Origin of the sequence: Streptococcus mitis subsp. hohhotensis, from assembly GCF_000722775.1 — a bacterium.
Taxonomy (GTDB): Bacteria; Bacillota; Bacilli; order Lactobacillales; family Streptococcaceae; genus Streptococcus; species Streptococcus carlssonii.
On sequence record NZ_JPFZ01000009.1, the window covers coordinates 344,532 to 402,202 of the forward strand.

Annotated in this window: 58 protein-coding genes, 2 tRNA genes, 2 pseudogenes and 1 other annotated feature (1 of these 63 only partly in view); of the genes and pseudogenes, 54 read left to right on the plus strand and 8 right to left on the minus strand. The window is 40.2% G+C overall.

The annotated features are described in order from the left end of the window. From rpmG to SK608_RS04500, 26 genes are all read left to right on the plus strand, one after another. Window positions 1-121 carry the 3' portion of a 50S ribosomal protein L33 gene (gene rpmG, locus SK608_RS04375; RefSeq protein WP_001809104.1) on the plus strand. The gene continues 29 nt to the left of window position 1, outside the view, so only the last 121 of its 150 coding nucleotides appear in the window; the start codon falls outside the window, past its left edge; the stop codon is at window positions 119-121. A gap of 39 nt (window positions 122-160) precedes the next feature. Further along, window positions 161-394, plus strand: a complete 234-nt coding sequence (gene secG / locus SK608_RS04380; RefSeq protein WP_000282517.1) for a preprotein translocase subunit SecG — start codon at window positions 161-163, stop codon at window positions 392-394. A gap of 100 nt (window positions 395-494) precedes the next feature. Next, window positions 495-2,846 (plus strand): ribonuclease R, encoded by a 2,352-nt coding sequence (gene rnr / locus SK608_RS04385; protein ID WP_033676868.1) that lies wholly within the window; start codon window positions 495-497, stop codon window positions 2,844-2,846. Continuing rightward, entirely contained in the window at window positions 2,809-3,276 is a 468-nt protein-coding gene (gene smpB / locus SK608_RS04390; RefSeq protein ID WP_001051750.1) for an SsrA-binding protein SmpB, read from the plus strand. The genes rnr and smpB overlap by 38 nt, the downstream gene beginning before the upstream one ends. 15 nt (window positions 3,277-3,291) lie before the next feature. Beyond that, the gene (gene tehB, locus SK608_RS04395; protein ID WP_033676869.1) at window positions 3,292-4,152 is read left to right on the plus strand and encodes an SAM-dependent methyltransferase TehB; all 861 of its coding nucleotides are present in this window, start codon (window positions 3,292-3,294) and stop codon (window positions 4,150-4,152) included. A 178-nt stretch (window positions 4,153-4,330) separates the two neighbouring features. After that, window positions 4,331-5,284: a competence protein CoiA gene (locus tag SK608_RS04400; RefSeq protein ID WP_023942780.1), complete on the plus strand. Its 954-nt coding sequence runs from the start codon at window positions 4,331-4,333 to the stop codon at window positions 5,282-5,284. Between the two features lie 18 nt (window positions 5,285-5,302). Further along, a complete protein-coding gene (pepF, locus tag SK608_RS04405; protein WP_033676870.1) occupies window positions 5,303-7,105 on the plus strand; it encodes an oligoendopeptidase F in 1,803 nt (600 codons plus the stop codon). A 1-nt stretch (window position 7,106) separates the two neighbouring features. Further along, window positions 7,107-7,820, plus strand: a complete 714-nt coding sequence (locus SK608_RS04410; protein WP_082242445.1) for an O-methyltransferase — start codon at window positions 7,107-7,109, stop codon at window positions 7,818-7,820. Window positions 7,821-7,886: 66 nt separating this feature from the next. Further along, complete coding sequence (gene prsA, locus SK608_RS04415; RefSeq protein ID WP_033676872.1) at window positions 7,887-8,825, plus strand: peptidylprolyl isomerase PrsA; 939 nt, start codon at window positions 7,887-7,889, stop codon at window positions 8,823-8,825. A 161-nt stretch (window positions 8,826-8,986) separates the two neighbouring features. Beyond that, complete coding sequence (gene ftsW / locus SK608_RS04420; protein WP_033676874.1) at window positions 8,987-10,210, plus strand: cell division peptidoglycan polymerase FtsW; 1,224 nt, start codon at window positions 8,987-8,989, stop codon at window positions 10,208-10,210. A 24-nt stretch (window positions 10,211-10,234) separates the two neighbouring features. Then, the gene (gene ppc / locus SK608_RS04425) at window positions 10,235-12,931 is read left to right on the plus strand and encodes a phosphoenolpyruvate carboxylase (protein WP_033676876.1); all 2,697 of its coding nucleotides are present in this window, start codon (window positions 10,235-10,237) and stop codon (window positions 12,929-12,931) included. Window positions 12,932-13,026: 95 nt separating this feature from the next. After that, window positions 13,027-13,244: a binding site (T-box leader), on the plus strand. Between the two features lie 110 nt (window positions 13,245-13,354). Continuing rightward, complete coding sequence (gene trpX / locus SK608_RS04430; protein ID WP_004259575.1) at window positions 13,355-14,350, plus strand: tryptophan ABC transporter substrate-binding protein; 996 nt, start codon at window positions 13,355-13,357, stop codon at window positions 14,348-14,350. A gap of 75 nt (window positions 14,351-14,425) precedes the next feature. After that, window positions 14,426-15,292 (plus strand): ABC transporter permease, encoded by an 867-nt coding sequence (locus SK608_RS04435; protein WP_033677769.1) that lies wholly within the window; start codon window positions 14,426-14,428, stop codon window positions 15,290-15,292. Further along, a complete protein-coding gene (locus SK608_RS04440) occupies window positions 15,289-16,047 on the plus strand; it encodes an ABC transporter ATP-binding protein (RefSeq protein ID WP_033676879.1) in 759 nt (252 codons plus the stop codon). The genes SK608_RS04435 and SK608_RS04440 overlap by 4 nt, the downstream gene beginning before the upstream one ends. Before the next feature lie 90 nt (window positions 16,048-16,137). Continuing rightward, window positions 16,138-17,898: a DNA primase gene (gene dnaG / locus SK608_RS04445; protein WP_033676882.1), complete on the plus strand. Its 1,761-nt coding sequence runs from the start codon at window positions 16,138-16,140 to the stop codon at window positions 17,896-17,898. A gap of 2 nt (window positions 17,899-17,900) precedes the next feature. Further along, the gene (gene rpoD / locus SK608_RS04450) at window positions 17,901-19,010 is read left to right on the plus strand and encodes an RNA polymerase sigma factor RpoD (RefSeq protein ID WP_004259586.1); all 1,110 of its coding nucleotides are present in this window, start codon (window positions 17,901-17,903) and stop codon (window positions 19,008-19,010) included. Between the two features lie 14 nt (window positions 19,011-19,024). Further along, window positions 19,025-19,354, plus strand: a complete 330-nt coding sequence (locus tag SK608_RS04455; RefSeq protein ID WP_000331929.1) for a metal-sulfur cluster assembly factor — start codon at window positions 19,025-19,027, stop codon at window positions 19,352-19,354. Window positions 19,355-19,469: 115 nt separating this feature from the next. Further along, window positions 19,470-20,513 (plus strand): alpha-galactosylglucosyldiacylglycerol synthase, encoded by a 1,044-nt coding sequence (cpoA, locus tag SK608_RS04460; protein WP_033676884.1) that lies wholly within the window; start codon window positions 19,470-19,472, stop codon window positions 20,511-20,513. Between the two features lie 15 nt (window positions 20,514-20,528). Continuing rightward, window positions 20,529-21,854, plus strand: a complete 1,326-nt coding sequence (locus tag SK608_RS04465; RefSeq protein WP_001219438.1) for a glycosyltransferase family 4 protein — start codon at window positions 20,529-20,531, stop codon at window positions 21,852-21,854. 29 nt (window positions 21,855-21,883) lie between these two features. Then, window positions 21,884-22,060 (plus strand): PspC domain-containing protein, encoded by a 177-nt coding sequence (locus tag SK608_RS04470; RefSeq protein ID WP_025170891.1) that lies wholly within the window; start codon window positions 21,884-21,886, stop codon window positions 22,058-22,060. Between the two features lie 58 nt (window positions 22,061-22,118). Then, a complete protein-coding gene (locus tag SK608_RS04475; RefSeq protein ID WP_000863859.1) occupies window positions 22,119-22,253 on the plus strand; it encodes a DUF4044 domain-containing protein in 135 nt (44 codons plus the stop codon). A 63-nt stretch (window positions 22,254-22,316) separates the two neighbouring features. After that, entirely contained in the window at window positions 22,317-23,627 is a 1,311-nt protein-coding gene (gene obgE / locus SK608_RS04480) for a GTPase ObgE (RefSeq protein WP_033676888.1), read from the plus strand. Window positions 23,628-23,636: 9 nt separating this feature from the next. Then, complete coding sequence (locus SK608_RS04485; protein WP_000502580.1) at window positions 23,637-23,792, plus strand: hypothetical protein; 156 nt, start codon at window positions 23,637-23,639, stop codon at window positions 23,790-23,792. A gap of 303 nt (window positions 23,793-24,095) precedes the next feature. Further along, the gene (locus SK608_RS04490; RefSeq protein ID WP_000120835.1) at window positions 24,096-24,737 is read left to right on the plus strand and encodes an amino acid ABC transporter permease; all 642 of its coding nucleotides are present in this window, start codon (window positions 24,096-24,098) and stop codon (window positions 24,735-24,737) included. A gap of 9 nt (window positions 24,738-24,746) precedes the next feature. Continuing rightward, window positions 24,747-25,376 carry an amino acid ABC transporter ATP-binding protein gene (locus SK608_RS04495; RefSeq protein ID WP_000891755.1) on the plus strand — a complete coding sequence of 210 codons (630 nt, stop codon included), beginning with the start codon at window positions 24,747-24,749 and terminating at the stop codon, window positions 25,374-25,376. 9 nt (window positions 25,377-25,385) lie between these two features. Then, the gene (locus tag SK608_RS04500) at window positions 25,386-26,225 is read left to right on the plus strand and encodes an amino acid ABC transporter substrate-binding protein (RefSeq protein ID WP_000182491.1); all 840 of its coding nucleotides are present in this window, start codon (window positions 25,386-25,388) and stop codon (window positions 26,223-26,225) included. 167 nt (window positions 26,226-26,392) lie between these two features. On the opposite strand, the gene lysS is transcribed toward SK608_RS04500, so the two are convergent. From lysS to SK608_RS04525, 5 genes are all read right to left on the minus strand, one after another. Beyond that, window positions 26,393-27,883 (minus strand): lysine--tRNA ligase, encoded by a 1,491-nt coding sequence (lysS, locus tag SK608_RS04505; protein ID WP_033676892.1) that lies wholly within the window; start codon window positions 27,881-27,883, stop codon window positions 26,393-26,395. Window positions 27,884-28,020: 137 nt separating this feature from the next. Beyond that, entirely contained in the window at window positions 28,021-28,638 is a 618-nt protein-coding gene (locus tag SK608_RS04510) for a histidine phosphatase family protein (protein ID WP_033676894.1), read from the minus strand. Beyond that, window positions 28,638-29,120: an aminoacyl-tRNA deacylase gene (locus tag SK608_RS04515; protein WP_033676896.1), complete on the minus strand. Its 483-nt coding sequence runs from the start codon at window positions 29,118-29,120 to the stop codon at window positions 28,638-28,640. The genes SK608_RS04510 and SK608_RS04515 overlap by 1 nt, the downstream gene beginning before the upstream one ends. Continuing rightward, window positions 29,120-29,962 carry a DUF368 domain-containing protein gene (locus SK608_RS04520; RefSeq protein ID WP_033676898.1) on the minus strand — a complete coding sequence of 281 codons (843 nt, stop codon included), beginning with the start codon at window positions 29,960-29,962 and terminating at the stop codon, window positions 29,120-29,122. Before SK608_RS04520 ends, SK608_RS04515 begins: the two co-directional genes overlap by 1 nt. Window positions 29,963-30,056: 94 nt before the next feature. Further along, a complete protein-coding gene (locus SK608_RS04525) occupies window positions 30,057-30,857 on the minus strand; it encodes a glycoside hydrolase family 25 protein (protein ID WP_033676900.1) in 801 nt (266 codons plus the stop codon). 153 nt (window positions 30,858-31,010) lie between these two features. Here SK608_RS04525 and glmU point away from each other — a divergent pair, with 153 nt between their 5' ends. The 9 genes and pseudogenes from glmU to SK608_RS11675 all read left to right on the plus strand — a co-directional run. Then, window positions 31,011-32,390 (plus strand): bifunctional UDP-N-acetylglucosamine diphosphorylase/glucosamine-1-phosphate N-acetyltransferase GlmU, encoded by a 1,380-nt coding sequence (gene glmU, locus SK608_RS04530; protein ID WP_033676902.1) that lies wholly within the window; start codon window positions 31,011-31,013, stop codon window positions 32,388-32,390. A gap of 9 nt (window positions 32,391-32,399) precedes the next feature. After that, a complete protein-coding gene (locus SK608_RS04535) occupies window positions 32,400-32,945 on the plus strand; it encodes an NUDIX hydrolase (RefSeq protein ID WP_033676904.1) in 546 nt (181 codons plus the stop codon). A gap of 11 nt (window positions 32,946-32,956) precedes the next feature. Then, window positions 32,957-33,268: a cell wall synthase accessory phosphoprotein MacP gene (gene macP / locus SK608_RS04540; RefSeq protein ID WP_000517862.1), complete on the plus strand. Its 312-nt coding sequence runs from the start codon at window positions 32,957-32,959 to the stop codon at window positions 33,266-33,268. A 16-nt stretch (window positions 33,269-33,284) separates the two neighbouring features. Continuing rightward, a complete protein-coding gene (locus SK608_RS04545) occupies window positions 33,285-33,977 on the plus strand; it encodes a 5'-methylthioadenosine/adenosylhomocysteine nucleosidase (protein ID WP_033676907.1) in 693 nt (230 codons plus the stop codon). Window positions 33,978-34,053: 76 nt separating this feature from the next. Continuing rightward, the gene (rocS, locus tag SK608_RS04550; protein WP_000021242.1) at window positions 34,054-34,545 is read left to right on the plus strand and encodes a chromosome segregation protein RocS; all 492 of its coding nucleotides are present in this window, start codon (window positions 34,054-34,056) and stop codon (window positions 34,543-34,545) included. Between the two features lie 79 nt (window positions 34,546-34,624). Continuing rightward, window positions 34,625-34,750 (plus strand): hypothetical protein, encoded by a 126-nt coding sequence (locus tag SK608_RS11900; protein WP_050489914.1) that lies wholly within the window; start codon window positions 34,625-34,627, stop codon window positions 34,748-34,750. Window positions 34,751-34,796: 46 nt separating this feature from the next. Next, window positions 34,797-35,387 carry a 3'-5' exonuclease gene (locus SK608_RS04555; RefSeq protein ID WP_033676909.1) on the plus strand — a complete coding sequence of 197 codons (591 nt, stop codon included), beginning with the start codon at window positions 34,797-34,799 and terminating at the stop codon, window positions 35,385-35,387. Window positions 35,388-35,395: 8 nt separating this feature from the next. Further along, window positions 35,396-37,159: a glycerophosphoryl diester phosphodiesterase membrane domain-containing protein gene (locus tag SK608_RS04560; RefSeq protein ID WP_033676911.1), complete on the plus strand. Its 1,764-nt coding sequence runs from the start codon at window positions 35,396-35,398 to the stop codon at window positions 37,157-37,159. Between the two features lie 342 nt (window positions 37,160-37,501). Beyond that, a pseudogene (locus tag SK608_RS11675) lies at window positions 37,502-37,769 on the plus strand (IS5/IS1182 family transposase); the annotation flags it as partial. A gap of 20 nt (window positions 37,770-37,789) precedes the next feature. Here SK608_RS11675 and SK608_RS04570 read toward each other — a convergent pair. Beyond that, complete coding sequence (locus SK608_RS04570) at window positions 37,790-38,221, minus strand: DUF6556 family protein (RefSeq protein ID WP_033676913.1); 432 nt, start codon at window positions 38,219-38,221, stop codon at window positions 37,790-37,792. A 138-nt stretch (window positions 38,222-38,359) separates the two neighbouring features. Between SK608_RS04570 and SK608_RS04575 the strand changes: the two genes are divergently transcribed. From SK608_RS04575 to SK608_RS04595, 5 genes are all read left to right on the plus strand, one after another. After that, a complete protein-coding gene (locus tag SK608_RS04575; protein WP_033676915.1) occupies window positions 38,360-39,502 on the plus strand; it encodes a cysteine desulfurase family protein in 1,143 nt (380 codons plus the stop codon). A gap of 8 nt (window positions 39,503-39,510) precedes the next feature. Further along, window positions 39,511-40,725 carry a tRNA uracil 4-sulfurtransferase ThiI gene (gene thiI, locus SK608_RS04580; RefSeq protein ID WP_033676917.1) on the plus strand — a complete coding sequence of 405 codons (1,215 nt, stop codon included), beginning with the start codon at window positions 39,511-39,513 and terminating at the stop codon, window positions 40,723-40,725. A 134-nt stretch (window positions 40,726-40,859) separates the two neighbouring features. Beyond that, window positions 40,860-41,684 (plus strand): alpha/beta hydrolase, encoded by an 825-nt coding sequence (locus SK608_RS04585; RefSeq protein ID WP_033676919.1) that lies wholly within the window; start codon window positions 40,860-40,862, stop codon window positions 41,682-41,684. A gap of 18 nt (window positions 41,685-41,702) precedes the next feature. Beyond that, window positions 41,703-42,443: an esterase family protein gene (locus tag SK608_RS04590; protein WP_000546753.1), complete on the plus strand. Its 741-nt coding sequence runs from the start codon at window positions 41,703-41,705 to the stop codon at window positions 42,441-42,443. A gap of 12 nt (window positions 42,444-42,455) precedes the next feature. Then, window positions 42,456-43,622, plus strand: coding sequence for an ATP-grasp domain-containing protein (locus SK608_RS04595; protein WP_033676922.1), 1,167 nt, complete (start codon window positions 42,456-42,458; stop codon window positions 43,620-43,622). A 216-nt stretch (window positions 43,623-43,838) separates the two neighbouring features. Here the strand turns inward: SK608_RS04595 and SK608_RS10655 are convergent, their stop codons facing one another. Both SK608_RS10655 and SK608_RS04605 read right to left on the minus strand, forming a co-directional pair. Continuing rightward, the gene (locus SK608_RS10655) at window positions 43,839-43,955 is read right to left on the minus strand and encodes a hypothetical protein (protein WP_082242447.1); all 117 of its coding nucleotides are present in this window, start codon (window positions 43,953-43,955) and stop codon (window positions 43,839-43,841) included. Window positions 43,956-44,152: 197 nt separating this feature from the next. Then, window positions 44,153-44,407: pseudogene (locus tag SK608_RS04605) on the minus strand (IS630 transposase-related protein); the annotation flags it as partial. A 307-nt stretch (window positions 44,408-44,714) separates the two neighbouring features. Between SK608_RS04605 and SK608_RS04610 the strand changes: the two are divergent. The 14 genes from SK608_RS04610 to sufB all read left to right on the plus strand — a co-directional run bounded on the left by SK608_RS04610 (window position 44,715) and on the right by sufB (window position 57,434). Continuing rightward, window positions 44,715-45,737 carry a branched-chain amino acid aminotransferase gene (locus SK608_RS04610; RefSeq protein WP_033676924.1) on the plus strand — a complete coding sequence of 341 codons (1,023 nt, stop codon included), beginning with the start codon at window positions 44,715-44,717 and terminating at the stop codon, window positions 45,735-45,737. A 22-nt stretch (window positions 45,738-45,759) separates the two neighbouring features. After that, entirely contained in the window at window positions 45,760-47,727 is a 1,968-nt protein-coding gene (locus tag SK608_RS04615) for a peptide ABC transporter substrate-binding protein (RefSeq protein ID WP_000837408.1), read from the plus strand. Between the two features lie 97 nt (window positions 47,728-47,824). After that, window positions 47,825-48,055: a DUF2969 domain-containing protein gene (locus SK608_RS04620; RefSeq protein WP_000037113.1), complete on the plus strand. Its 231-nt coding sequence runs from the start codon at window positions 47,825-47,827 to the stop codon at window positions 48,053-48,055. 49 nt (window positions 48,056-48,104) lie between these two features. Next, a tRNA-Tyr gene (locus tag SK608_RS04625) sits at window positions 48,105-48,185 on the plus strand. 9 nt (window positions 48,186-48,194) lie between these two features. Beyond that, window positions 48,195-48,266, plus strand: a tRNA-Gln gene (locus SK608_RS04630). A gap of 161 nt (window positions 48,267-48,427) precedes the next feature. Further along, entirely contained in the window at window positions 48,428-49,630 is a 1,203-nt protein-coding gene (rpsA, locus tag SK608_RS04635; RefSeq protein WP_033676925.1) for a 30S ribosomal protein S1, read from the plus strand. A gap of 85 nt (window positions 49,631-49,715) precedes the next feature. Further along, on the plus strand, window positions 49,716-50,213 hold the full coding sequence (locus SK608_RS04640) for a GAF domain-containing protein (RefSeq protein ID WP_033676928.1): 498 nt from the start codon (window positions 49,716-49,718) through the stop codon (window positions 50,211-50,213). Further along, on the plus strand, window positions 50,213-51,868 hold the full coding sequence (gene dnaX / locus SK608_RS04645) for a DNA polymerase III subunit gamma/tau (RefSeq protein ID WP_033676930.1): 1,656 nt from the start codon (window positions 50,213-50,215) through the stop codon (window positions 51,866-51,868). Before SK608_RS04640 ends, dnaX begins: the two co-directional genes overlap by 1 nt. Before the next feature lie 27 nt (window positions 51,869-51,895). Continuing rightward, a complete protein-coding gene (locus SK608_RS04650; protein ID WP_001081602.1) occupies window positions 51,896-52,090 on the plus strand; it encodes a DUF3272 domain-containing protein in 195 nt (64 codons plus the stop codon). A gap of 149 nt (window positions 52,091-52,239) precedes the next feature. Next, window positions 52,240-53,010, plus strand: coding sequence for a Fe-S cluster assembly ATPase SufC (sufC, locus tag SK608_RS04655; RefSeq protein ID WP_000114489.1), 771 nt, complete (start codon window positions 52,240-52,242; stop codon window positions 53,008-53,010). A gap of 27 nt (window positions 53,011-53,037) precedes the next feature. Beyond that, window positions 53,038-54,300, plus strand: a complete 1,263-nt coding sequence (gene sufD, locus SK608_RS04660; RefSeq protein WP_033676932.1) for a Fe-S cluster assembly protein SufD — start codon at window positions 53,038-53,040, stop codon at window positions 54,298-54,300. Window positions 54,301-54,310: 10 nt separating this feature from the next. Then, window positions 54,311-55,537 (plus strand): cysteine desulfurase, encoded by a 1,227-nt coding sequence (locus SK608_RS04665; RefSeq protein ID WP_033676933.1) that lies wholly within the window; start codon window positions 54,311-54,313, stop codon window positions 55,535-55,537. Then, a complete protein-coding gene (gene sufU / locus SK608_RS04670; protein WP_004261446.1) occupies window positions 55,524-55,964 on the plus strand; it encodes a Fe-S cluster assembly sulfur transfer protein SufU in 441 nt (146 codons plus the stop codon). Before SK608_RS04665 ends, sufU begins: the two co-directional genes overlap by 14 nt. Window positions 55,965-56,021: 57 nt before the next feature. Then, on the plus strand, window positions 56,022-57,434 hold the full coding sequence (sufB, locus tag SK608_RS04675) for a Fe-S cluster assembly protein SufB (protein WP_033676939.1): 1,413 nt from the start codon (window positions 56,022-56,024) through the stop codon (window positions 57,432-57,434). The last annotated feature ends 237 nt before the right edge of the window (window positions 57,435-57,671 follow it).

Below are 57,671 nucleotides of genomic sequence, written 5' to 3' on the forward strand. Positions count from 1 at the left end.
CTCTTGTGGCAGTATCAATTACCTAACTAGTAAAAACTCAAAAACCCATCCAGACAAGATTGAGGTTTTAAAGTATTGTCCCAAGGAAAGAAAAGTAACCCTACATCTTGAATCTAAGTAGATTTTATGGTAAAATAATAAGGATTTTAAGGAGTTTGATATGTATAACCTATTATTAACCATTTTATTAGTATTATCTGTTGTGATTGTGATTGCAATTTTCATGCAACCAACCAAAAACCAATCCAGCAATGTATTTGATGCCAGCTCAGGTGATTTGTTTGAACGCAGTAAAGCACGCGGTTTTGAAGCTGTAATGCAGCGTTTGACAGGGATTTTAGTCTTTTTCTGGCTAGCCATTGCCTTAGCATTGACGGTATTATCAAGTAGATAAGAAAATAATGGGCAGGACTAGGTCTTTGCCTCTTTTTATTTTTAAAGGATGTTTAAGAAGGTTTTGCAGTAAAAGAAAAGAAAAAATCTAGAAAGAAAATATGAAAGATAGAATAAAAGAATATTTACAAGACAAGGGAAAGGTGACTGTCAATGACTTGGCTCAGGCTTTGGGAAAAGACGAGTCCAAGGATTTTCGTGAGTTGATTAAAACCTTGTCCCTAATGGAAAGAAAACACCAGATTCGCTTTGAAGAAGACGGTAGTCTGACATTAGAAATTAAGAAAAAACATGAGATTACTCTCAAGGGGATTTTTCATGCCCATAAAAATGGCTTTGGTTTTGTCAGCCTAGAAGGCGAGGAGGACGACCTTTTTGTAGGGAAAAATGATGTCAACTATGCTATTGATGGTGATACAGTTGAGGTCGTGATTAAGAAAGTAGCTGACCGAAACAAGGGAACTGCTGCCGAAGCCAAAATTATCGATATCCTAGAACACAGTTTGACAACCGTTGTCGGACAAATCGTTCTAGATCAGGAAAAGCCTAAGTATGCTGGCTACATCCGTTCAAAAAATCAGAAAATCAACCAACCGATTTACGTTAAGAAACCAGCTCTAAAACTAGAGGGAACAGAAGTTCTTAAGGTCTTTATCGACAAATATCCAAGCAAGAAACATGATTTCTTTGTCGCGAGTGTCCTTGATGTGGTGGGGCATTCAACGGATGTCGGAATTGATGTTCTTGAGGTTTTGGAGTCTATGGACATTGTATCCGAGTTTCCAGAAGCCGTTGTCAAGGAAGCAGAAAGTGTGCCTGATGCTCCATCACAAAAGGATATGGAAGGCCGTCTGGACTTGAGAGATGAGATTACCTTTACCATTGACGGTGCGGATGCCAAGGACTTGGACGATGCGGTGCATATCAAGGCATTGAAAAATGGAAATCTGGAGCTTGGGGTTCACATAGCAGACGTTTCCTATTATGTGACAGAAGGTTCTGCCCTTGACAAGGAAGCCCTTAACCGTGCGACTTCTGTCTATGTGACAGACCGTGTGGTTCCAATGCTTCCAGAACGACTGTCTAATGGAATTTGCTCCCTCAATCCTCAAGTTGACCGCCTGACCCAGTCAGCCATTATGGAGATTGATAAACATGGTCGTGTGGTCAATTACACCATTACACAAACAGTTATCAAGACAAGCTATCGGATGACCTATAGTGATGTCAATGATATCCTAGCTGGAGACAAGGAAAAGAGACAAGAATATCAGAAAATTGTTCCAAGTATCGAACTCATGGCCAAGCTCCATGACACTTTAGAAAACATGCGTGTGAAACGTGGAGCCCTCAATTTCGATACCAATGAAGCTAAGATTTTAGTGGATAAGCAAGGCAAACCCGTTGATATCGTTCTTCGGCAGCGTGGCATTGCCGAGCGTATGATTGAGTCCTTCATGTTGATGGCCAATGAAACAGTTGCCGAGCATTTCAGCAAGCTGGATTTGCCTTTCATCTATCGAATTCACGAGGAGCCTAAGGCTGAAAAGGTTCAGAAGTTTATTGATTATGCTTCGAGCTTTGGCTTGCGCATTTATGGAACTGCCAGTGAGATGAGCCAGGAGGCTCTCCAAGACATCATGCGTGCTGTTGAGGGAGAACCTTATGCAGATGTATTGTCCATGATGCTTCTTCGCTCTATGCAGCAGGCTCGCTATTCGGAGCACAATCACGGTCACTATGGTTTAGCGGCAGACTATTACACTCACTTTACCAGTCCGATTCGTCGTTATCCAGACCTTCTTGTTCACCGTATGATTCGTGATTACGGCCGTTCTAAGGAAATAGCAGAGCATTTTGAGCAAGTGATTCCAGAGATTGCGACCCAGTCTTCCAACCGGGAGCGTCGTGCCATCGAGGCTGAGCGTGAAGTCGAAGCCATGAAAAAGGCTGAGTATATGGAAGAATACGTGGGAGAAGAGTACGATGCGATTGTGTCCAGCATTGTCAAGTTTGGTCTATTTGTCGAATTGCCGAACACAGTTGAAGGCTTGATTCACATCACTAATCTACCTGAATTTTATCATTTCAATGAACGGGATTTGACTCTTCGTGGAGAGAAATCAGGAACAACTTTCCGTGTAGGTCAGCAAATCCGTATCCGAGTTGAAAGAGCCGACAAGATGACGGGTGAAATTGACTTCTCTTACATCCCAAGTGAGTTTGATGTGATTGAAAAAGGCTTGAAACAAGCTGGTCGCAAAGACAGAGGGCGTGGTTCAAATCGTCGTTCAGATAAGAAGGAAGACAAGAGAAAATCAGGATGCTCAAATGATAAGCGCAAGCATTCACAAAAAGACAAGAAAAAAGGAAAGAAACCTTTTTATAAGGAAGTAGCTAAGAAAGGAGCCAAGCATGGCAAAGGGCGAGGGAAAGGTCGTCGCACAAAATAAAAAAGCACGTCATGACTATACAATCGTAGATACGCTAGAGGCAGGAATGGTCCTGACTGGAACTGAAATCAAGAGTGTACGAGCAGCTCGAATTAATCTCAAGGATGGCTTTGCCCAAGTAAAAAATGGAGAAGTTTGGTTGAGCAATGTTCATATCGCTCCTTACGAAGAGGGCAATATCTGGAACCAAGAACCAGAACGTCGTCGAAAACTCCTGCTCCATAAGAAACAAATCCAAAAGTTGGAACAAGAGACTAAAGGAACAGGAATGACCCTGGTTCCCCTTAAAGTCTATATCAAAGATGGTTATGCTAAGCTCCTTTTAGGTTTAGCTAAAGGGAAGCATGACTATGATAAACGGGAGTCTATCAAACGACGTGAGCAAAATCGCGACATCGCGCGTGTTATGAAAGCTGTTAATCAGCGATAAAAAGAGGAAATGAAAATGGAAAAACTAGTTGCTTATAAACGCATGCCTTTGTGGACTAAAGAAACCATGCCAGAGGCTGTTCAGCAAAAGCACAATACAAAAGTTGGGACTTGGGGCAAGATTACTGTCTTGAAGGGAGCTCTCAAGTTTATTGAATTGACAGAGGATGGTGAGGTTCTAGCTGAACATCTCTTTGAAGCAGGGGCTGACAATCCAATGGCACAACCACAAGCCTGGCACCGAGTGGAGGCTGTAACAGACGATGTAGAATGGTATTTGGAATTTTATTGTAAACCTGAGGATTATTTCCTTAAGAAATACAATACCAATCCTGTTCATTCAGAGGTCCTAGAGGCTATGCAGACAGTAAAACCAGGGAAAGCCTTGGATTTGGGCTGTGGTCAGGGCCGGAATGCACTCTTTCTAGCACAGAATGGTTTTGATGTGACAGCTGTGGATCAAAATGAATTATCTCTTGAAATCTTGCAAAGCATTGTGGAGCAGGAGGACCTAGACATGCCTGTTGGTCTTTACGATATCAATTCAGCCAGTATTAGCCAAGACTATGATTTTATCGTATCAACTGTTGTTCTCATGTTTTTGCAAGCGGACCGCATTCCTGAAATTATCAAAAATATGCAGGAGAAAACCACTGTTGGTGGCTATAATCTTATCGTCTGCGCCATGGACACGGAGGATTATCCTTGCTCAGTGAACTTCCCATTCACATTTAAAGAGGGAGAATTGGCTGAATACTACAAGGATTGGGAAATGGTTAAGTACAATGAAAATCCTGGTCATCTTCACCGTCGCGATGAGAATGGCAATCGTATTCAACTACGCTTTGCGACCATGCTAGCTAAAAAAATCAAATAATACTCTTCGAAAATCTCTTCAAACCACGTCAGCGTCGCCTTACCGTACTCAAGTACAGCTTGCGGCTAGCTTCCTAGTTTGCTTTTTGATTTTCATTGAGTATAAACATGGATAGAGATTAGGAGAATATCCTGATCTTTTTTCTTTTTTACGAATAATATAGAAAAGGAGGGAAATCATGTTTATTGCGAGAGATGATAGGGGACAGCTGGTAAATGTGTTAGAGGATAAACTTGAGAAGCAAGCATACACCTGCCCAGCTTGTGGAGGTCAGCTCCGTTTGCGTCAAGGACCAAGTGTCCGAACCCATTTTGCTCACAAATCCCTAAAAGACTGTGATTATTCCTCTGAAAATGAAAGCCCAGAACACCTGTCCAATAAGGAAGTCCTCTATCACTGGTTGAAAACAGAGGCTGAGGTGCAATTAGAATACCCGCTTCCAGAGCTTAAACAGATTGCAGATGTATTTGTAAATGGCAATCTAGCTCTAGAAGTTCAGTGTAGTCCCTTGCCTCAAAAAATTCTTAAAGAGCGTAGTGAGGGCTATCGTAGTCAGGGTTACCAAGTACTGTGGTTGCTAGGAGAAAAACTTTGGCTCAAGGAGCGTTTGACTCGTCTGCAAGAAGGTTTTCTATACTTCAGTCAAAACATGGGATTTTATGTTTGGGAAGTAGACAAGGAAAAACAGGTTTTAAGGCTTAAATATCTCATTCACCAGGATCTCCGCGGCAAACTCCATTATCAGATTAAGGAATTTACCTATGGTCACGGTAGTCTACTGGAGATATTACGTTTTCCCTATAAGAAACAAAAAATATCTCATTTTACAGTTTCTCAGGACAAGGACATCTGTCGCTATATCCGGCAACAACTGTACTATCAAAATCCCTTTTGGATGAAAGAACAAGCAGAAGCCTATCAAAAGGGAGAAAATCTCCTAACTTATGGGCAAAAAGAATGGTATCCACAAATTCGACCAATAGTAGGTGAGTTTTGTCAAATTGAGAAGGACTTGACCAGATATTATCAGTATTTTCAAACCTATTACCAACAAAATCCTCAAAATGATTGGCAAAAGCTCTATCCACCAGCCTTTTATCAGCAATATTTCTTAAAAAATATGGTAGAATAGAAAGAATGGAGGAATCTAATGGTATTACAAAGACATGAAATAAATGAAAAAGATACATGGGATCTATCAACGATCTACCCCACTGATCAGGCTTGGGAAGAAGCCTTAAAAGATTTCACAGAACAGCTGGAGAAAGTAAGCCAGTATGAAGGCCATCTTTTGGATAGTCCGGATAGCCTACTAGAAATTACTGAATTTTCTCTTGAAATGGAACGCCAGATGGAGAAGCTTTACGTCTATGCTCATATGAAGAATGATCAGGATACACGTGAAGCCAAGTACCAAGAGTACTATGCCAAGGCAATGACACTCTACAGCCAGCTAGACCAAGCCTTTTCATTCTATGAGCCTGAATTTATGGAGATTAGTGAAAAGCAGTATGCTGCCTTTCTAGAGGCTCAACCAAAATTACAGGTTTATCAACACTATTTTGACAAGCTTTTACAAGGCAAGGAACATGTTCTATCACAACGTGAAGAAGAATTATTGGCTGGAGCTGGAGAAATCTTTGGTTCGGCAAGTGAAACCTTCGCTATCTTGGACAATGCGGATATTGTATTCCCTTATGTCCTTGACGATGATGGTAAAGAAGTTCAGCTATCTCATGGGACTTATACACGTTTGATGGAGTCTAAAAACCGTGAGGTGCGTCGTGGTGCCTATCAAGCTCTTTATGCGACTTATGAACAATTCCAACACACCTATGCTAAAACCTTACAAACCAATGTTAAGGTGCAAAACTACCGTGCCAAAGTTCGCAACTACAAGAGTGCTCGTCATGCAGCCCTTGCAGCAAATTTTGTTCCAGAAAGTGTTTATGACAATTTGGTAGCAGCAGTTCGCAAGCATTTGCCCCTCTTGCATCGTTACCTTGAGCTGCGTTCAAAGATTTTGGGGATTTCAGACCTCAAGATGTATGATGTCTACACACCGCTTTCGTCTGTCGAATATAGTTTTACTTATGAAGAAGCCTTGAAAAAAGCAGAAGAAGCCCTGGCAGTCTTGGGTGAGGATTACTTGAGCCGTGTCAAACGTGCCTTCAGCGAGCGTTGGATTGATGTTTACGAAAATCAAGGCAAGCGTTCAGGGGCTTACTCTGGTGGTTCTTACGATACTAATGCCTTTATGCTTCTTAACTGGCAGGACAATCTGGACAATCTCTTTACCCTTGTCCATGAGACTGGTCACAGTATGCATTCTAGCTATACTCGCGAAACGCAACCTTATGTTTACGGAGATTACTCTATCTTCTTGGCTGAGATTGCATCAACTACCAATGAGAATATCTTGACGGAGAAATTGTTGGAGGAAGTGGAAGACGACGCAACACGCTTTGCTATTCTCAATAATTTCTTAGATGGTTTCCGTGGAACAGTTTTCCGCCAAACTCAATTTGCTGAGTTTGAACACGCGATTCACCAAGCGGATCAAAATGGTGAAGTCTTGACAAGCGATTTCCTAAATAAACTCTATGCAGACTTGAACCAAGAGTATTATGGTTTGAGTAAGGAAGACAATCCTGAAATCCAATACGAGTGGGCTCGCATTCCACACTTCTACTATAACTACTATGTATATCAATATTCAACAGGTTTTGCAGCAGCCTCAGCCTTGGCTGAAAAGATTGTTCATGGTAGTCAAGAAGACCGTGACCGCTATATCGACTACCTCAAGGCAGGTAAATCTGACTATCCACTTAATGTCATGAGAAAAGCTGGTGTTGATATGGAGAAGGAAGACTATCTCAACGATGCTTTTGCAGTCTTCGAACGTCGTTTGAATGAGTTTGAAGCCCTTGTTGAAAAATTGGGATTGGCATAAGATGGTTGAATCATATAGCAAGAATGCCAACCATAACATGCGTCGTCCTGTCGTCAAGGAAGAAATTGTGGACTTAATGCGTCAGCGTCAAAAGCAAGTCACAGGATCTTTGAAAGAATTAGAAGACTTTGCCCGCAAGGAAAATATTCCCATTATTCCCCATGAAACGGTATCTTATTTCCGTTTTCTCATGGAAACCATACAACCTAAAAACATTCTGGAAATTGGGACGGCTATCGGTTTTTCAGCCCTCTTGATGGCGGAACATGCGCCAAAGGCCAAGATTACAACCATTGACCGCAATCCAGAGATGATTGGATTTGCCAAGGAAAATTTCGCCCAGTTTGACAGTCGCAAGCAAATCACTCTCCTAGAGGGAGATGCGGTAGATGTCTTATCTACCTTGACAGAGTCCTATGATTTCGTCTTTATGGATTCAGCCAAGTCTAAATACATCGTCTTTCTGCCAGAAATCCTCAAACATTTGGAAGTCGGTGGTGTGGTTGTCTTGGATGATATTTTCCAAGGCGGTGATGTTGCCAAGGACATTATGGAAGTTCGTCGTGGCCAGCGAACCATTTATCGAGGACTTCAAAGACTATTTGATGCAACCTTAGACAATCCAGGACTCACCGCAACATTAGTACCTCTGGGGGACGGCATTCTCATGCTTCGTAAAAATCTAGCAGATGTTCAATTACCTGACAGCGAATGATTTTCAGAAAAATTTAAGAAAATATAGTAAAATAGATAGGGTAACACTTATCTCAAAGGAGTAGACATGAAGAAAAAATTATTGGCAGGAGCCATTACACTATTATCAGTAGCAACTTTAGCAGCTTGTTCAAAAGGTTCAGAAGGGGCAGACCTTATCAGCATGAAAGGAGATGTTATCACAGAACATCAATTTTATGAGCAAGTGAAAAGCAATCCTTCAGCCCAACAAGTGTTGTTGAACTTGACCATCCAAAAAGTATTTGAGAAGCAATATGGCTCAGAAGTAGATGACAAAGAAGTCAACGATACTATTGCCGAAGAAGAAAAACAATATGGTGAGAACTACCAACGTGTCTTGTCACAAGCAGGTATGACTCTTGAAACACGTAAAGCTCAAATTCGTACAAGTAAATTAGTTGAGTTGGCAGTTAAGAAGGCAGCAGAAGCTGAATTGACAGATGATGCTTATAAGAAAGCCTTTGATGAGTACACTCCAGATGTAACGGCTCAAATCATCCGTCTTGATAATGAAGATAAGGCCAAAGAAGTTCTCGAAAAAGCCAAAGCTAGTGATGCAGACTTTGCTCAATTAGCTAAAGATAACTCAACTGATGAGAAAACTAAAGCGAATGGTGGAGAAATCACCTTTGATTCTGCTTCAACAGAAGTACCAGAACAAGTTAAGAAAGCGGCATTTGCTCTAGATGTAAACGGTGTTTCTGATGTGATCACAGCCGCTGGCACACAAGCTTACAGTAGCCAATATTACATTGTAAAACTCATTAAGAAAACAGAAAAATCATCTAATATTGATGACTACAAAGAAAAATTAAAAACTGTTATCTTGACTCAAAAACAAAATGATTCAACATTTGTTCAAAGCATTATCGGAAAAGAATTACAAGCAGCCAATATCAAGGTTAAGGACCAAGCCTTCCAAAATATCTTCACCCAATATATTGGTGGCGGAGATTCAAGCTCAAGTAGTTCATCAAAAGAATAAAACAGAAAAGAGCCAAGTGCTCTTTTTCTTATGACAAAAATGGTCTATCTGATGGATAAGAGTTTTTTTCTTTCGGAAAAAATGGTATAATAGCAATCAAAACTAGAAAACAAACGGAATTTGGGAAGCAATTGTGTTGTTCTCATTAGATTGGTGATACTATGAAGATTAGTAAAAGGCACCTGTTAAATTATTCTATTCTAGTTCCTTACTTACTTTTATCTATTTTGGGCTTGATTGTGGTTTATTCGACAACCAGTGCTATTTTAATTCAAGAAGGCCAAAGTGCACTGCAATTGGTCCGAAGTCAGGGACTATTTTGGATATTTAGTTTGATACTGATTGCCTTGATATATAAGTTGAAACTGAATTTTTTAAGAAACGAACGTCTTCTATTTATCGTTATGTTCGTTGAGCTGATTCTATTAGCCTTGGCTCGGATAATTGGTATTCCTGTCAATGGAGCCTATGGCTGGATTTCTGTAGGACCTTTGACCATTCAGCCAGCCGAATACTTGAAAATTATTATTATTTGGTATCTAGCAAATAAATTTTCCAAACAACAAGAGGATATAGCTATTTATGATTTTCAAGTTTTGACACAGAATCAGTGGCTTCCTCGTGCGTTTAATGACTGGCGATTTGTTCTCTTTGTACTGATTGGGAGCCTTGCTATTTTTCCAGATTTGGGGAATGCTTCTATTTTAGCTTTGGTTGCCTTGATTATGTATACGATTAGTGGTATCGCTTATAGATGGTTTATTGCCTTTTTGGGAATTTTGGTGGGAGTTTCTGCCTTATCCTTATCACTTATTTCTTTTATAGGGGTTGATAAATTTTCAAAAATTCCAATATTTGGCTACGTTGCTAAGCGTTTCAGTGCCTACTTTAATCCCTTTGCCGATTTGGCAGGAGCAGGCCACCAACTCGCAAATTCCTATTTTGCCATGGTAAATGGTGGTTGGTTTGGTCTAGGTTTAGGAAATTCAATTGAAAAACGTGGCTATTTACCAGAGGCCCATACAGATTTTGTATTTTCAATTGTTATCGAAGAATTTGGATTTGTAGGGGCCAGCTTGATTTTAGCACTTGTCTTTTTCCTTATTTTACGAATCATCCTAGTAGGAATTCGTGCTAAGAATCCCTTTAATTCTATGATGGCGATTGGAGTTGGGGGGATGATGTTGGTACAGGTCTTTGTCAATATCGGTGGAATTTCTGGCATTATTCCCTCGACAGGAGTAACTTTCCCTTTCTTATCGCAAGGAGGAAATAGTCTTCTGGTCTTGTCTGTAGCCATCGCCTTTGTCTTAAATATTGATGCAAGTGAAAAGCGTGCTCAATTGTATGAGGAGTTAGAAGCTCACTCCTCAAACTATATGTAGAGCTGATAGTGGAAAGGATTACCTATGTCTCTTCAAAAATTAGAAAACTATAGTAATAAAGCTGTCGTGCAAGAAGAAGTATTGATTTTAACAGAATTGTTAGAAGATATCACTAAAAATATGCTTGCCCCAGAGACTTTTGAAAAAATTATGGAGTTGAAAGAATTGTCAACTCAAGAAGATTATCAAGGCTTGAACCAATTGGTTACTAGTCTGTCAAATGATGAAATGGCTTATATTTCACGCTATTTCTCTATCTTGCCCCTCTTGATTAATATTTCAGAAGATGTGGATTTAGCTTATGAAATCAACCACCAAAATAATATTGATCAAGATTATCTTGGTAAGTTGTCAGCAACAATCAAAATGGTTGCAGAAAAAGAAAATGCGGTTGAAATTCTTGAACACTTGAATGTTGTTCCTGTTTTGACAGCCCATCCAACACAAGTGCAACGTAAGAGTATGTTGGATTTGACCAACCATATCCACACCCTCTTGCGTAAGTATCGTGATGTGAAATTAGGCTTGATTAATAAGGAAAAATGGCATAATGATCTCCGTCGTTACATTGAGATTATCATGCAGACAGACATGATTCGTGAAAAGAAATTGAAAGTAACCAATGAAATCACGAATGTTATGGAATACTACAATAGTTCATTCCTGAAAGCTGTTCCTCATTTGACTGCTGAGTACAAGCGTCTGGCTAAAAAACACGGCTTGGAGTTGAAACATCCTAAACCAATTACCATGGGAATGTGGATTGGTGGAGACCGTGATGGGAATCCTTTTGTTACAGCAGATACCTTGAAACAATCTGCTATGACTCAGTGTGAAGTCATCATGAACTACTATGATGAAAAGATTTACCAACTTTATCGTGAATTCTCTCTCTCAACCAGTATTGTCAATGTCAGCAAGCAAGTCAGAGAAATGGCTCGTCAATCTAAGGATAACTCTATTTACCGTGAAAAAGAGCTTTACCGCCGTGCCTTGTTTGATATTCAATCAAAAATCCAAGCAACAAAAACCTATCTGATTGAGGATAAGGAAGTTGGGGCTCGCTATGAAACGGCCAATGATTTTTATAAGGATTTAATTACTATTCGTGATTCCCTCTTGGAAAATAAGGGTGAAGCACTGATTTCTGGTGATTTTGTTGAGTTAATTCAGGCAGTTGAAATTTTTGGTTTCTATTTGGCATCTATTGACATGCGTCAAGATTCTAGTGTTCATGAGGCCTGTGTAGCAGAACTCTTGAAATCAGCAGGTATTCATTCTCATTATAGTGAATTAAGTGAAGAAGAAAAATGCCAGCTTCTTTTGAAAGAATTAGAAGAAGATCCACGTATTCTTTCTGCCACTCACGTTGAAAAATCAGAGTTACTTGAAAAAGAATTAGCAATCTTTAAGGCTGCTCGTAAGTTGAAAGATAAGTTGGGAGATGATGTCATTCGTCAGACCATCATTTCACATGCAACCAGCGTATCAGACATGTTGGAATTGGCTATCTTGTTAAAAGAAGTAGGGCTAGTTGATAAAGAAAGAGCCCGAGTCCAAATTGTTCCTCTCTTTGAAACAATTGAGGACTTGGATCACTCAGAAGAAACCATGAGAGAATATCTTTCTCTTCCTCTTGCTAAGAAATGGATTGCTTCTCGCAATAACTATCAAGAAATCATGCTTGGTTACTCTGATAGTAATAAAGATGGTGGCTACCTATCATCATGTTGGACCCTCTACAAGGCTCAACAACAATTGACTGCTATTGGAGATGAATTTGGCGTTAAGGTTACCTTCTTCCATGGCCGTGGTGGGACTGTCGGTCGTGGTGGTGGACCAACCTATGAAGCCATCACATCTCAACCGCTCAAATCTATCAAGGATCGTATCCGTTTGACGGAGCAGGGTGAAGTAATTGGGAATAAATACGGTAACAAAGACGCAGCCTACTATAACCTTGAAATGCTGGTTTCAGCGGCCATTAACCGTATGATTACGCAGAAGAAGAGCGATACCAATACCTCAAATCGTTATGAAGCTATTATGGACCAAGTAGTGGACCGTAGTTACGATATCTACCGTGATTTGGTCTTTGGTAATGACCATTTCTATGATTATTTCTTCGAGTCAAGTCCAATCAAGGCTATTTCAAGCTTTAATATTGGTTCTCGTCCAGCCGCTCGTAAGACGATTACTGAAATCGGTGGTTTGCGAGCTATCCCTTGGGTGTTCTCATGGTCGCAAAGTCGTGTTATGTTCCCTGGCTGGTATGGAGTTGGTTCAAGCTTCAAAGAATTTATCGATAAAAATCCAGAGAATATCGCTATCTTACGAGATATGTACCAAAATTGGCCTTTCTTCCAATCGCTTCTTTCAAATGTTGATATGGTCTTATCAAAATCAAATATGAACATTGCTTTTGAATATGCCAAACTTTGTGAGGATGATCAAGTAAAAGCAATCTATGAGACTATTCTAAATGAATGGCAAGTTACCAAGGAAGTCATCTTGGCTATCGAAGGTTACGATGAACTCTTGGCTGAAAATCCATATCTAAAAGCAAGTTTGGATTACCGTATGCCTTACTTTAATATCCTTAACTATATCCAGTTGGAGTTGATTAAACGTCAACGTCGAGGAGAATTATCAAGCGATCAAGAAAAATTAATCCATACAACCATCAACGGAATTGCGACAGGATTGCGTAATTCAGGCTGAGACCCATCAAACTTCCTCTTTTCCATAGGGGAAGTTTTTGATATTTCAAAAAAATGCTAAAAGAGTCTTGACAAGTAGTTGAAAAATGATATAATTTAACCATTCAGAAAAGTAATCATTCAAACTTTTTAGAGAGTCTGTGGTAGCTGAAAACAGATAAGTGATGATGATGAAAATTGGGCTGGATGTTATTTAGAATTTGAAATCATAAAAATTCGGTGAGCACACCTTACAGTGCATCTCGTTATTGCGAGACAGAGCGATAGGGAAATTCCCTATAATTGAGGTGGTACCGCGCATCGACGTCCTCACACAAGTTTTTTGTGTGAGGACTTTTTTGATGGAGGTTAGTATGGAAAAAAAACGATGGCGTCGCTTGTTTAGATAAGTGAAGTATTTTAAAGGAATAAAAGGAGAAATAGAATGAAAAATAAACGTTTAATTGGAATTATCGCTGCATTGGCAGTCTTAGTAGCAGGAAGCTTGATTTACTCTTCAATGAATAAACCAGAAGCTAAGAATGAGAAGAAAGTTGCCAAAGTTGGTGTTCTTCAGTTTGTGAGCCATCCATCTCTTGACTTGATTTATAAAGGGATTCAAGATGGACTTGCAGAAGAAGGTTATAAAGATGACCAGTTGAAGATTGACTTTATGAACTCAGAAGGTGACCAAAGTAAGGTTGCGACAATGAGTAAACAATTGGTTGCAAATGGGAATGACCTTGTGGTTGGTATTGCAACACCAGCTGCTCAAGGTTTGGCTAGTGCAACAAAAGACCTACCGGTTATCATGGCTGCTATTACAGACCCAATTGGTGCTAACTTGGTCAAAGATTTGAAAAAACCAGGTGGTAACATTACAGGGGTGTCTGACCACAATCCAGCTCAACAACAAGTTGAACTCATTAAGGCTCTTACACCAAATGTAAAAACAATCGGAGCCCTTTACTCAAGTAGCGAAGACAATTCAAAAACACAGGTTGAAGAATTTAAGGCTTATGCTGAAAAAGCAGGTTTGACAGTCGAAACATTTGCTGTTCCTTCAACAAATGAAATTGCTTCAACAGTCAATGTTATGACTAGCAAGGTTGATGCTATCTGGGTTCCAATCGACAACACCATTGCATCTGCATTTTCAACAGTTGTATCAAGCAACCAATCAGCTAAAAAACCAATCTACCCAAGCGCAACTGCCATGGTAGAAGCTGGTGGTTTGGCATCAGTTGTAGTTGACCAACATGACCTTGGTGTGGCAACAGGTAAAATGATTGCGCAAGTCTTGAAAGGTGCAAAACCAGCTGATACTCCAGTCAATGTCTTTTCAACTGGTAAGTCAGTAATTAACAAAAAATTGGCACAAGAGCTAGGTATTACGATTCCTGAATCTGTTCTTAAAGAAGCAGGACAAGTAATTGAATAATCTGTAATGGAGGAGTTGGGGACATCTCCTCCAATTTTTTACAATAGAAATCGTATAGAAAAGGTTAAGAAACAGATGATATTATCTATTATTTCTCAAGGATTTGTCTGGGCTATTTTAGGTCTGGGAATCTTTATGACATTTAGGATTTTGAACTTTCCAGATATGACGACAGAAGGTTCCTTCCCTCTTGGGGGCGCTGTTGCTGTCACTTTGATAACCAAAGGCGTGAATCCCTTTTTAGCGACACTTATTGCTGTTGGAGCAGGTTGTTTGGCTGGAATGGCAGCAGGCCTTCTTTATACAAAAGGGAAGATCCCAACCTTGCTCTCAGGGATTTTGGTGATGACTTCCTGTCACTCTATCATGCTCTTGATTATGGGACGTGCGAATTTAGGACTGCTTGGAACTAAGCAAATTCAGGATGTTTTGCCTTTTGATTCAGACTTGAACCAACTCTTGACAGGTCTCATCTTTGTGAGTATTGTTATTGCTCTCATGCTCTTTTTCTTGGACACCAAACTAGGACAAGCCTATATTGCTACAGGTGACAATCCTGATATGGCTAGAAGTTTCGGGATTCATACTGGACGCATGGAGCTCATGGGATTGGTCTTATCAAATGGTGTGATTGCCCTTGCAGGAGCTCTCATTGCCCAGCAAGAAGGGTATGCCGATGTATCTCGAGGAATCGGGGTTATCGTTGTGGGGCTTGCAAGTTTGATTATTGGAGAAGTTATCTTCAAGAGTTTGAGCTTGGCAGAACGTCTGGTTACCATCGTTGTAGGTTCTATTGCTTATCAATTCTTAGTGTGGGCAGTTATTGCGCTTGGCTTTAATACAAGTTACCTTCGTTTGTACAGCGCCGTGATTTTAGCAGTCTGCCTCATGATTCCAACATTTAAGCAAACAATCTTGAAAGGAGCCAAATTAAGCAAATGACAGCAATTGTAGAATTAAAAAATGCAACCAAAATCGTTAAAAATGGCTTTGATGAAGAAAAGATTATTTTAAATGATGTTTCCTTAGAAATTTTTGAACAGGACTTTATCACGATTTTAGGTGGAAATGGTGCTGGGAAATCAACCCTCTTTAACACTATTGCAGGAACTTTATCACTAACCAGTGGAACTATCCGTATTTTAGGTGAGGATGTTACCAAGTTTTCACCAGAGAAGCGCGCTAAGTATCTGTCTCGTGTCTTCCAAGATCCAAAGATGGGGACAGCTCCTCGTATGACAGTGGCAGAGAATCTCTTGATTGCCAAATTTCGTGGTGAAAAGCGTGGATTGTTACCACGACGCTTGACTAGTTATAAGGATGAATTTCAAGCGACCATTGAAAAAGTAGGAAATGGTCTTGAGAAACACTTGAATACGCCAATTGAGTTCTTATCAGGTGGGCAAAGACAGGCCTTGAGTCTCTTGATGGCAACCTTGAAGCGTCCTGAATTACTCTTGTTAGACGAGCATACTGCGGCCCTTGATCCAAAGACCAGTGTGGCTTTGATGGAATTGACAGATGAATTTGTCAAGAAAGATCAGTTGACAGCCCTTATGATTACCCACCACATGGAAGATGCTCTCAAATATGGTAATCGCTTGATTGTTATGAAAGAAGGTCGTATCATCCAAGATTTGAACCAAGAAGATAAAGCAAAGATGAAAATCTCTGATTATTATCAACTCTTTGAATAAAGTAGGGAAAATGAGTGAAATGGTTTACTTTTTTCTCTGAAATAAAGTATACTATATAAAGTAAACTATGATAACATGGAGGTATTGTGTATGGTTGACAAACAAGTCATTGAAGAAATCAAAAACAATGCCAACATTGTGGAAGTCATAGGAGATGTGATTTCTTTACAAAAGGCAGGACGGAACTATCTAGGGCTCTGTCCTTTTCATGGTGAAAAAACACCTTCTTTTAACGTTGTAGAGGACAAGCAGTTTTACCACTGTTTTGGTTGTGGTCGCTCTGGTGATGTCTTTAAGTTCATCGAGGAGTACCAAGGGGTTCCCTTTATGGAGGCTGTCCAAATCTTAGGTCAGCGTGTCGGGATAGAGGTGGAAAAACCGCTTTATAGTGAACAGAAGCCAGCCTCGCCTCACCAAGCTCTTTATGATATGCATGAAGATGCTGCCAAATTTTATCATGCTATTCTCATGACAACGACCATGGGGGAAGAGGCCAGAAACTACCTCTATCAGCGTGGTTTGACAGATGAAGTGCTCAAGCATTTTCGGATTGGTTTGGCACCTCCAGAACGAAACTATCTCTATCAACGTTTGTCTGGTCAGTATCGTGAAGAGGATTTCCTGGATTCAGGACTGTTTTATCTCTCGGATGCTAATCAATTTGTAGATACCTTTCACAATCGGATTATGTTTCCCCTGACAAATGACCAGGGAAAGGTCATTGCCTTCTCAGGTCGTATCTGGCAGAAAACGGATTCACAAACTTCTAAGTATAAAAATAGCCGATCGACTGTAATTTTTAACAAAAGTTACGAATTATATCATATGGATAGGGCAAAAAAATCTTCTGGTAAAACCAGTGAGATTTACCTTATGGAAGGGTTCATGGATGTCATTGCAGCCTATCGGGCTGGAATCGAAAATGCTGTAGCGTCTATGGGAACGGCCTTAAGTCGTGAGCATGTTGAGCATCTGAAAAGGTTAACCAAGAAGTTGGTTCTTGTTTACGATGGCGATAAGGCTGGGCAAGCTGCGACATTGAAAGCGCTGGACGAAATTGGTGATATGCCTGTGCAGATCGTCAGCATGCCTGATAACTTGGACCCAGATGAATATCTACAAAAAAATGGTCCAGAAGATTTGGCCTATCTATTAACGAAAACTCGTATTAGTCCGATTGAGTTCTACATTCACCAGTATAAGCCTGAAAATAGTGAAAATCTGCAAGCTCAGATTGAGTTTATTGAAAAAATAGCTCCCTTGATTGTTCAAGAAAAGTCCATCACTGCTCAAAACAGCTATATTCATATTTTAGCTGACAGTCTGGCGTCCTTTGATTATGCCCAGATTGAGCAGATTGTTAATGAAAGCCGTCAGGCACAAAGGCAGAATCGCATGGAAGGAATTTCCAGACCGACGCAAATCACTATGCCTATCACCAAGCAGTTATCGGCTATTATGAGGGCAGAAGCCCATCTACTTTATCGAATGATGGAATCTCCTCTTGTTTTGAACGATTACCGTTTGCGAGAAGATTTTGCATTTGACACACCTGAATTTCAGGTCTTATATGACTTGCTTTGTCAGTATGGAAATCTTCCCCCAGAAGTTTTAGCAGAACAGACAGAGGAAGTTGAAAGAGCTTGGTACCAAGTCTTAGCTCAGGATTTACCTGCTGAGATGTCACCGCAGGAACTTAGTGAAGTAGAAATGACTCGAAACAAGGCTCTCTTGAATCAGGACAATATGAGAATCAAAAAGAAGGTGCAGGAAGCTAGCCATGTAGGAGATACCGACACAGCCTTAGAAGAATTGGAACGTTTAATTTCACAAAAGAGAAGAATGGAGTAACAATGGCAACAAAACAAAAAGAAGTAACAACATTTGACGTGCAAGTAGCAGAATTTATCCGTAATCATAAGCAAAAAGGGACAGCAACAGATGATGAAATCAATGCTAGTCTGGTTATTCCTTTTACCTTGGATGCTGATGGGATTGAAGATCTCTTGCAACGGATTCAGGATGCAGGGATTTCTATCACAGATAACGAAGGAAATCCAAGTGCACGTGTTCTTAGTGCTGAAGAAGAACCAGAACTTAGCGATGAGGATTTGATTGGTTCAACTTCGGCTAAGGTCAATGACCCTGTCCGTATGTACTTGAAAGAAATCGGGGTCGTTCCTCTCTTGACCAATGAAGAGGAAAAAGAATTGGCACTAGCAGTTGAAGCTGGTGATATCGAAGCCAAACAACGTCTTGCGGAAGCCAACCTTCGTTTGGTTGTTTCTATTGCCAAACGCTATGTCGGCCGTGGTATGCAGTTCCTTGACTTGATTCAAGAAGGGAACATGGGCTTGATGAAGGCGGTTGACAAGTTTGACTATTCTAAAGGATTCAAGTTCTCAACTTACGCAACTTGGTGGATCCGTCAGGCTATCACTCGTGCTATTGCGGACCAAGCTCGTACCATCCGTATCCCGGTCCACATGGTTGAAACCATCAATAAATTGGTTCGTGAACAGCGTAACCTCCTTCAAGAATTGGGACAAGATCCAACACCTGAGCAAATCGCTGAACGAATGGATATGACCCCTGACAAGGTTCGTGAAATCTTGAAGATTGCTCAAGAACCAGTATCTCTTGAAACTCCAATTGGTGAAGAGGATGATAGCCATCTTGGGGACTTTATCGAAGATGAAGTGATTGAAAATCCAGTGGACTATACAACTCGTATCGTTTTGCGTGAGCAGTTGGATGAGGTCTTGGATACTCTTACAGACCGTGAAGAAAATGTTCTACGTTTGCGTTTTGGACTAGATGATGGAAAAATGCGCACCCTTGAAGATGTGGGTAAAGTCTTTAACGTGACTCGCGAGCGTATCCGTCAGATTGAAGCTAAGGCTTTGAGAAAACTACGCCAACCAAGTCGTAGCAAACCGCTTCGTGATTTTATTGAAGACTAAGAGTGAGGATAAATATGGCTTATACAGAAGAGCAAATTGAAAACATCAAAACACGGATTTTAACAGCCTTGGAAGAAGTCATCGACCCTGAGTTGGGAATCGATATTGTCAATCTTGGTTTGATTTATGAGATTCGTTTTGACGGCGACACAGGGCAAACAGAGATTGATATGACGTTGACAACTATGGGTTGTCCCCTGGCAGATCTTTTGACAGACCAGATTTATGATGCCATGACAGAGGTTCCAGAAGTAACGGATACTGAGGTCAAATTAGTTTGGTATCCAGCCTGGACTGTTGAAAAAATGAGTCGCTATGCACGCATTGCCCTAGGAATTAAGTAAACAAATAAAAGCATGTGAGAGATTATTGGAAAAGCGAGGAAATTTCCCCCTCTTTTCCTCTAGTCTCTCCTTTCTTTTGCTGATTTTATTCAAAGAAAATGATATAATAGTAGTCATGGAAAAAAAGAAATTACGCATCAATATGTTGAGTTCAAGTGAGAAAGTAGCAGGACAAGGAGTTTCAGGTGCTTACCGTGAATTAGTTCGTCTTCTTCACCGTGATGCCAAGGACCAATTGATTGTTACAGAAAATCTTCCAATCGAGGCAGATGTGACTCACTTTCATACAATTGATTTCCCCTATTATTTATCAACCTTCCAAAAGAAACGCTCAGGGAGAAAGATTGGCTATGTGCATTTCTTGCCTGATACACTTGAGGGAAGTTTGAAAATTCCATTTTTCTTAAAGGGAATTGTGAAACGTTATGTATTTTCTTTTTACAACCGGATGGAACACTTAGTTGTGGTCAATCCTATGTTTATTGAGGATTTGGTGGCAGCTGGTATTCCACGTGAAAAAGTGACCTATATTCCTAATTTTGTCAATAAGGAAAAATGGCATCCACTTCCACAAGAAGAGGTAGCGAGACTGCGAACAGAGCTAGGTCTTAGTGACAATCAGTTTATCGTAGTAGGTGCTGGTCAAGTTCAGAAGCGCAAAGGGATTGACGATTTTATCCGTCTGGCTGAGGAATTGCCGCAAATTACCTTTATCTGGGCCGGTGGTTTCTCTTTTGGTGGTATGACAGATGGTTATGAACGCTACAAGAAAATGATGGAAAATCCTCCTAAAAATTTGATTTTTCCAGGTATTGTCTCACCAGAGCGGATGCGCGAGTTGTATGCCCTAGCGGATCTTTTCTTGCTTCCTAGTTACAATGAGCTCTTTCCGATGACGATTTTAGAGGCTGCCAGTTGTGAAGCTCCGATTATGTTGCGTGATTTGGATCTTTATAAGGTGATTTTAGAGGGGAATTATCGGGCGACAGCAGACAGAGAAGAAATGAAAGAAGCTATTTTAGAATATCAAGCAAATCCTGCTGCTTTAAAAGATTTGAAAGAAAAAGCTAAGAATATTTCTAGAGAGTATTCAGAAGAGCATCTGTTACAAATCTGGTTGGACTTTTATGAGAAACAAGCCGCTTTAGGGAGAAAGTAAAAAGTGAGGTAATCTATGCGAATTGGTTTATTTACAGATACCTATTTTCCTCAGGTTTCAGGTGTTGCGACCAGTATTCGAACCTTGAAAACCGAACTTGAAAAGCAGGGGCACGCTGTTTTTATCTTTACGACGACAGATAAGGATGTCAATCGTTATGAAGATTGGCAAATTATCCGCATTCCAAGTGTTCCCTTCTTTGCTTTTAAGGATCGCCGCTTTGCCTATCGAGGATTCAGCAAGGCGCTTGAAATTGCTAAACAATATCAACTGGATATTATCCATACTCAGACAGAATTTTCTCTTGGCTTGTTGGGGATTTGGATTGCGCGAGAATTGAAGATTCCAGTCATCCATACCTATCACACCCAGTACGAAGACTATGTGCATTATATTGCCAAGGGGATGTTGATTCGTCCTAGTATGGTCAAGTATCTGGTCAGAGGTTTCCTGCACGATGTGGATGGGGTTATTTGCCCGAGTGAGATTGTCCGTGACTTGTTATCTGACTATAAGGTCAAGGTGGAAAAGAGAGTTATTCCAACTGGTATTGAATTAGCCAAGTTTGAACGTCCAGAAATCAAGCAAGAAAATCTGAAAGAACTGCGTACTAAACTAGGGATTCAAGATGATGAAAAGATGTTGCTTAGCCTTTCCAGAATTTCCTATGAAAAAAATATTCAAGCAGTACTAGCAGCCTTTGCAGAAGTTCTGAAAGAAGAAGACAAGGTTAAACTGGTGGTATCTGGGGATGGTCCTTATCTGGATGACCTCAAAGAGCAAGCCCAGAAACTAGAGATTCAAGACTCTGTTGTCTTTACAGGGATGATTGCTCCTAGTGAGACAGCTCTTTACTATAAGGCGGCGGATTTCTTCATCTCGGCATCGACAAGTGAAACCCAAGGCTTGACCTACTTGGAAAGCTTAGCTAGTGGGACTCCTGTAATTGCACATGGAAATCCTTATCTGGACAATCTGATCAATGGCAAGATGTTTGGAACCTTGTATTACGGTGAACATGATTTGGCTGGTGCTATTTTGGAAGCCCTGATTGCAACACCAGACATGAATGAGCATACTTTATCAGAGAAGTTGTACGAGATTTCAGCTGAGAACTTTGGAAAACGGGTGCATGAGTTTTATCTTGACGCTATTATTTCAAATAATTTCCAGAAAGATTTAGCCAAAGATGATACGGTCAGCCAGCGTATCTTTAAGACAGTTTTGTATCTACCGCAAAAGGTGGTCGCTGTGCCTGTAAAAGGCTCTAGACGCATGCTGAGGGCTTCAAAAACACAGTTAATCAGCATCAGAGATTATTGGAAAGACCATGAAGAATAGAAAGAGGAATAGCTATGAAAAAACAATTAATGAGAAGCAGTCGTGATAAAAAGATTGCTGGTGTTTGTGCTGGAGTGGCCCATTATCTAGATATGGATCCAACTATCGTTCGAGTCATTTGGGGTGTCCTTGCTTGCTGTTACGGAGCGGGAGTTCTAGCTTATATCATTTTATGGATTATCGCACCTGTAGCAAGTGACTATTGAAAACTAGCTCAATTCATGCTAAGATAATAGAAAATAGAATGCAACGAAGGAGAGAAAAATGGCATTTGGAGATAATGGAAATCGTAAAAAAACTATGTTTGAGAAAATAACCTTGTTTATCGTGATTATCATGCTAGTAGCAAGTTTATTGGGAATTTTTGCAACTGCAATTGGTGCCCTTAGTAATCTATAGAATAGATTCAAGAAAATTTAGTGACTGGGATTTCCCAGCCCTTTTTTAAAGTGAGAAGAAAAAATGAGTATGTTTTTAGATACAGCCAAGATTAAGGTCAAGGCTGGTAATGGTGGTGATGGCATGGTTGCCTTTCGCCGTGAAAAATATGTCCCTAATGGCGGTCCTTGGGGCGGTGATGGTGGTCGTGGAGGCAATGTCGTCTTCGTTGTAGACGAAGGACTACGTACTCTCATGGATTTCCGCTATAACCGTCATTTCAAGGCTGATTCTGGTGAAAAAGGAATGACCAAAGGGATGCATGGTCGTGGTGCAGAGGATCTCAGAGTTCGTGTTCCACAAGGTACGACTGTGCGTGATGCGGAAACTGGCAAGGTCTTGACAGATTTGATTGAACATGGTCAAGAATTTATCGTTGCCCACGGTGGTCGTGGTGGACGTGGAAACATCCGATTTGCGACACCAAAAAATCCTGCACCTGAAATCTCTGAAAATGGAGAACCAGGTCAGGAACGTGAGTTACAATTGGAACTAAAAATCTTGGCAGATGTCGGTTTAGTAGGTTTCCCATCTGTAGGGAAATCAACACTTTTAAGTGTTATCACATCTGCTAAACCTAAAATTGGTGCCTACCACTTTACGACCATTGTGCCAAATCTAGGTATGGTTCGCACCCAATCAGGTGAATCCTTTGCAGTAGCCGATCTACCAGGTTTGATTGAAGGCGCTAGTCAAGGTGTTGGTTTGGGAACTCAGTTCCTCCGTCACATCGAGCGTACACGTGTCATCCTTCACATCATTGATATGTCAGCTAGCGAAGGCCGTGATCCTTATGAGGATTATCTTGCCATTAACAAGGAGTTGGAGTCATACAATCTTCGTCTCATGGAGCGTCCACAGATTATCGTAGCCAACAAAATGGACATGCCTGAGAGTCAAGAAAATCTTAAAGAATTTAAGAAAAAATTGGCTGAAAACTACGATGAATTTGAAGAGTTACCAGTTATCTTCCCAATTTCTGGTTTGACTAAGCAAGGTTTGGCTACGCTTTTGGATGCTACAGCTGAATTGTTAGACAAGACACCAGAATTCTTGCTCTATGACGAGTCAGATATGGAAGAAGAAGCATACTACGGCTTTGACGAGGAAGAAAAAGCCTTTGAAATTAGTCGTGATGACGATGCAACATGGGTGCTTTCTGGTGAAAAACTCATGAAACTCTTTAACATGACCAACTTTGATCGTGACGAATCTGTCATGAAATTTGCCCGCCAGCTTCGTGGCATGGGAGTTGATGAAGCTCTTCGTGCGCGTGGTGCTAAGGATGGGGACTTGGTCCGCATTGGTAAATTTGAATTTGAATTTGTAGACTAGGAGACTAGTATGGGAGATAAACCGATATCTTTCCGAGATGCGGATGGCAATTTCGTTTCCGCTGCAGATGTTTGGAATGAAAAGAAATTGGAAGAACTATTTAATCGTCTCAATCCAAATCGTGCTCTGAGATTGGCACGAACTAAAAAAGACAATCCATCTTAAATACATAAGATAAAACTCCAATCATTAGTCAAGTTAACTGTAACAAATAGAAGCTAAGATCGAGAAAGGGCAAAATTTGTCCTTTCTTTTTACTTATAAATTATAATATATTGAAATAGAATATAAACAAATAGACTAGGGAATTCAAATCAAATTTCTAACAAGGCTTTATAAGTCGTGTTGTCCTATTCTAGCTTCAAGAAGCAGTATTTTTTCTATTAAAAAGAATTTTTTTACAAAAATAGTTGGTTATTTAGTTTATTTATGCTATAATAGGAGCAATTATTTTTAGGAGGTGTCATTATGTCTTATTTGTTTGAGATATTACCGAGTTTATTGAGCGGTGCAAGCATGACTTTACAGGTTTTTGCACTGGTCTTGATTTTTTCTATTCCCTTGGGCGTTTTAATTGCCTTTGCCTTGCAAGTCCATTGGAAGCTCCTCCATCATCTGATTAACATTTATATTTGGATCATGCGGGGTACACCTTTGCTTTTGCAATTGATTTTTATTTATTATGTGCTCCCAAGTATTGGGATCCGTTTAGACCGCCTTCCTGCAGCCATTATTGCCTTTGTTCTGAATTATGCGGCTTACTTTGCTGAAATCTTTCGTGGGGGGATTGATACCATTCCTAAAGGTCAATATGAGGCTGCCAAGGTCTTGAAGTTTAGTCCCTTTGACACAGTGCGCTATATTATTTTGCCCCAAGTGACCAAGATTGTTCTTCCTAGTGTTTTTAATGAGGTTATGAGTTTGGTCAAGGATACTTCTCTGGTCTATGCTCTAGGAATTTCAGACCTCATCTTGGCTAGTCGAACAGCTGCCAACCGTGACGCTAGCCTGGTTCCCATGTTCTTGGCAGGTGCTATTTACTTGATTTTGATTGGGATTGTGACCATTCTTGCCAAAAAAGTTGAGAAGAAGTACAGTTACTATAGATAGGAGGCTACCATGTTAGAATTACGAAATATCAATAAGGGATTTGGTGAAAAGCAAATTTTGTCCAATTTCAGTTTAAGAATTCCTGAAAAGCAAATCCTAGCTATCGTTGGGCCTTCTGGTGGAGGTAAGACAACTCTCTTACGTATGCTTGCAGGTCTTGAAACCATTGATTCAGGGCAAATCTTTTATAATGGAGAACCTTTAGAGCTGGATGAATTGGAGAAGCGGAATCTACTGGGATTTGTCTTCCAAGATTTTCAACTGTTCCCTCATTTATCAGTTCTGGACAATTTGACCTTATCTCCTGTAAAAACCATGGGAATGAAGCAGGATGAGGCTGAGCAGAAGGCGCGAGGTCTTTTGGAACAATTAGGACTGGCAGGACATGCAGATGCCTATCCTTTCTCACTATCTGGTGGGCAAAAGCAACGGGTGGCCTTGGCGCGTGCTATGATGATTGACCCAGAAATCATTGGCTACGATGAACCAACTTCGGCCCTAGATCCAGAATTACGCTTGGAAGTGGAAAAACTGATCTTGCAAAATAGGGAACTTGGCATGACCCAGATTGTGGTTACCCACGATTTGCAGTTTGCTGAAAATATCGCAGATCAGATTCTCAAGGTTGAGCCCAAGTAGGAGGTGCCAATGACTAATAAGAAAATTGCTTTGGTATTGGTTTCGCTCCTGACTCTCTTTTTAACAGCTTGTACTCAGAAGGCTAGCGATCCAAAGCAGGATAACTGGTATAAGTATCAAGAGCAAGGCAGTATAACCATTGGTTTTGACAATACCTTTGTACCCATGGGATTTGAAGAAAAGAATGGCCAATATACGGGCTTTGATATTGACTTAGCACAAGCAGTTTCTGAAAAATTAGGTTTTAAGGTGCAATTTCAGCCAATTGACTGGGATATGAAGGAGACGGAACTGCAAAATGGAACTATAGATGCCATCTGGAATGGCTATTCTGCCACTGATGAACGCCGAGAGAAGGTTGCCTTTAGCATTCCATATATGGAAAATCAGCAAGTTCTGGTTGCGAAGAAAAGCCAGCAAATTCATTCAGTAGAGAATATGAAGGATAAGACCTTGGGAGCCCAAGCCGGTTCCTCTGGTTATTTAGACTTTGAAGCCCAGCCAGATTTATTGAAAAATCGTGTCAAAGACCAGAAGGCCAATCAGTACCAGAGTTTTAATGAGGCCTTGATTGACTTAAAGAATGATCGGATTGATGCCTTGTTGATTGACCGAGTGTATGCTAATTACTATCTTCAGTCTGAGGGGATATTAAATGACTATAATGTCTTTTCAGCTGGATTTGAAAGTGAATCTTTTGCAGTAGGAGTTAGACCAGCTGACAAAAGATTACTACAAGCTTTAAACCAAGCTTTTGTTCAACTATACCAAGAAGGGAAGTTCCAGGAAATCAGCCAAAAATGGTTTGGAGAAGATGTGGCAACTAAAGAAGTGAAAAGTAGAGATTGAGTTTTTACTCAGTCTCTTTTTTGCATCAAAAAATCCTCTGACAAGAGCCAGAGGATAAGAGCTTATACTCAATGAAAATCAAAGAGCAAACTAGGAAGCTAGCCGCAGGCTGTACTTGAGTACGGCAAGGCAACGCTGACGTGGTTTGAAGAGATTTTCGAAGAGTATTATTTCATTGTTGGGAAGAGCAATACATCACGGATAGTAGTTGTATCAGTGAGAAGCATGCAGAGACGGTCGATACCGATTCCCAAACCACCTGTTGGTGGCATACCGTATTCAAGAGCCTCGATGTAGTCATAATCGATACCTGTTGCTTCATCGTCACCAAGTTCTTTAGCTTTAGCTTGGGCTTCAAAGCGACTAAGTTGGTCGATTGGATCGTTGAGCTCAGTAAAGGCATTACCGTACTCCTTAGTCATGATGAAGAGCTCGAAACGGTCAGTAAAGCGTTGGTCTTCAGGATTCTTCTTAGCGAGTGGAGATACAGCTACTGGATGTCCATAGACAAAGGTTGGTTGGATCAAGGTTTCTTCAACAAACTCTTCAAAGAAGGCATTGATAATGTGACCAACTTCAGTGTAGTGTTTCTCAACTGGAACTTTCTTCTCAGCAGCAATAGCTTTGGCTTCCTCGAAAGTCATATCTTGCCAGAAATCGACACCAGTAATTTCTTTAATAGCATCCACCATGTGAACACGTTTAAATGGTTCGTTAATCTTGATTTCAGTACCTTGATAGTTGACTGGACCATCACCTTTAACTGATTTAGCAGCGTGTTGGATAATGCCTTCAGTCAAGTCCATGATATCTTGGAAGTCTGCATAAGCTTGGTAAACTTCGATAGAAGTGAACTCAGGGTTATGAGTAGCGTCCATTCCTTCGTTACGGAAGATACGGCCAATTTCATAGACGCGTTCCATACCACCGACGATAAGGCGTTTCAAGTGAAGCTCAGTCGCGATACGAAGTACCATGTCAATGTTTTGGGCATTGTGGTGGGTGATAAATGGACGGGCAGCAGCACCACCAGCTTCATTGTGAAGAACAGGTGTTTCCACTTCAAGGAAACCTTTTTGATCAAGGTAACGACGGATTTCAGAGATGATTTTTGAACGAGTGACAAAGCGCTCAAAGCTTTCACGGTTAGAAATCAAGTCAAGGTAACGTTTACGGTAAATTGTTTCAACGTCTGTCAAACCGTGGAATTTCTCTGGTAGAGGACGAAGAGCCTTAGACAAGTGTGTGATGTGAGTAGCCTTGATAGAGAGTTCTCCCATATCTGTACGCATTACTTCGCCTTCGACACCAAGGAAGTCACCAAGGTCTGCTTTTTTGAAGATTTCGTAGTTTTCTTCACCGACAGCATCCTTGCGAACGTAGATTTGGATTTGACCTTCGCGGTCTTGAAGGTGGGCAAAACCTACTTTACCTTTACCACGTTTGGTTACCAAGCGTCCTGCGATAGTTGCTGTTTCATTTTTATCATGTAATTGTTCTTTATCGAGGTCAGCAAATTTATCTTTTAATTCTTGTGAATTTGCAGTGCGTTCAAAGCGTTTTCCGAAAGGATCGATTCCTTGTTCACGGAGCGCAGCCATTTTTTCACGGCGAACGATCTGCTGGTCATTTAGTTCTTCCATATGTTCTGTTGACATGGGATCCTCCTAGTTTTACTCAAAATTGAATACGATGAGTCATTTTTTGCGATACTTCCATTTTATCATAAATAAGCAAGAAATTCACGGATAATCTTTCAAAACTAAAAAGAACTTGACGCTATAATCAAGTTCTGTTATTGATAGGAAGTATCATTCCAAGTATCGAGAGTAAATGTTTCAAAATCATGGGTTTCTAGAATGGTTAGGCTGGCATTTGCTAGACCGCCATCTTTACGAAGAAGTGGTTCTTTATAACCTATAAGAGTACGAAGACTGGCAGTAAGATTGGCGCCATGACCGACAATTAGAATACGCTCAGCAGGACTATCTTTTAATGATTTGATAAATTGGATGGTCCGTTGTGTTGTGCTATAGAGGGATTCGGCGCCAAACATTTGAGTGTCAAATTGAGCAAGATTAGATCGGAAAGCCTGGATTTGTTGTGGGTAAATAGCTTCCAAGGTTGCGATTTTCAAACCTTCTAATTTCCCCAGTTGCCATTCACGAAGATTAGAAACACTTTCTAAAGGACAGGGGCTCTGGAGTTGACTTTGGATAATTTCAGCAGATTTGACCGCTCGAGGTAAATCACTTGAATATATCTGATCAAAAGGAATTTCCTTGAGATACTGGCCTAGTCGTTTTAGGGTGTCAATGGATTCAGGAAGAAGGGGAGAGTCTCCACTAGCACCTTGAAAACGACCTTCTTGGTTCCAGACAGTACGGCCGTGGCGGACAAAGTAGAGTTTCATTACTTGCTGTCCTCCAAAATATCTGCAAAGTCAGCTTTTACAAAGCTAGCTAAGTCTTGGGGAGAGACTATAATGCTGTGACCAACTTCCCCAGCGGAGACAATCATTTGATCCAAGTCTAGAGCAATTTTATCGATAAAAATGGGATAATTGTGTTTCTGACGAATTCCGACAGGATTATTGGCTCCATGAATATAACCTGTTGTCTTTTCCAAGTCCTTTTGTGGAATCATGCTCACTTTTTTATTGCCAGAAATTTTGGCTAGTTTCTTTTCAGACAAGTGTTGGGTGATAGGTACAATTCCAATAATTGGTCCTGTTTTATCTCCCAAAAGAGCCAAGGTTTTGAAAATCTGATCTCGTTCATAATCTTGAGGAAGCTCTCCTTCCAGGGCATTGATTTGAATCCCCTGATGTGGGATACCTGCTTTAGACAGGATTTGTTCCACCAATGTTTTTTTGATTTTAACTTTTTTTGCCATTATTTATACTTATCCTCCAATTGGCTCATCCAAATACCAAGCCATATTCCCAGTGCAAAGAAGAAGGCGATGATGACATACCCAACAAGAGAAAGGCCAGTGTATTGGATACTTTCAGCGTTTCCTGCATTTGGAATCAAGATCAAAAGAGTACTTGATAAGACGATTCCGATGATGAAATGATAGACGCGTGAGTGGTAGTTATTTAAGGCATAATCCATCAATTTTGAAAAAATGATGAGAGTTGCACCTGCTCCAATTCCAATTGGAAAGAAGGTTCCCAAGAGATCAAAGGTTTTAAAACCTGTCAGCATAGGAGCATAGAGGCCCAAAATCAAAAGTAGATTCGATGGACTGAGGCCAGGAACTAATACGCCAAGAGCCAGCAGTGCACCAGCTAGGACGAAACTAAGAAAGCTGGCACTTAAGGTTCCAACAACAAAATTTAAGGCATAGAGTCCTAGTCCAGAAATGATAAAGGTTGCCCAGAACCAAGCTAAATCAATCTTGTCTCGGTCAGATTCTCGAGTTGATTCTTTGAGGAGGCTAGGAACAGTACCAATAATGGCACCCGCAAAGCTCCATAATACAAAGACCTGATAATTTTCAAGCAGGTACTCAATCGGGTAGGAAAATAAGCCGATTCCCAGAAGCATACCAATGGCAACTGGTATAAAGTACAAAACATTTTCTTTAAAGTCTTTAAAGGGATGGGCCAGAAAACCAATCATTCGTTCATAAATTCCTAAGATTGCTGCTAGAACCCCTCCAGAAATTCCCGGTAGGATAAATCCAAGAGCAATTACAATCCCTTTAATAAGGCGTGCTAACCATGAGAGCATATTTTTCCTCCAACTATTTCTATTTCAAAAAATCCTTACTATATTGTATCACAATCAAACACAAAAATAAAAAGCAAATGCTAAACAAATGCTTTTAAGGTTTTAAAAAGAGTTTTCTAAAGGTTTCTTCTTTGTTTTTTAAGGAAGAGATGACGTTGATATCCAAATCGTGGTCAAAGCCAGCAATTTTTCCTTTAGAAGTGTACTGGTGGATGTCGTAATCTAAGTCCGTATTAGGTTTGCTTTCGAAAAATCCGGTATTTGAACCATAGGAAGGAATCCAAACAGAGGTAAATTTGCCTGTATCAATACTGTGTTCTTCCATGAAGTAGACACCAACGTAGATTCCGATGTTTTTAGCACCAAGTGATTCTAGCTTTGCTCGAAAGGCTTCAACACCCTCGTTCATATTGGACATGGTTTTTTCTTCCACGTCTAGCCAATAGTAACTAGGGCTGTATGGTGAAGAGGCGTTATAAAAAACTTCAGCAGCTTTTTCCATTTCTTGGACACTTTTTCCAGCTAAATAAGCATAGACACCAACTGGGACATTTCGTTTTTGAAACTCCGTGATATGGGTTTTAAAGGCCTTATCTACCCCATTAACAAAGGCAGCATCGTTCTCTTTGGACGTTTGAGCGCCACTATGGACGCGAACAATAGCTCCAGAAATGTTTTGGGACAGAGTATCGTAATTAATTTCCTCAGGACGCTGCCAACCAGAAACATCAATTACCGGTTTATCTATATTGTGTAGCGCTTGTGTTTCTACTTGCGCGATATTTGACTTTGTTTTTACAGGATGGTCCTCAAAACGAGGGCGATTCAGGATTAAAATGAAAATCATAATCCCAAAAAAACCAAATAAAATAAGCGGATTAATTTTCTTTCTCATATCTCATAATTTTACCTTAAAAATGAAAAAAATCAAAAAAATACTCAAAAAATGGGTTAAGGAAAGGACTTTGGAGCATTTTCTCATTCAAGGGCGCGGAATGATTTGAAATATGGTATAATAAAAGGGAATTTCTAGAGAAAAGAGAAGATTATGTCAAATTATGCCATTATTTTAGCAGCGGGTAAAGGGACTCGCATGAAATCTGATTTGCCAAAAGTGTTGCACAGGGTTGCAGGTATTTCTATGCTGGAACATGTTTTCCGTAGTGTGGGAGCTATCCAACCTGAAAAGACAGTAACAGTTGTCGGACACAAGGCGGAATTGGTTGAGCAGGTCTTGGCTGGACAGACAGAATTTGTGACTCAATCTGAACAGTTAGGGACTGGTCATGCGGTTATGATGACAGAGCCTATCCTAGAAGGTTTGTCAGGTCACACCTTGGTCATTGCAGGGGATACTCCTTTAATCACAGGTGAAAGCTTGAAAAACTTGATTGATTTCCACATCAATCATAAGAATGTAGCGACTATCTTGACTGCTGAAACAGATAATCCTTTCGGCTATGGACGAATTGTTCGTAATGACAATGCTGAGGTTCTTCGCATTGTGGAGCAGAAGGATGCTACAGATTTTGAAAAGCAAATCAAGGAAATCAACACTGGAACATATGTTTTTGACAACGAGCGTTTATTTGAGGCTTTGAAAAATATCAATACCAATAATGCTCAAGGCGAATACTATATTACAGATGTCATTGGCATTTTCCGTGAAGCTGGTGAAAAAGTTGGTGCTTATACTCTGAAAGATTTTGATGAAAGTCTCGGGGTAAATGACCGTGTGGCACTTGCGACAGCTGAGTTAGTTATGCGTCGTCGCATCAATCATTATCACATGGTCAACGGGGTCAGCTTTGTCAATCCAGAAGCAACTTATATTGATATTGACGTTGAGATTGCTCCTGAAGTTCAAATCGAAGCCAATGTTACCTTGAAGGGGCAAACGAAAATTGGTGCTGAGACTATTTTGACAAACGGTACTTATGTAGTGGATAGCACTATCGGAGTAGGAGCTGTCATTACCAATTCTATGATTGAGGAAAGTAGTGTTGCAGACGGTGTGACAGTCGGTCCTTATGCCCACATTCGTCCAGGTTCAAGTCTAGCTGCCCAAGTCCATATTGGAAACTTTGTTGAGGTTAAAGGTTCTTCAATCGGTGAGAATACCAAGGCTGGTCATTTGACTTATATCGGAAACTGTGAAGTGGGTAGCAAGGTTAATTTCGGTGCTGGAACTATTACAGTCAACTATGACGGCAAAAACAAATACAAGACAGTCATTGGCAACAATGTCTTTGTTGGTTCAAATTCAACCATTATTGCCCCAGTTGAGTTGGGTGACAATTCTCTTGTTGGAGCTGGTTCAACTATTACCAAAGATGTTCCAGCAGATGCCATTGCGATTGGTCGTGGTCGTCAGGTCAATAAAGACGAATATGCAACACGCCTTCCTCATCATCCTAATAATCAGTAGGAGCCTATCATGGAATTTGAAGAAAAAACACTTAGCCGAAAAGAAATTTATCTTGGGCCAATTTTTAAACTGGTTCAAGATCAGGTTGAATTACCAGAAGGCAAGGGAACTGCCCAACGGGATTTGATTTTCCACAATGGGGCTGTCTGTGTTTTAGCAGTAACGGATGAACAAAAACTCATCTTGGTCAAGCAGTACCGCAAAGCTATCGAGGCTGTCTCTTACGAAATTCCAGCCGGAAAGTTGGAAGTAGGAGAAAACACAGACCCTGTCGCAGCAGCCCTTCGTGAATTAGAGGAAGAAACAGCCTATACAGGGAAGTTAGAACTCTTGTACGACTTTTATTCAGCCATTGGCTTTTGTAATGAAAAGTTAAAACTATACCTAGCAAGCGATTTGAAAAAAGTGGAAAATCCGCGTCCGCAGGATGAGGATGAAACCTTGGAAGTCCTTGAAGTGAGCCTAGAAGAAGCTAAGGAATTGATCCAATCAGGTCATATATGTGATGCCAAGACAATTATGGCTGTACAGTATTGGGAATTGCACAAACAATAGAGGAGGTCAATATGGGTAAACCTTTATTAACGGATGAAATGATTGAAAGAGCTAATAGAGGCGAAAAAATTTCAGGTCCCCCTTTGCTAGATGATGAGGAGACCAAGATTTTACCAACCTCTTCTTCCCGTTTTGGTTATGCCAATCCTAAGGAACATGGTTTTAGCCAGGAAACCTTGAAGATTCAGGTCGAACCGTCTATTCATAAAAGCCGTCGCATTGAAAATACCAAGAGAAATGTCTTCAATTCTAAACTGAATAAAATCTTATTTGCAGTCATCTTTCTCTTAATTTTGCTTGTCTTAGCAATGAAACTGTTGTAATAGAAAAGGAATTGAAATGAAAATAGGAATTATTGCGGCTATGCCAGAAGAACTGGCTTATCTGGTCCAGCATCTAGAAAATGCCCAAGAGCAAGTTGTTTTGGGGAATACCTATCATACAGGCATCATTGCCTCTCATGAAGTCGTTCTTGTAGAAAGTGGAATTGGTAAGGTCATGTCTGCTATGAGTGTAGCGATTTTGGCTGATCATTTTCAAGTGGATGCTTTGATTAACACAGGATCAGCTGGGGCAGTAGCAGAGGGGATTGCTGTTGGGGATGTTGTGATTGCTGACAAATTAGCCTATCATGATGTGGATGTCACAGCTTTTGGCTATGCTTATGGACAAATGGCGCAACAACCACTTTATTTCGAATCAGATAAAACCTTTGTTGCTAAAATCCAAGAGAGTTTATCTCAATTGGACCAGAACTGGCATCTTGGTTTGATTGCTACAGGAGATAGTTTTGTTGCAGGAAATGACAAGATAGAAGCGATTAAGTCCCATTTCCCAGAAGTTTTAGCAGTTGAGATGGAGGGAGCAGCTATTGCTCAGGCAGCGCATGCCCTTAATCTTCCAGTTTTAGTCATTCGAGCTATGAGTGACAATGCCAACCATGAAGCAAACATCTCTTTTGATGAGTTTATTATCGAAGCTGGACGTCGCTCTGCCCAAGTCTTATTAGCCTTTTTGAAGGCTTTAGATTAAGCGAAAATTTGACAGTTTTTCTAGCTTATGATAAGATTTAAATAAAGAAAAGCTAGAAAACGTTTCAGAGGATATTATGAGTATTGAAATGACCGTCAGTGAGATTGCAGAGGTCTTAGGATTATCTCGCCAAGCAATCAATAACCGTGTCAAAGAATTACCAGAAGAAGACACAGATAAAAATGACAAAGGGGTAACAGTCGTTACCAGAAGTGGCTTGATTAAGCTAGAAGAAATCTATAAAAAAACGATTTTTGAAGATGAGCCTGTCAGTGAAGATGTCAAGCAACGTGAACTGATGGAGATTCTAGTTGATGAGAAGAATGCAGAAATTCTTCGTCTCTATGAACAATTAAAAGCCAAGGATCGTCAGTTATCAGAAAAAGACGAGCAGATGCGTATCAAGGACCGTCAGATTGCTGAGAAAGACAAACAACTCGATCAGCAGCAACAATTGACCCTTCAAGCCATGAAGGATCAAGAAAATCTTAAGCTAGAGCTGGACCAAGCAAAAGAAGAAGTCCAATCCACTAAGAAAGGCTTTTTTGCTCGTTTATTTGGAGGATAATCAAGGAGCTGTTTAGGTTAAATGCTAACCTGATGGCTTCTTTTGTTTCTAAATAGTATAGTTGCTCAAGTAATACTCAATGAAAATCAAAGAGCAAACTAGGAAACTAGCCGCAGGCTGCTCAAAGCACTGCTTTGAGGTTGTAGATAAGACTGACGAAGTCAGTTACATATATCTATGGCAAGGCGACGTTGACGTGGTTTGAAGAGATTTTCGAAGAGTATAAAATAACAGTATAGGAGAGGTAGAAAATGGAACGATTAGAAGATTACATTGCTTTTGACTTAGAATTTAATCAGCATGAAGGACAAACACACTTGATTCAAGTATCGGCAGTGCGTTTTAGAGATGGTCAGGAAATCGATGTCTATGATTCCTATGTTCATACTAGTGTGCCTCTAAAGAGTTTTATCAATGGATTGACGGGGATTACAGCTGAGACCTTAAAAGATGCTCCCCCAGTGGAGGAAGTCATAAAAGAATTCCAAGATTTTGTGGGTTCTTTGCCGATGGTAGGTTACAATGCTGCTAAAAGTGATTTGCCTATTCTAGCAGAGCATGGTTTAGACTATGGCCAGCAGTACAAAGTGGATCTGTATGATGAAGCTTTTGAACGCCGCAGTTCGGATTTACACGGTATTGCCAATCTCAAATTGCAAACTGTTGCCTCATTTCTGGGATTTCAAGGTCAGTCTCATAATAGCTTAGAGGATGCTCGGATGACAGCGCGTGTTTACGAGTCCTTCTTAGAGTCAGATCGAGCTAGAGAATTGTTAGAAACAGAAAGTAGCCTATCAAACAATCCTTTTGGAGGCCTGGATTTATCTCAATTATTTGACTAGGAGTGCCTATGAAACATGAAAAACCTAAAAATCTAGGTTTTAGGAAAATCTACTTTAATCTAGATAAAATTCTCTTTCTCTTTTTCTTGATATTCATGATGATTGAGTTTGTCTGGTTACCACTTAATTCTTGGATTGCTGGACTTTTACTCCGTCAGACAGGTTATCTCTTTCTTTCCTACAACAATATTTTTGCAATTATAAAGGATTCTCCCTTTGTTAGTCTTGCTTTATTTGTTTTGGTAATCGTTAATTTACTGATCGCCTATTACCAGATAGGACTTCTCTTTATCGGAGCTCGACACCTCCTCTATCACGAAAGGAGGACCTTGCTGGAGTACAGTCGCAAGGTCTTTCGCCAAAGTTTCTTGTTTATGAAGCAAGTCACGCTTGCAAAGATAGCCTTTATCTTCTTTTATGTCATGATGCTCTTTCCATTGATTCGAAAGATTTTAAAGATTTATTACCTCAATAAAATTGTCATTCCGGAATTCATAGTAGCCTATATAGAAGATAAGTACTGGTTGGTCGGTTTGGTAATCACTGTTCTAGCCTTGTTGCTGTTCTACATTTCAATACGTTTGATGTTTGCCCTACCCCAGCTTTTATTTGAGAAAAAAACAGTCAAAGAAGCAGTCAGATACAGTCTAGAGAAGACAAGAAAGCACTCCTGGTTTTATATCTGGAACTTGCTTTGGATTATCGTCAAAACGTACCTATTTTTCATTCTTTTACTGATTCCAATCTTGGCAAGTCAGACACTGATGGATGGTTTGACCCATAGGGAATCTCTTGTGCTGGGAATGATCAACTTTGTCTTGATTAAGAATTTCCACTATATGGCCTTGACTTACTTTCTCATTAAGTTTGTTTCCTTTTTGACAGGGGAGGAACTAGAAATCACACCAAGGAGAAAGAAAGACCACTGGATGAGATGGGGAGTGATGGGCTGTGCTTGTATCTTTTTCACTCTTGAGGGTTATGTTTATTTAGAAGCTCCAGTTGCCAATAAACCTTTGATTATCTCTCACAGGGGAGTATCCAATAAGAATGGTGTACAAAATACTGTTCAATCTCTAGAAAAGACAGCCCAACTAAGTCCAGATTTCGTTGAGACAGATGTTCAGGAAACAAAAGATGGTCAGTTTGTCATGATGCATGATGCCAATATCAAGAATCTGACAGGAGTTAATGCCAATCCTCAGGATCTCACTTTGGAAGAATTAACCAAACTTGATATTTCTGAAAATGGCTATCATACCAAGATATCTAGTTTTGATGACTACCTTAACAAAGCCAATGAATTGCATCAAAAACTTCTTATTGAGATTAAAACCAGTCGAAAAGATAGTTCAGATATGATGAAACGCTTTATGGAAAAATATGGAACAGTTCTTAAGCAGAATGGTCACCAAATGCAATCCTTGGACTATCATGTGATTGACCAGGTGCTAGCCTACGATTCTCAAATTCCAGTCTATTTCATCCTACCTTATAATAGTATTTTTCCAAGAACCAAGGCTACAGGTTATACCATGGAGTATTCAACTTTAGATGAAAATTTTGTTAATAAGCTTTGGAATACCGATCAAAAATTGTACGTGTGGACCATCAATAGTTCAGAGTCCTTTGATAAATCTGTTCAGTTAGGAGCTGATGGCATGATAACAGATGACTTGGAAATGATTCAAGATCAGGTTACCATTGCGCAAGAAGACCCAGAGTATACTGAATTGCTTTTCAAACAGGCCATGGAATTCTTTAATTTTTAGTAAGCAAAAAGAGGTTGAGCAAAAAATCACCTCTAAAATATCAAAAAAACGAGCGATGTATCAGTTGGATATGCTCGTTTTATTATGCCATGGTTTATAATTGATACTCAATGAAAATCAAAGAGCAAACTAGGAAGCTGGCCGCAGGTTGCTCAAAGTACAACTTTGAGGTTGCAGATAAAACTGACGAAGTCAGTAACATACGTACGGTAAGGCGATGCTGACGTGATTTGAAGAGATCTTCGAAGAGTATGAAATAAGAATAGAACAGGAAGTAATGCCTATGAAGTGGTTGAACTAGGTTATTTATGTCAGATGTAAAAGGGTTACTAACTTCTGCGTGAAGAAGGCTTTCGAATTTATGTCAAACAGAAAATGGATATTTCCCCTTTTGGGGCAGATGAGAGAGTATTGTTGGCGTTTGCAGAGTTGATGTTAGAAATAAATAAGCTGTCATAACATCGCTAGGATTCATCTTTATGAGTATGAATCTCACAAAATTGGTCAAGAATCTAGTATCTAAAACATCAATTATACAAAAACACAGTCTCTCTTTAGCTTGATTGTGGTCAAGACAGAAGTTACTGCGCAGTTTTATTTTTTGAGTTGATTTTTTCTTAGATCATGTGCTTACTGAGGATTGCTTTTATTTTCTGAAGTTGGCGGATTGACCTGTTTTTCATTATCAGTGGCAGGTTTACTTGGAGTAGGAGTAGAAGAATCCTGAGTTGCTGCTTTCTGCTCTTCTTTTTTCTCTTCCTTGACGCTAGATTTTGGTGTTTCCTCTTGCTGTGTTTTTTCTTGAGAAGTGTTATTTTCCTTATTGGGACTAGTGTTTTCCTGAGGGGATTCCTTTTGAATTTCTTTGACAATTGTTGTCGTCTGGCTTGTCGTAGGTTCTTTTTTAGTATTTTTATTATTATCCAAGGCGTTCATGATAGTGATACTTGCAGTAATTAAGCCAAGGATACTACCGATAGTGGCAACAGTTTTTTGAAAGACCGTAAAGCCTTTTTTGATGTGTTCTGTTTTTGGTTTTGAAGTTCTACGATAATTAGACATATATTCTCTCCTTTAATTAAAATTTATTATACCGCATTTCTTTAAAAAAATCTTAAAAAAAGAGGAATTGCCCTTTCTTGTCGCAGACTCCGTTTCATGATACAATAGAAGGAGTGATTTTAGAAAGCGTGAGAAAACATGATTTACTTTGATAATTCGGCGACGACCAAGCCCTATCCTGAAGCCCTTGAAACTTATATGCAGGTCGCTTCAAAAATTTTAGGAAATCCATCTAGTCTCCATCGTTTGGGAGACCAGGCAACACGAATCTTAGATGCTTCTCGCCAACAGATTGCAGATTTAATCGGTAAGAAAAGCGATGAAATCTTCTTTACTTCTGGTGGGACAGAAGGAGATAACTGGGTCATCAAGGGTGTGACCTTTGAAAAGGCTCAGTTTGGAAAACACATCATTGTATCAGCCATTGAACATCCGGCAGTCAAAGAGTCAGCCCTCTGGTTGAAAAGTCAAGGATTTGAAGTAGATTTTGCTCCAGTTGATAACAAAGGATTTGTAAATGTTGAAGCGTTATCAGATTTGATAAGACCTGATACGACCCTCGTTTCCGTCATGGCTGTGAACAATGAAATCGGCTCGATTCAACCTATTCAAGCTATTTCAGAACTATTGGCAGACAAGCCAACTATTTCCTTCCACGTTGATGCGGTTCAGGCACTTGCCAAGATTCCGACTGAAAAGTATCTGACAGAACGAGTGGATTTTGCGACTTTCTCTAGTCACAAGTTTCACGGAGTTCGAGGTGTTGGATTTGTCTATATCAAGTCTGGCAAGAAGATTACGCCTCTTTTAACAGGTGGGGGTCAGGAACGTGATTACCGTTCGACAACTGAAAATGTGGCAGGAATTGCAGCGACAGCCAAGGCTCTCCGTTTGTCTATGGAGAAGCTAGATTTCTTTACAAGCAAGACAGGGCAGATGAAGGCAGTTATTCGTCAAGCACTTCTGGACTATTCGGATATATTTGTCTTTTCAGATGAGGAAGACTTTGCCCCTCATATCCTGACTTTTGGAATCAAGGGTGTTCGTGGAGAAGTCATTGTTCACGCCTTTGAAGACTATGATATTTTTATCTCAACGACCTCGGCTTGTTCGTCCAAGGCAGGAAAACCAGCCGGAACCCTAATTGCCATGGGAGTGGATAAAGATAAGGCCCATTCAGCTGTGCGTCTTAGTCTAGACCTTGAAAATGATATGAGTCAGGTCGAGCAGTTTTTGACCAAGTTAAAATTGATTTACAATCAAACTAGAAAAGTAAGATAGGAGCATTCATGCAATATTCAGAAATTATGATTCGCTACGGAGAATTGTCAACAAAGGGCAAAAACCGTATGCGTTTCATCAATAAACTTCGCAATAATATTTCAGACGTTTTGTCTATCTATCCCCAAGTTAAGGTAACAGCAGATCGCGACCGTGCCCATGCATACCTCAATGGAGCAGATTACACAGCAGTAGCAGAATCGCTCAAGCAAGTCTTTGGAATTCAGAATTTTTCTCCAGTATATAAGGTAGAAAAATCTGTAGAAGTTCTGAAGTCTGCTGTCCAAGAGATTATGAAAGATATCTACAAGGAAGGCATGACCTTTAAGATTTCTAGCAAACGTAGCGACCACAACTTTGAACTTGACAGTCGTGAACTCAACCAAACCCTTGGAGGGGCTGTATTCGAAGCCATTCCAAACGTACAAGCTCAAATGAAAAGTCCTGACATCAATCTTCAGGTGGAGATTCGTGAAGAAGCAGCCTATCTTTCTTATGAAACCATTCGTGGGGCTGGTGGTTTGCCAGTTGGAACTTCAGGTAAAGGGATGCTTATGTTGTCAGGAGGGATTGATTCACCTGTAGCTGGTTATCTAGCTTTGAAACGTGGGGTGGATATTGAGGCTGTTCACTTTGCTAGTCCACCATATACTAGTCCCGGTGCCCTTAAAAAAGCCCAAGATTTGACTCGAAAATTGACCAAGTTTGGAGGAAATATCCAGTTTATCGAAGTTCCTTTCACAGAGATTCAAGAGGAAATCAAGGCTAAAGCGCCAGAAGCTTACTTGATGACTCTAACTCGTCGCTTTATGATGCGGATTACCGACCGTATTCGTGAGGTACGAAATGGTTTAGTTATCATCAATGGGGAAAGTCTTGGTCAAGTAGCAAGCCAGACCTTAGAAAGCATGCAGGCTATCAATGCAGTTACCAACACTCCCATCATCCGTCCAGTTGTGACAATGGATAAGTTGGAAATCATTGACATTGCTCAGGAAATTGACACCTTTGAAATTTCTATCCAGCCTTTTGAAGACTGTTGTACGATTTTTGCACCAGATCGTCCAAAGACTAATCCTAAGATTAAGAATGCAGAGCAGTATGAAGCACGTATGGATGTTGAAGGCTTAGTTGAGCGAGCAGTGGCTGGAATTATGATTACTGAGATTACACCTCAAGCTGAAAAAGATGAAGTCGATGACTTGATTGATAGTCTACTATAATCAGAAAATCCAAAAGAATTTAGAAAATTAAATGAAAAAGTTAGTTTTTAATCCAAAAATGGAAGAAAAACTGACTTTTTTCTTAAACTGTGATATAATAAAATAAAATTTTGAATATAGAGAGTTTTCTGACAATGAATCAATCTTACTTTTATTTAAAAATGAAAGAACACAAACTCAAGGTTCCTTATACAGGTAAGGAACGCCGTGTGCGTGTTCTTCTTCCTAAAGATTATGAGAAAGACACGGATCGTTCCTATCCTGTTGTTTACTTTCATGACGGGCAAAATGTTTTTTATAGTAAAGAGTCCTTCATTGGCCATTCATGGAAGATTATCCCAGCTATTAAGCGTAATCCTGATATCAGTCGCATGATTGTCGTTGCCATTGACAATGATGGTATGGGGCGGATGAATGAGTATGCGGCTTGGAAGTTCCAAGAATCTCCTATTCCGGGGCAGCAGTTTGGCGGTAAGGGTGTGGAATATTCTGAGTTTATCATGGAGGTGGTCAAGCCATTTATCGATGAGACCTACCGTACCAAAGCTGACCGCCAGCATACGGCTATGATTGGGTCTTCACTAGGAGGCAATATTACCCAGTTTATCGGTTTGGAATACCAAGACCAAATTGGTTGCTTGGGTGTCTTTTCATCTGCCAACTGGCTCCACCAAGAAGCCTTTAACCGCTATATCGAGCGTCAGCAACTATCGCCTGACCAGCGTATCTTTATCTATGTTGGAACAGAAGAAGCAGATGATACGGACAAGACCTTGATGGCTGGCAATATCAAACAAGCCTATATCGACTCATCGCTTCGCTATTACCATGATTTGATAGCAGGGGGAGTACACTTAGATAATCTTGTCTTGAAAGTTCAGTCTGGTTCCATCCATAGTGAAATCCCTTGGTCGGAGAATTTACCAGACTGTCTGAGATTTTTTGCAGAAAACTGGTAAAGTAAGAAAGGAGAGAATATGCATATTGAACATCTTAGCCACTGGAGTGGCCACCTTAACCGTGAAATGTACCTTAACCGTTATGGTCATGCTGGGATTCCAGTTGTGGTCTTTGCTTCATCAGGTGGTAGTCACAACGAATACTATGATTTTGGCATGATTGATGCTTGTGCTTCCTTTATTGAGGAAGGCCGTGTTCAGTTCTTTACCCTATCCAGTGTAGACAGTGAGAGCTGGTTGGCCACTTGGAAAAACGGTCACGACCAAGCGGAGATGCACCGTGCCTACGAACGCTACGTGATTGAGGAGGCCATTCCTTTTATCAAGCATAAGACAGGTTGGTTTGATGGCATGATGACGACAGGTTGCTCGATGGGGGCTTATCATGCACTCAATTTCTTCCTTCAGCATCCAGATGTATTCACCAAAGTAATTGCTCTCAGTGGTGTTTACGACGCACGTTTCTTTGTCGGCGATTACTATAACGACGATGCTATTTACCAAAACTCGCCAGTAGATTATATCTGGAACCAGAACGACGGCTGGTTTATTGACCGTTATCGTCAGGCAGAGATTGTGCTTTGTACGGGTCTCGGTGCCTGGGAACAAGATGGCTTGCCATCTTTCTACAAGCTCAAAGAAGCCTTTGACCAGAAACAAATTCCAGCCTGGTTTGCTGAATGGGGACACGATGTCGCCCATGACTGGGAATGGTGGCGCAAACAAATGCCTTATTTCCTTGGAAATCTCTATTTATAAAAGGAGTTATCTATGAATTACCTTGTTATTTCTCCCTACTATCCACAAAACTTTCAACAGTTTACCATAGAACTAGCCAATAAAGGCATCACGGTCTTGGGAATTGGTCAAGAACCATACGAGCAATTGGATGAGCCATTGCGCAATAGCCTGACCGAGTATTTCCGTGTAGACAATCTTGAGAACATAGATGAAGTCAAACGTGCAGTTGCTTTTCTCTTTTATAAACATGGCCCGATTGACCGCATCGAATCCCACAATGAATATTGGCTAGAGTTGGACGCAAGTCTTCGTGAGCAATTCAATGTTTTTGGTGCCAAACCAGAGGATCTCAAAAAGACGAAATTTAAGTCTGAAATGAAGAAGCTTTTCAAAAAAGCAGGTGTCCCTGTGGTCCCTGGAGCTGTTATCAAGACGGAAGCAGATGTTGATCAAGCAGTAAACGAAATCGGTCTTCCAATGATTGCCAAACCTGATAATGGAGTGGGAGCAGCCGCAACCTTTAAACTTGAGACAGAAGACGATATCAATCACTTCAAGTCTGAGTGGGATCATTCAACTGTTTATTTCTTTGAGAAATTTGTCACCTCTAGCGAAATCTGTACCTTTGATGGGCTCGTAGACAAGGATGGTAAGATTGTCTTCTCAACAACCTTTGACTACGCCTATACACCACTTGATCTCATGATTTACAAGATGGACAATTCTTATTACGTTCTCAAGGATATGGATCCTAAATTACGTAAATATGGTGAGGCAATTGTCAAAGAATTTGGTATGAAAGAACGGTTCTTCCATATTGAGTTCTTCCGTGAAGGGGACGACTACATTGCCATTGAGTACAATAACCGTCCTGCAGGTGGTTTTACAATTGATGTTTATAACTTTGCTCATTCCTTGGACCTCTATCGTGGCTATGCAGCTATTGTAGCAGGAGAAGAGTTCCCAGCGTCAGAGTTTGAACCTCAGTATTGTTTGGCTACATCACGTCGTGCAAATGCTCACTATGTTTATTCCGAGGAGGACTTGCTTGCCAAATACAGTCAGCAGTTCAAGGTTAAAAAAATCATGCCAGCTGCCTTCGCAGAACTTCAAGGAGATTACCTTTATATGCTGACAACTCCGAGTCGACAAGAAATGGATCAGATGATTAAGGATTTTGGTCAGCGTCAGGCTTAAGAGACTATCGGATTAAGGAAATTCACTCCCTTAATCCTTTTGTTTTTTATGAGAAACACAGCGGATTGAAACAAGAGTAGGACAAAAGAGCCTCGTAAAAGAAAGAGTCTGGGACAAAAGTCTAACCTTAAATATAAAAAGCGAACAAAACGAGTTATCTGAAACCCAGAATTCTGTTTTGTTCGCTTTTTTTTCTAATCTATCGATTTTAAAAACTTATAATAAAGAATTCCTAAAATCAAAATCTTTTTGTCCCAGACTCTTTTTGAGGTGCTTTTTAATATGAGCCCAGATTTTCTCAATAAGATTGTACTCAGATGAGTGGGGAGGAATAAGAAATAAAGCTACTTTTTCTGGGGCTTATTCATAATAGGTGTGATTCGTTTTTTCGAGTGTAGCCCATAGCTTTGAGAGCATAGTGGATAGTATAGTAGATTGAAATAAGATGTGAACAAAGTGATTGAGAAAGTCAATTTTTTCTAGAAATTTTTTAGCAACTGTAATGTACTACTCTAGATTCAATACGCTATAGTTGGATGACAGCCAAATTCAGAAGCTATTTTAGTCAAATAAGCGTCTGGATTGTCAGTAAGATAGTTTTTAAGTCTATCTCTATCAACTTTTCTTGGTTTTGTTCCTTTTACTTGATGGTTTAGATTACCTATTTTCTCTTTTAGATAATGGTATTACGTGAGATTTGGAAAACGTATGATGCTTCTGTTATACTACCTGTTCGCTTACAATAGGCAAGAACTTTTTTTACGTAAATCTATTGAATATGGCATAAGATGACTGCACCACATTGTGTACTATCTTTAGTTCATTTTGTCATATCTCTGTCGAAACAGGTTACTAATATTAATGTACGGGCTCTATGTATGTCAAAAATAAGTTCAGTTATTGAATAGATTTCACTAAACGAGATAGAAGAATAATTTGAGTTCTTTATGAATCTCTATATAGGATTCATTACGACAGATACCTTAGATTCTTTTTATTGAAGAAATTTTCTGAAAATTACAAAATATACTTGCTATTTTAGAAAAAAAGTGTAGAATATAAGAAATAGGTTTTTAGAATAAGGAGTGGAATATGACAGTAACGATTGATTGGGAAAACCTTGGTTTCTCCTATATGAAATTACCTTATCGCTATATTGCTCATTTTAAAAATGGACAATGGAATCAAGGAGAACTTACAGAAGATGCAACCTTGCATATTTCAGAGTCTTCTCCAAGTCTTCACTATGGTCAACAAGCCTTTGAAGGTTTGAAAGCTTACCGTACTAAGGATGGTAGTGTTCAACTTTTCCGTCCTGACGAAAATGCTAAACGTCTGCAACGTACTTGTGATCGTCTCTTGATGCCACAAGTTCCGACAGACATGTTTGTAGAAGCTTGTAAGGCAGTTGTCCGCGCGAATGAAGAATACGTACCACCATATGGAACAGGTGGAACCCTTTATCTTCGTCCACTTTTGATTGGTGTTGGAGATATTATCGGGGTTAAACCAGCAGAGGAATATATTTTCACCATCTTTGCTATGCCAGTTGGAAATTATTTTAAGGGTGGTTTGGTTCCAACCAACTTCTTGATTCAGGATGAATACGACCGTGCGGCTCCAAATGGTACAGGTGCGGCTAAGGTTGGTGGGAACTATGCTGCCAGTCTCTTGCCAGGGAAATTGGCGAAATCACGTCATTTCTCAGATGTTATCTATCTAGACCCATCAACTCATACAAAGATTGAAGAAGTCGGTTCAGCTAACTTTTTTGGAATTACAGCTGACAATGAGTTTGTAACACCATTGAGTCCTTCTATCTTGCCATCTATTACTAAGTATTCTTTGCTTTATTTGGCAGAACACCGCTTGGGCTTGACTCCTATTGAGGGGGATGTCCCAATTGATAACCTTGACCGTTTTGTAGAGGCAGGTGCCTGTGGTACAGCAGCAGTTATTTCGCCAATTGGTGGAATTCAGCACGGTGATGATTTCCATGTATTCTATAGTGAAACAGAAGTTGGCCCTGTGACTCGTAAACTTTATGATGAATTGACAGGTATTCAGTTTGGTGATATTGAAGCGCCAGAAGGTTGGATTGTAAAAGTAGATTAAAATAAACAAAAGGAGATTTTTGATGAAATCGAAAAAGTGGCTCTTAACAGCAGGAGTGGTCCTGAGCACAACAGCTCTTTTAGTGGCTTGTGGAAAAGCTGATAAAGAAGCAGATGCACCGACAACATTTTCATATGTCTATGCAGTAGATCCAGCATCTTTGGACTATAGTATAGCGACTCGTACATCTACAACAGATGTCATCGGGAACGTGGTTGATGGCTTGATGGAAAACGACCAGTACGGAAATGTTATTCCTTCCTTGGCTGAGGATTGGTCTGTGTCAAAAGATGGGTTGACTTATACTTACAAACTTCGTAAAGGAGTTAAATGGTACACTTCTGAAGGTGAAGAATATGCAGAAGTAACAGCCCATGACTTTGTAACAGGATTGAAACACGTAGCTGACGGTAAGTCAGACGGTGTCTCTCTCATCCAAAATTCAATTAAGGGCTTGGATGCCTACATGACTGGTGAGACCAATGATTTCTCTACAGTTGGTGTTAAGGCCTTGGATGATTATACAGTTGAATATACCCTAAACAAACCAGAAAGTTTCTGGAATTCTAAAGTTACAACAGCGACGATGTTGCCTGTAAATGAAGAGTTTTTGAAGGCATCAGGTAAAGATTATGGAGCAGTTACTCCAGCAGGTATTCTTTACAATGGTCCTTATATCTTGAAGACCTTGACTTCTAAATCGTTAATCGAATACGAGAAAAATCCAAACTACTGGGATAAAGAAAAGGTAAAAATTGAAAAGATCAAATTGACCTACTACGATGGTTCAGATCAGGAATCGTTGATTCGTAGCTTCTCTTCAGGTGCCTATACGACAGCCCGCCTCTTCCCAAGTAGCTCAAACTTTGCTTCTACTTTGGAACAATACGGAGATAAAATCACTTATAGTCCACAGGACTCAAGTAGCTATTACTTCACCTTTAACGTAAATCGTCAGTCATATAATAAAACTGCGAAAACAAGTGAAGAGCAAAAGACTTCTACAAAAGAAGCTATGCTTAATAAGGACTTCCGTCAGGCTATCAACTTTGCCTTCAACCGCCATTCTTATGCTGCCCAGCTAAATGGTGAAGACGGTGCGGACAAGATTATTCGTAACAGCCTTGTTCCTGACAACTTTGTGCAAGCAGGTGGTAAAAACTTTGGTCAAATAGCTCAAGCTGAGTTGGTGAACTACGGTGACCAATGGAAAGGCGTTGAGTTAGTGGATGGTAAGGATTCTATCTACAACCCTGACAAGGCTAAAGCTGCGTTCGAAAAAGCTAAGAAAGACTTGGAATCTAAAGGGGTAACATTCCCAATTCACTTGGATGTCCCAGTTGAACAAACAGATACCATCGCTGTTCAACAAAGCAACTCTTTCAAACAGTCAATCGAATCAACTCTTGGTGCAGAAAATGTTGTCATCGACGTTCTTCAAATGACAGATAATGAAAAGGAAACAATCACTTCACAAGCGCGTGTTCCTTCTCAAAAAGATTATGATTTGAACAGTACAGGATGGGCTCCAAGTTATCAAGACCCAGCATCTTACTTGAATATCATGGATCCTAAATCAGGTTCTGCTATGAAACACCTTGGTATCACTAAAGGAAAAGATAAGGATGTTGTAGCGAAACTTGGTTTGGACCAGTATAAGAAATTATTGGATGATGCCGATTCAGAGACTACAAATCTTGAAGAGCGCTATGAAAAATATGCTAAGGCTCAAGCTTGGTTGACAGATAGTTCATTATTGATGCCAACAGCTTCATCTGGTGGTTCTCCAGTTGTAAGTAATGTCGTGCCATTCTCAAAACCATACTCACAAGTTGGTATTAAAGGTGACCCATATATCTTTAAAGGAATGAAATTGCAAAAAGATATTGTTACAACAAAAGAATATGAAGAAGCACTGAAAAAATGGCAAAAAGAAAAATTGGAATCAAATGGTAAGTACCAAAAAGAACTAGAAAAACACATTAAATAATGCGGAAAACTCTATATCAGACAAGCCTGATGTAGAGTTTTTTCTTGCTAGTTTTAGGATTTTCTTGTAAAATAGAAAAAGTGAAGAGAGGTATGAAATGAGTAAGAAAGATAAAAAAATTGAAATTCAAGTAGCAGATGCCAAGGTTAATGTAGGAAAAGACAGTTTTGAAGGCTATACCTTGACCATTGGTAAAAAAGTTATCGGAGAAATTGCCGAATTAGATGGACAATTTGCCATCATAAAGAATGGGAATGTCGATAGTTTTTATAAAAAATTGGAAAAAGCTGTGGAAATTTTGATTGAAAATTATAATTTAGCAAAATAAGTCTTGTTTTTTTGAAATTTTCATGATATAATAGTCCATGTTGATTGTAGGAGAGATAGCGAAGAGGCTAAACGCGGCGGACTGTAAATCCGCTCCTTCGGGTTCGGGGGTTCGAATCCCTCTCTCTCCATTTTATCAATGGGGTATAGCCAAGCGGTAAGGCAAGGGACTTTGACTCCCTCATGCGTTGGTTCGAATCCAGCTACCCCAGTTCTTAGGTAATAATCAAGATAAAAAGCAAAATATCTTAGGGTATTTTATTTTTATAATTGAAAGACGTGAACGATATGAACATGTCCTTGCGGGTGCTTAGGAAAAAAATTATAAGTATGTCAAGTTTAAGAAAAACTTGATTGTTGGAGGATTTTTTAGATGAACGAATTTGAAGATTTGCTAAATAGCGTTAGCCAAGTTGAGACTGGTGATGTTGTTAGTGCTGAAGTATTGACAGTTGATGCGACTCAAGCTAACGTTGCAATCTCTGGAACTGGTGTTGAAGGTGTCTTGACTCTTCGCGAATTGACAAACGATCGCGATGCTGATATCAATGACTTTGTTAAAGTAGGAGAAGTATTGGATGTTCTTGTACTTCGTCAAGTAGTTGGTAAAGATACTGATACAGTTACATACCTTGTATCTAAAAAACGCCTTGAAGCTCGCAAAGCATGGGACAAGCTTGTTGGTCGCGAAGAAGAAATTGTTACTGTTAAAGGAACTCGTGCCGTTAAGGGTGGACTTTCAGTAGAATTTGAAGGTGTTCGTGGATTTATCCCAGCTTCAATGTTGGATACTCGTTTCGTACGTAACACTGAGCGTTTTGTAGGTCAAGAATTTGACGCTAAAATCAAAGAAGTTGACGCTAAAGAAAACCGCTTCATCCTTTCACGTCGTGAAGTTGTTGAAGCAGCTACAGCAGCAGCTCGCGCTGAAGTATTCGGTAAATTGGCTGTTGGTGATGTTGTAACTGGTAAAGTTGCTCGTATCACAAGCTTTGGTGCTTTCATCGACCTTGGTGGTGTTGACGGATTGGTTCACTTGACTGAATTGTCACATGAACGTAACGTATCACCAAAATCAGTTGTAACTGTTGGTGAAGAAATTGAAGTGAAAATCCTTGATCTTAACGAAGAAGAAGGACGTGTATCACTTTCACTTAAAGCAACAACACCTGGACCATGGGATGGCGTTGAGCAAAAATTGGCTAAAGGTGATGTAGTAGAAGGAACAGTTAAACGTTTGACTGACTTCGGTGCATTTGTTGAAGTATTGCCAGGTATCGATGGACTTGTTCACGTATCACAAATTTCACACAAACGTATTGAAAATCCTAAAGAAGCTCTTAAAGTTGGTCAAGAAGTTAAAGTTAAAGTTCTTGAAGTTAACGCAGATGCAGAGCGCGTATCACTTTCTATCAAAGCTCTTGAGGAGCGTCCAGCTCAAGAAGAAGGACAAAAAGAAGAAAAACGTGCTGCTCGTCCACGTCGTCCAAAACGTCAAGAAAAACGTGATTTCGAACTTCCAGAAACACAAACAGGATTCTCAATGGCTGACTTGTTCGGTGATATCGAACTTTAATCAAATTGAAAATTCACAAAATCCTTTGTTTTCTAAACAAGGGATTTTTCTTTTGTCTGTAAGCCTTTTTTGATATAATAGTTCTATGTTAGAATCAGAAAAACAATCACGTTATCAAATGTTAAATGAGGAGTTCTCTTTTTTATTGGAAGGCGAAACCAATGTTTTGGCTAATCTTTCCAACGCCAGTGCTCTTCTAAAATCACGCTTTCCTAATACCGTATTTGCAGGCTTTTATCTGTTCGATGGAAAGGAATTGGTTTTAGGTCCTTTCCAAGGAGGTGTTTCCTGCATCCGTATTGCACTGGGAAAAGGTGTTTGTGGGGAGGCGGCTCATTTTCAGGAAACTGTTCTGGTTGGTGATGTAACAACTTATCCCAACTATATTTCTTGTGATAGTAGAGCAAAAAGTGAAATTGTTGTTCCGATAGTTAAGAATGGTCAATTGCTAGGGGTTCTGGATCTGGATTCTTCAGAGATTGATGATTATGATACTATGGATCGAGATTATTTGGAACAATTTGTCGCTATTTTGCTTGAAAAGACAGAATGGGACTTTACAATGTTTGGGGAGAAAGCCTAATGTATCAAGCACTTTATCGAAAATATAGAAGTCAAAATTTCTCCCAGTTGGTTGGTCAAGAAGTTGTGGCTAAGACCCTTAAACAAGCTGTAGAGCAAGAGAAAATAAGTCATGCTTATCTTTTTTCTGGTCCTCGTGGAACGGGAAAAACCAGTGTGGCTAAGATCTTTGCCAAGGCTATGAACTGTCCCAATCAAGTGGGTGGTGAACCATGTAATAACTGCTATATTTGTCAGGCAGTGACGGATGGTAGTTTAGAAGATGTCATCGAAATGGATGCAGCCTCTAATAATGGGGTGGATGAAATCCGTGAAATTCGTGATAAATCTACCTATGCCCCTAGTCTTGCCCGTTATAAGGTTTATATCATAGACGAGGTTCACATGCTGTCTACAGGAGCTTTTAATGCCCTCCTAAAGACGCTGGAAGAGCCAACACAGAATGTAGTCTTTATTTTGGCCACTACTGAATTGCACAAGATTCCTGCCACTATTCTATCCCGTGTGCAACGTTTTGAATTTAAATCGATTAAGACACAGGATATTAAGGAACATATCCACTATATTTTAGAAAAAGAAAATATTACTTCTGAACCAGAGGCTGTGGAAATTATCGCTAGACGAGCTGAAGGTGGAATGCGGGACGCCTTGTCTATTTTGGATCAAGCCCTGAGTTTGACACAGGGAAATGAATTGACGACTGCTATCTCTGAAGAAATTACTGGCACCATTAGCCTATCAGCCTTGGATGATTATGTGGCTGCCTTGTCTCAACAGGATGTTCCCAAGGCCTTGTCTTGCTTAAATCTTCTCTTTGAAAATGGTAAGAGCATGACTCGTTTTGTGACCGACCTTTTGCACTATTTAAGAGACTTGTTAATTGTTCAAACAGGGGGAGAAAACACTCATCATAGTCCAGTATTTGTAGAGAATTTGGCACTTCCTCAAGAAAATCTGTTTGAAATGATTCGCTTAGCGACAGTCAGTTTAGCAGATATTAAGTCTAGTTTGCAGCCTAAGATTTATGCTGAGATGATGACTATTCGCTTGGCGGAGGTTAAGCCTGAAGCAACTCTTTCTGGGGCGGTTGAACATGAAATTTCTGCATTGAGACAGGAAGTTGCCCGTCTCAAACATGAACTCGCCAATGTGGGAACCGTAGCTAAGCCAACAAATCCAGCTCCTAGTCGTCCAACAGCAGGCAAGACAGTCTATCGTGTGGATCGTAATAAAGTCCAATCTATCTTACAAGAGGCTGTCGAAAATCCTGATTTAGCACGTCAAAATCTGATACGCTTGCAGAATGCCTGGGGAGAGGTGATTGAAAGTCTAGGAGGTCCTGATAAGGCTTTGCTAGTTGGTTCTCAACCGGTTGCGGCCAATGAACACCATGCTATTCTTGCTTTTGAGTCTAACTTCAATGCTGGTCAAACCATGAAACGAGACAATCTCAACACCATGTTTGGCAATATCCTCAGTCAGGCAGCAGGTTTTTCACCTGAGATTTTAGCTATTTCCATGGAGGAATGGAAAGAAGTTCGCGCAGCCTTTTCAGCCAAAGCCAAATCTTCTCAAACTGAAAAAGAAGCAGAAGAAAGTCTGATTCCAGAAGGATTTGAATTTTTGGCTGATAAAGTGAAGGTAGAAGAAGACTAAAGAAAGATTTCATGATACAATAAGTTTATGAATAGACAACAATTTATTATCATCGCGCTGTTTACAGCTGCTGAGACCTATTTTTTCAATGAAGCTTGGATGACTGGGCGTTATATTATGGCAGCCTTTTGGGCCATTTTGCTCTTTAGAAATTTCCGAGTTAGTTACTTGATGGGCAAGATTGTAGATGTCATTGACCAGCATTTAAAAGGAAAAGACTAGTCCTCAGCTTCTAGACAAAATCAAAGCCTTTTAGGCTTTTTTTGTTATACTATAAAAGTATATTTATTGACCTTTTACCGTATTTTCTAGGGAAATCAAGTATGTTTCCAGTAAGAACTGTAAAGGTCTTAAAAAAGAAAGGAATTATCATGTCAGTATTAGAGATCAAAGATCTTCACGTCGAGATTGAAGGAAAAGAAATTTTAAAAGGGGTTAACCTGACCCTGAAAACAGGAGAAATCGCCGCTATCATGGGACCAAATGGTACTGGTAAATCGACTCTTTCTGCCGCTATCATGGGAAATCCAAACTATGAAGTGACCAAAGGTGAAGTCTTGTTTGATGGCGTAAACATCCTTGAGTTGGAAGTGGACGAGCGTGCGCGTATGGGACTTTTCCTTGCTATGCAATACCCATCAGAAATTCCTGGCATTACTAACGCTGAGTTTCTTCGTGCAGCTATGAATGCTGGTAAAGAAGATGATGAGAAGATTTCAGTTCGTGAGTTTATCACTAAATTGGACGAGAAGATGGAATTGCTCAACATGAAAGAAGAAATGGCTGAGCGTTACCTCAACGAAGGTTTCTCTGGTGGTGAGAAAAAACGTAATGAGATTCTTCAACTTTTGATGTTGGAGCCAACATTTGCCCTTTTGGATGAGATTGACTCTGGTCTTGATATTGACGCTCTTAAAGTTGTTTCTAAAGGTGTGAATGCTATGCGTGGTGAAGGCTTTGGTGCTATGATTATCACTCACTACCAACGTCTTTTGAACTACATCACACCTGATGTGGTACACGTGATGATGGAAGGTCGTGTTGTCCTTTCAGGTGGTCCAGAATTGGCTGCGCGTTTGGAACGTGAAGGATACGCAAAATTAGCTGAAGAACTTGGCTACGACTACAAGGAAGAATTGTAATTCCCTCGTATCTTTTAGGAGAAGTAAATGACTAAAGAAAATATTAAACTTTTTTCAGAAATGCACGCTGAACCAAGCTGGTTGGCTGACCTCCGTCAAAAAGCTTTTGACAAGATTGAGACTTTGGAATTACCAGTTATTGAGCGTGTCAAATTCCACCGTTGGAATCTGGGGGATGGAACGATTACAGAAAGCGAGCCATCAGCAAATGTTCCAGATTTCACAGCTCTAGATAACCACTTGAAGTTGGTGCAAGTAGGAACTCAAACTGTTTTTGAGCAAACTCCAGTTGAGTTAGCTGAACAGGGTGTTGTCTTCACAGATTTCCATTCAGCTTTAGAAGAAATTCCAGAGCTGATCGAAGAATTCTTCATGTCATCTGTTAAGTATGACGATGACAAGTTGGCAGCTTATCACACTGCTTACTTTAACAGTGGTGCTGTTCTCTACATTCCTGATAATGTTGAGATTGCTGAACCTATCGAAGGAATTTTCTATCAAGACAGCGATAGCGATGTGCCGTTTAACAAGCATATTATGATTATCGCTGGTAAAAATTCTAAGATTAGTTATCTGGAACGTTTAGAGTCACGTGGTGAAGGAAGTGCCAAAGTAACTGCTAATATCACAGTAGAAGTAATTGCACGTTCTGGTGCTCAAGTGAAGTTTGCTGCGATCGACCGTCTAGGTGAAAACGTCACTGCTTACATTAGCCGTCGTGGTAAATTAGGCAACGATGCAAGCATTGACTGGGCAATCGGTGTCATGAACGAAGGGAACGTCGTTGCGGACTTTGATAGCGACTTGATTGGAAATGGTAGCCATGCGGACCTTAAAGTGGTAGCTCTTTCAAGTGGCCGTCAGGTACAAGGGATTGATACCCGAGTAACTAACTATGGTTGCAACTCAATCGGAAATATCCTACAACATGGGGTTATTCTTGAAAAAGCAACTTTAACTTTCAACGGTATCGGTCACATTATCAAGGGTGCTAAGGGAGCGGATGCGCAACAAGAGAGTCGTGTTCTTATGCTTTCAGACCAAGCACGTTCAGATGCCAACCCAATTCTTTTGATTGATGAAAATGACGTAACTGCTGGTCACGCTGCTTCTATCGGACAAGTAGATCCAGAAGATATGTACTACCTCATGAGCCGTGGCTTGGATAAGGCAACTGCAGAACGCTTGGTTGTTCGTGGTTTCCTTGGATCTGTTATCGTTGAGATTCCAGTCAAGGAAGTTCGTGATGAAATGATTGCAACTATCGAAGAAAAATTGTCAAAACGCTAAGGGGTAGCCTATGTTAGATGTAGAAGCGATTCGCAAGGATTTTCCAATTTTAGATCAGATTGTTAACGATGAACCTCTGGTTTATCTGGATAATGCCGCGACGACACAAAAACCACTAGCAGTTCTGGAAACGATTAACCGCTATTATGAGCAGGACAATGCCAATGTTCATCGTGGGGTTCATACCTTGGCAGAGCGGGCGACTGCTTCCTATGAAGCTGCTCGTGAAATTATTCGTAAGTTTATCAATGCAGGGTCTACAAAGGAAGTTCTCTTTACTAGAGGAACGACGACCAGTCTTAATTGGGTAGCGCGCTTTGCTGAGGAAGTCTTGACTGAGGGAGACCAGGTCTTGATTTCCGTCATGGAACACCATTCTAATATCATTCCTTGGCAGGAAGCCTGCCGCAAGACTGGAGCAGAGCTTGTTTATGTCTATCTCAAGGACGGAGCTCTGGATATGGATGATTTGCGAGCTAAATTGACTGATAAAGTTAAGTTTGTTTCCCTTGCTCACGCCTCAAATGTTCTTGGTGTGGTCAATCCAATCAAAGAAATCACTCAATTGGCCCACCAAGTTGGTGCCATCATGGTGGTGGATGGAGCACAATCTACACCTCATATGAAGATAGATGTTCAGGACTTGGATGTGGACTTCTTTGCCTTTTCAGGTCACAAGATGGCTGGTCCGACTGGTATCGGTGTCCTTTATGGTAAAGAAAAGTATCTAGAACAAATGTCACCCCTTGAATTTGGTGGTGAGATGATTGATTTTGTCTATGAGCAATCTGCTAGCTGGAAGGAGTTGCCTTGGAAATTCGAGGCTGGAACTCCTAACATGGCTGGTGCAATCGGACTTGCTGCGGCAGTAGATTATCTGGAAAAGATTGGTATGGATGCCATTGAAGCCCATGAACAAGGATTGATCGCATACGTCTATCCAAAACTGCAGGCGATTGAAGGACTGACCATTTATGGTTCACAGGACTTGGCTCAACGTTCAGGTGTGATTGCCTTTAACCTAGGTGATCTTCATCCGCACGACCTTGCGACTGCTTTGGATTATGAAGGAGTAGCTGTTCGAGCAGGTCACCATTGCGCTCAACCCTTGCTCCAGTATTTGGATGTTCCAGCAACAGCTCGTGCAAGTTTTTATATCTACAATACCAAGGCTGACTGCGACAAGCTAGTCGATGCCTTACAAAAGACAAAGGAGTTTTTCAATGGCACTTTCTAAACTAGATAGCCTTTATATGGCAGTGGTAGCGGACCATTCGAAAAATCCACATCACCAAGGGAAGTTAGAAGATGCTGAGCAAATCAGTCTCAACAATCCGACCTGTGGAGATGTTATCAATCTCTCCGTCAAGTTTGATGCAGATGACCGCTTGGAAGATATCGCTTTTCTAAACTCAGGTTGTACCATCTCGACTGCCTCTGCGAGCATGATGACGGACGCAGTTTTAGGAAAAACCAAACAAGAAATCTTAGAACTGGCGACTATTTTTTCTGAAATGGTTCAAGGGCAAAAAGATGACAGACAAGATAGTCTTGGTGATGCTGCTTTCTTGTCAGGTGTTGCCAAATTCCCTCAACGAATCAAGTGTGCAACCCTAGCTTGGAACGCCCTCAAGAAAACAATTGAAAATCAAGAAAACAAGTAAGGCAAGTTTCTTTTGTCTTATGAATCAGTAGAAATGAAGAATGAAAGAAAGGATATTATGGCTGAAGAAAGAGTAGAACCAAAACCAATTGATCTTGGTGAATATAAATTTGGTTTCCATGATGATGTAGAGCCTGTCCTATCGACAGGAAAAGGATTGAATGAAGATGTCATTCGTGAACTATCAGCTGCTAAGGGAGAACCTGAGTGGATGTTAGAGTTCCGTTTGAAGTCTTATGAAACCTTCAAAAAAATGCCCATGCAAACTTGGGGAGCAGACTTGTCAGAGATTGATTTTGATGACTTGATCTACTACCAAAAACCATCTGATAAACCAGCTCGTTCATGGGATGAAGTTCCCGAAAAAATCAAAGAAACCTTTGAACGTATCGGGATTCCAGAAGCTGAGCGTGCTTATTTAGCTGGTGCCTCTGCCCAGTATGAGTCAGAAGTGGTTTACCACAACATGAAGGAAGAGTTCCAGAAATTGGGGATTATCTTTACAGATACGGATTCTGCCCTCAAGGAATACCCAAACTTGTTTAAACAATACTTTGCTAAGTTGGTACCGCCAACAGATAACAAGTTGGCTGCCCTTAACTCAGCAGTATGGTCTGGTGGAACCTTTATCTACGTACCAAAAGGGGTCAAGGTAGATATTCCTCTTCAAACTTACTTCCGTATCAACAACGAAAATACTGGTCAGTTTGAACGTACCTTGATTATCGTTGATGAAGGAGCAAGTGTCCATTATGTAGAAGGATGTACAGCGCCAACTTATTCAAGTAACAGCTTGCATGCTGCCATTGTAGAAATCTTTGCCTTGGATGGTGCTTATATGCGTTATACAACCATCCAAAACTGGTCTGATAACGTCTATAACTTGGTAACAAAGCGTGCTAAGGCTCAAAAGGACGCCACTGTTGAGTGGATTGATGGAAACTTGGGTGCCAAAACAACCATGAAATACCCATCTGTTTACCTAGATGGAGAAGGGGCGCGTGGAACCATGCTTTCGATTGCCTTTGCTAATGCAGGGCAACACCAAGATACTGGAGCTAAGATGATCCACAACGCTCCACATACAAGCTCGTCTATCGTGTCTAAATCCATCGCTAAAGGTGGAGGTAAGGTTGACTATCGTGGACAAGTAACCTTTAATAAGAACTCTAAGAAATCTGTTTCTCACATTGAGTGTGATACTATTATCATGGATGACTTATCAGCATCAGATACTATTCCATTTAATGAAATTCATAACTCGCAAGTAGCTTTGGAACACGAAGCCAAGGTTTCTAAGATTTCAGAGGAACAACTCTATTACCTCATGAGCCGTGGATTGTCAGAATCTGAGGCAACTGAGATGATTGTTATGGGATTTGTAGAACCCTTCACCAAAGAACTTCCAATGGAATATGCAGTTGAGCTGAATCGCTTGATTAGCTACGAAATGGAAGGATCAGTTGGGTAAAATTTGTTTTTAGATTTACCCCCAATCAAGGATCTTGAAGATGAACTTGTAACAACAAGAGACTGAGAAAAAGGTTTTAAGAACAGAAAATGCATGATATCAGGAGCCAAAAAACTTGATATTATGCATTTTATTGTGGGAAGATTTATTGTATTCTCTCATGAAATAGAGTTTTTTCCTAAGCGCTTTTGATTTTTGATATAGTTTTGTGAGGACGAAGTAAGACAATATATAAAA

Bases quoted from the DNA above. Each gene is read 5' to 3' on its own strand.
- secG (WP_000282517.1), top strand. From the start codon at position 161: ATGTATAACCTATTATTAACCATTTTATTAGTATTATCTGTTGTGATT.
- rnr (WP_033676868.1), top strand. From the start codon at position 495: ATGAAAGATAGAATAAAAGAATATTTACAAGACAAGGGAAAGGTGACT.
- smpB (WP_001051750.1), top strand. From the start codon at position 2,809: ATGGCAAAGGGCGAGGGAAAGGTCGTCGCACAAAATAAAAAAGCACGT.
- tehB (WP_033676869.1), top strand. From the start codon at position 3,292: ATGGAAAAACTAGTTGCTTATAAACGCATGCCTTTGTGGACTAAAGAA.
- SK608_RS04400 (WP_023942780.1), top strand. From the start codon at position 4,331: ATGTTTATTGCGAGAGATGATAGGGGACAGCTGGTAAATGTGTTAGAG.
- pepF (WP_033676870.1), top strand. From the start codon at position 5,303: ATGGTATTACAAAGACATGAAATAAATGAAAAAGATACATGGGATCTA.
- SK608_RS04410 (WP_082242445.1), top strand. From the start codon at position 7,107: ATGGTTGAATCATATAGCAAGAATGCCAACCATAACATGCGTCGTCCT.
- prsA (WP_033676872.1), top strand. From the start codon at position 7,887: ATGAAGAAAAAATTATTGGCAGGAGCCATTACACTATTATCAGTAGCA.
- ftsW (WP_033676874.1), top strand. From the start codon at position 8,987: ATGAAGATTAGTAAAAGGCACCTGTTAAATTATTCTATTCTAGTTCCT.
- ppc (WP_033676876.1), top strand. From the start codon at position 10,235: ATGTCTCTTCAAAAATTAGAAAACTATAGTAATAAAGCTGTCGTGCAA.
- trpX (WP_004259575.1), top strand. From the start codon at position 13,355: ATGAAAAATAAACGTTTAATTGGAATTATCGCTGCATTGGCAGTCTTA.
- SK608_RS04435 (WP_033677769.1), top strand. From the start codon at position 14,426: ATGATATTATCTATTATTTCTCAAGGATTTGTCTGGGCTATTTTAGGT.
- SK608_RS04440 (WP_033676879.1), top strand. From the start codon at position 15,289: ATGACAGCAATTGTAGAATTAAAAAATGCAACCAAAATCGTTAAAAAT.
- dnaG (WP_033676882.1), top strand. From the start codon at position 16,138: ATGGTTGACAAACAAGTCATTGAAGAAATCAAAAACAATGCCAACATT.
- rpoD (WP_004259586.1), top strand. From the start codon at position 17,901: ATGGCAACAAAACAAAAAGAAGTAACAACATTTGACGTGCAAGTAGCA.
- SK608_RS04455 (WP_000331929.1), top strand. From the start codon at position 19,025: ATGGCTTATACAGAAGAGCAAATTGAAAACATCAAAACACGGATTTTA.
- cpoA (WP_033676884.1), top strand. From the start codon at position 19,470: ATGGAAAAAAAGAAATTACGCATCAATATGTTGAGTTCAAGTGAGAAA.
- SK608_RS04465 (WP_001219438.1), top strand. From the start codon at position 20,529: ATGCGAATTGGTTTATTTACAGATACCTATTTTCCTCAGGTTTCAGGT.
- SK608_RS04470 (WP_025170891.1), top strand. From the start codon at position 21,884: ATGAGAAGCAGTCGTGATAAAAAGATTGCTGGTGTTTGTGCTGGAGTG.
- SK608_RS04475 (WP_000863859.1), top strand. From the start codon at position 22,119: ATGGCATTTGGAGATAATGGAAATCGTAAAAAAACTATGTTTGAGAAA.
- obgE (WP_033676888.1), top strand. From the start codon at position 22,317: ATGAGTATGTTTTTAGATACAGCCAAGATTAAGGTCAAGGCTGGTAAT.
- SK608_RS04485 (WP_000502580.1), top strand. From the start codon at position 23,637: ATGGGAGATAAACCGATATCTTTCCGAGATGCGGATGGCAATTTCGTT.
- SK608_RS04490 (WP_000120835.1), top strand. From the start codon at position 24,096: ATGTCTTATTTGTTTGAGATATTACCGAGTTTATTGAGCGGTGCAAGC.
- SK608_RS04495 (WP_000891755.1), top strand. From the start codon at position 24,747: ATGTTAGAATTACGAAATATCAATAAGGGATTTGGTGAAAAGCAAATT.
- SK608_RS04500 (WP_000182491.1), top strand. From the start codon at position 25,386: ATGACTAATAAGAAAATTGCTTTGGTATTGGTTTCGCTCCTGACTCTC.
- lysS (WP_033676892.1), bottom strand. From the start codon at position 27,883: ATGTCAACAGAACATATGGAAGAACTAAATGACCAGCAGATCGTTCGC.
- SK608_RS04510 (WP_033676894.1), bottom strand. From the start codon at position 28,638: ATGAAACTCTACTTTGTCCGCCACGGCCGTACTGTCTGGAACCAAGAA.
- SK608_RS04515 (WP_033676896.1), bottom strand. From the start codon at position 29,120: ATGGCAAAAAAAGTTAAAATCAAAAAAACATTGGTGGAACAAATCCTG.
- SK608_RS04520 (WP_033676898.1), bottom strand. From the start codon at position 29,962: ATGCTCTCATGGTTAGCACGCCTTATTAAAGGGATTGTAATTGCTCTT.
- SK608_RS04525 (WP_033676900.1), bottom strand. From the start codon at position 30,857: ATGAGAAAGAAAATTAATCCGCTTATTTTATTTGGTTTTTTTGGGATT.
- glmU (WP_033676902.1), top strand. From the start codon at position 31,011: ATGTCAAATTATGCCATTATTTTAGCAGCGGGTAAAGGGACTCGCATG.
- SK608_RS04535 (WP_033676904.1), top strand. From the start codon at position 32,400: ATGGAATTTGAAGAAAAAACACTTAGCCGAAAAGAAATTTATCTTGGG.
- macP (WP_000517862.1), top strand. From the start codon at position 32,957: ATGGGTAAACCTTTATTAACGGATGAAATGATTGAAAGAGCTAATAGA.
- SK608_RS04545 (WP_033676907.1), top strand. From the start codon at position 33,285: ATGAAAATAGGAATTATTGCGGCTATGCCAGAAGAACTGGCTTATCTG.
- rocS (WP_000021242.1), top strand. From the start codon at position 34,054: ATGAGTATTGAAATGACCGTCAGTGAGATTGCAGAGGTCTTAGGATTA.
- SK608_RS11900 (WP_050489914.1), top strand. From the start codon at position 34,625: ATGAAAATCAAAGAGCAAACTAGGAAACTAGCCGCAGGCTGCTCAAAG.
- SK608_RS04555 (WP_033676909.1), top strand. From the start codon at position 34,797: ATGGAACGATTAGAAGATTACATTGCTTTTGACTTAGAATTTAATCAG.
- SK608_RS04560 (WP_033676911.1), top strand. From the start codon at position 35,396: ATGAAACATGAAAAACCTAAAAATCTAGGTTTTAGGAAAATCTACTTT.
- SK608_RS04570 (WP_033676913.1), bottom strand. From the start codon at position 38,221: ATGTCTAATTATCGTAGAACTTCAAAACCAAAAACAGAACACATCAAA.
- SK608_RS04575 (WP_033676915.1), top strand. From the start codon at position 38,360: ATGATTTACTTTGATAATTCGGCGACGACCAAGCCCTATCCTGAAGCC.
- thiI (WP_033676917.1), top strand. From the start codon at position 39,511: ATGCAATATTCAGAAATTATGATTCGCTACGGAGAATTGTCAACAAAG.
- SK608_RS04585 (WP_033676919.1), top strand. From the start codon at position 40,860: ATGAATCAATCTTACTTTTATTTAAAAATGAAAGAACACAAACTCAAG.
- SK608_RS04590 (WP_000546753.1), top strand. From the start codon at position 41,703: ATGCATATTGAACATCTTAGCCACTGGAGTGGCCACCTTAACCGTGAA.
- SK608_RS04595 (WP_033676922.1), top strand. From the start codon at position 42,456: ATGAATTACCTTGTTATTTCTCCCTACTATCCACAAAACTTTCAACAG.
- SK608_RS04610 (WP_033676924.1), top strand. From the start codon at position 44,715: ATGACAGTAACGATTGATTGGGAAAACCTTGGTTTCTCCTATATGAAA.
- SK608_RS04615 (WP_000837408.1), top strand. From the start codon at position 45,760: ATGAAATCGAAAAAGTGGCTCTTAACAGCAGGAGTGGTCCTGAGCACA.
- SK608_RS04620 (WP_000037113.1), top strand. From the start codon at position 47,825: ATGAGTAAGAAAGATAAAAAAATTGAAATTCAAGTAGCAGATGCCAAG.
- rpsA (WP_033676925.1), top strand. From the start codon at position 48,428: ATGAACGAATTTGAAGATTTGCTAAATAGCGTTAGCCAAGTTGAGACT.
- SK608_RS04640 (WP_033676928.1), top strand. From the start codon at position 49,716: ATGTTAGAATCAGAAAAACAATCACGTTATCAAATGTTAAATGAGGAG.
- dnaX (WP_033676930.1), top strand. From the start codon at position 50,213: ATGTATCAAGCACTTTATCGAAAATATAGAAGTCAAAATTTCTCCCAG.
- SK608_RS04650 (WP_001081602.1), top strand. From the start codon at position 51,896: ATGAATAGACAACAATTTATTATCATCGCGCTGTTTACAGCTGCTGAG.
- sufC (WP_000114489.1), top strand. From the start codon at position 52,240: ATGTCAGTATTAGAGATCAAAGATCTTCACGTCGAGATTGAAGGAAAA.
- sufD (WP_033676932.1), top strand. From the start codon at position 53,038: ATGACTAAAGAAAATATTAAACTTTTTTCAGAAATGCACGCTGAACCA.
- SK608_RS04665 (WP_033676933.1), top strand. From the start codon at position 54,311: ATGTTAGATGTAGAAGCGATTCGCAAGGATTTTCCAATTTTAGATCAG.
- sufU (WP_004261446.1), top strand. From the start codon at position 55,524: ATGGCACTTTCTAAACTAGATAGCCTTTATATGGCAGTGGTAGCGGAC.
- sufB (WP_033676939.1), top strand. From the start codon at position 56,022: ATGGCTGAAGAAAGAGTAGAACCAAAACCAATTGATCTTGGTGAATAT.